This is a genomic window from Flavobacterium sp. SP2, from assembly GCF_057626655.1.
Map to the genome: position 1 here is coordinate 115,343 of NZ_JBVHBT010000004.1, position 57,671 is coordinate 173,013.

Below are 57,671 nucleotides of genomic sequence, written 5' to 3' on the forward strand. Positions count from 1 at the left end.
TAGCACAGAAAAAGTTTTATTAATTATTAAATCTTAAAAGATGAAAAATTTATTAGGAGCTATTGCTTCAACAAATCGTATTTTTAGAAGTATCAAAATGTTAATGCTTGTTTTATTAATGACTATTGGTTTCACAAGTTGTGATGATCAATCTAATTCAGATACTTTGCCAAAAAGTGAGTTTAATTTAAAGTCAGATTTTGATGAAAGCTTTTCAAGATGTACTTGCGGATTAAGTACTGATGGAGAAATTGGAGGTTGCAAAGGAATTAAAGGTGAATGTGCAATTCTATCCCGCGATAGTATTGGTGGTGGGAAAAGTTCGAGTGGAACACTTCAACGAAGCTCGACTGAAACCAATGAAATTGGTGGAAGAAAAGACACCTCAACAGGAAATTATACTTCCAAAGAGATTGGTGGCTCTAAAGACAATGTCATTATAAAAAGGGAAAGCCATCGAGATAGTTCTGACATTGGTGGTGGTGGAAAAGGTTCAACTACTACATTGTTTAATCGTTACCCTAAAAAAATGAGCCATGAGTTTAATTAAAAGAGCAAAAGCACCAATACCGAAATTTTTTAAAGTGCTTCGAAATGTTGGTTTGGCATTGGCTGGTGTTGGCGGAACTATTTTAGCAGCTCCAATAGCGTTACCAGTTGTAGTCACTACAATTGGTGGTTATTTGGCAGTTGCTGGAGGAGTTTTGTCGGCTGCAAGTCAGCTAACTACAACTGATGACAGCAAATAATCCCACATTGATGGGAACTGCTGGAGGTACGTTTTTAAGTATTGTTCCTAATCTTACTTCTGATGATATAGCAAAAACGGTTGTCTTGGCTACTGTTGGAGCAATTGTCAGTTTTACGATTTCATTACTGCTTAAAAGCATAAATAAGAAGCACAAAAAATAAAGTTTAACTCTAGTTGTGGTGACCTTTGGGTTAAACAAATGAAAGCCCAAACCTGATGGAATGGGCTTTTTCATTTAAAAAATAACTTGTATGATACAAAATAAAATAGATTATATAAAAAGAGGTGCTTTTGATGAATTATATACGCCTAAAGAAGCTGTAGAATGTATTCTTCCTTATATTCCAGATGGGGTTAAAATAATTTGGGAATGTACCGCAATTGAGAATAGCGAAATTGTCAATGTTTTAAAAGCTAATGGTTTTGAAGTCATAAGATCACACTTAAACGATGGTTTAGATTTTTTTGAATACGAACCTCAACAGTATGATTTGATTATTACAAATCCGCCTTATTCTTTGAAAGATCAATTCTTGAAACGTGCTTTTGAATTGGATAAACCTTTTATGATGCTGTTGCCTATAACAACATTAGAAGGTAGAAAGCGAAGCGAAATGTTCCAAAAAAACAGAGTTCAAGTTTTGATACCAAGTAAGCGATTTAATTTTATCAAAGAAAAAAAAGGAAGTTGGTTTCAAACATCCTGGTTTACATGGAAACTTCATCTGAAGAATGACTTAAACTTTATTAATGTGTAGCAAAATGCCCAGTCAATATTGACTAGGCATTTATTTTTTAAACCTCTTCAAATAAATTGAGTGTTACTTCTAATACCACAACTTCTGAATTAAAGTTGTAGAGTTCTTGCCATTTGGCACAATCGATTGCTTTGGCTCTGGTGTCGAAAATTCCAAAACATACTCTTGATGCTTTGGATTTCCATTTGTCAGTTTGATACAAAATAAATAGTTTCATGATTATCGATTTAAAATAAGACTTCATTTTTTATGATAGCGATGCAGAATTACTCGCTTCAAATCGTTGATAAGATTAATGTTTTGATGAAATTGTTTTTCTTTTAATTCTAATAGTCGAAGTGCTTCAACATCTTTTTTGTGCTGCTCAAAATCTTGTAACATTTCTTCGGCTTTCGCAGAAAATTCTCTGATGAAATCACCTATTCTTAGAAACGGAATAACCGAACCACAAAGGTTTCTGTGCCAAAATTTGGACTGCCAAAGACTGTAAGTTATCCAAAAGATATTTTCGCAATCTTCTTCGTTTTGAAAAATCACGACAAAGCTGTTAGTAAATGGTGTTTTTTGTGGCTTTCCGCTGTTCAGTCCTTTGTTAAGTATAAATAAGCATGGTCTGGCGTAAACAGTATCTTTTCGGTGCGTTTTGATAATGAAATTTGGCATACTTTCGGTTTTTTAGATGATGTGCCTCGCTACCACAAGCCACACATAAAATTTTTAAAAGAAAAAAAGAAAAAAAAGAAAGTCGTCCTTCAAGTGGAGGTTTCAAGAAAAACAAGTTTTTTAGAAAAAATACTACCCGATACATCATCGGAAAAGTGGAGGTGAAGTCGGAAATAAATGTTGTTGCGAACCGTTTTGGGTGGAGATTTTTTCTAAAACCCGAAGGGCTTGAACTTGTTTTTCTTGAAACCGGAACTTAACTTTACTTTCTTTTATTTATTTTTTTATTTTTCCTCGAAAGCCAAAATGTTCCATTTAAAACTGATTTTGGGATGTTGTTAAGAATAGTGGATGTCCTCGGAAAGGGTATAAATTTTCAAAACAGAAAAAAGAAATAAAATTCCATACCAATTATTTTTTTGTTTTGAAAATTTATACTCTTTCGTTTGAAGTTTTTATTGTTTTTAATGGTCAAACGTAATGGTCTTTTTTCTTGGAATTGTACTTAGTGACCATTTCTTACTATTTGATTTTTTTGGGTATAGAAAATGGTTTTTACCATAGGCAAATCGATTTAACATAAACTATTTTCTATACTCAAAAAAACAATGCAACTACTTACCTAGTGCGATGAGGCAGTAGCGCAGGCAAGTGTATCTTGTTTTATTTGCTACTGTAGAGGTTGTGATTGTTTTTATGATAGCTTGATGCTACCGTAAAAGTGAATTGTAATTCGGAATAAGAGATTGGTTCTTTTGAAATGATATAGCATTAAGCTATCGTGAAAACAATGATTGTGGATGTTCTGGCAAATGAAACAAGATACTCTTGCTGGCATTTTTGGTTTTGTGGGTAAAGAAAATGACTTTAACCAAAGGCAAAATAGTATAACTAAGTCATTTTCTTTACTCACAAAAGCAACGAAAACACTACCTATTTAATCGCAAAGTTGATAAAGACAGTTATAGAGAACGTTCATAAAAGCAATGGTGACCGAAAATATCCTATGAAATAGCAAATGTTCTCTAAGACAGTGGAGAAGGACGGTATTTTTTGTAGCACACCTTAGTTGAATATATCAAACCAATGTTCTAGCTACAAAAAATGTTGTCCTGGAGCCACTGGCAAGCGCGTTGGCTGTGCGGCTGTTTTACATAGTTGATATTATAGCTTCATTGCAAAAACCAAAAAAACAATAACAACGCTTTGTGATGAACTATAATACTCAATTATGTAACACAGCTAGGGGAAAAAAATTACTGGCGCAAGTCACGAAGTGTACGTGTTTTTTCTAAAAACTGTGCCAGTAATTTTTTTTGGAGCGTTGGCTAAGGAGTGGCAACTGAAAATCTAAAACGTCAATTTACTACTAAACTAAAAAGACGTTCTCGTTATTAAGAAATGAAATTAGCGAAATGAAGCAAACAAAGAAGCGGCTTTAGGAATACTTGGACTAAAGACGGTTTTTGTGCAGGTGAATGAGATAATTACTTTGAAATTTTATTTTTTAATAATTCAAATTTAATCCTAAACCAAATCCCATGTCGCTATCGTAATGGGTTCTTACACTAAGGTTTCTTTTAAGGATATATCGTGCATCAAGCATGAACTCTGTATCGGTGTTGACCATAAATCCCATTCTTAATCGTTTAGAAATTGGAATATCTTCACGCATTAACTGAAATCTTACGTTTCCATCTTGGAAAACTTCTGCTTGAGCAATTACGAGCATTGGTAATGTGTAATTAACTCCTGCACTTAAAACGGCTCTTTTATCTTTGGTGTTTTCTTGTCCAAAAATATTTTTTTCGATTTCTCCGTTCATTTTTCTGTAACGCCAATCGAAACCAATGAAAGGCATTAACCACTGCATTTTTCCTATGTATCTTCCTAAGTGGAATTCTGCTTCATAGCCGTGCATATCATTATACCCTAATCGCCATTCTGCTCCTAAACTCCAACGTGTATTTTGGATCATCGCCATTCCATCATTTCCATTGGTAGCAAAATCATTTTCAGCCATAATGTGAAAAGCTCTATCATCGGCAAATAATTTTCTTTGTGCTAATTTGGGATTTGGAATAAGTGGATTTGGAGCTTGGTTTTCGTAGGTAAAAACTCTTCCCATACCTGCCATCATGTGGTATAAAATATGACAATGAAAAAACCAATCGCCTTCAACATTTGCATTGAATTCAATAATATTTGTTTCCATTGGCATTAGATCCATTACATTTTTTAAAGGCGCAAACTCTTCTTGACCATTAATAATTCTGAAATCATGACCATGCAAGTGCATTGGATGACGCATCATGGAACCGTTGTAAAGCGTAATTCTAATATTTTCTCCTTTTTTTATAAGTATTTTATCGGTTTCAGAAACTACTTTATTGTCTAAACTCCAAACGTATCGGTTCATATTTCCTGTAAGCTCAAAACGAAGTTCTTTTACTGGTGCATCTTTGGGTAATGTCGTTTTATCAGTTGCTTTTAGCATTGCATAGTTGAGTGTTGTAATACTAGATAGCTTATTGGCATTGTATTGATTTTGATTATGGTTGGAATGGTCATTTTTCATTTCCATACTACTCTCATTTTCTTTGTTTTTTGCATTTGTAGCACCAGTTATTTCTGGATACATTACTACATTCATATCCATTTGGTTTAAGGACATACTCATTCCCATATCGTCCAAGTCGCCGTTCATTTTCATCATGCCATTCATCATTTTCATACCTTCAAAATATTTTAATTTAGGTAAAGGAGCAATTAATTGTTTGATGCCATTGCCAATGTATAATGAAGTTGATTTAGTTCTATCTTCTGGAGTTGCTAAAAATTCGTAGGAAGTATTATCGGCTGGAATTGTAACTATAACATCATAGGTTTCTGATACCGCAATTAATAATCGATCTACTTCAACTGGTTCAACATCGTTACCATCACTGGCAACTACAGTAATCTTTCCTCCAGCATAAGTTAGCCAAAAATAAGATGAAGCACCGCCATTAGCTATTCGCAATCGAACTTTATCACCGCCTTTGAATTGTGATAATTGATTTTCATTTTTACCATTAATAAGAAACTTTTCATAATACACATCGCTCACATCCATTGCGTTCATGCGCTTCCACTCGTTGGCAATTTTTGTTTTGAAATGACCTTGCTTTATAGCTTCTGCATAACTTTGGGTAGTACCTTTTTTGATGGCGAACCAATCGGTTGCATTGTGTAACATTCTATGAACGTTTTCTGGTTTTAAATCAGTCCATTCACTTAAAATAACTGGAACAGTTGGTAAATCATCAATTCCTTTTCGGAATGTTTTATCATTTTGTTTTTTATTCATGATGAACATTCCATACATTCCGATTTGTTCTTGTAAGCCAGAATGACTATGATACCAATGTGTTCCGTTTTGTATGATTGGAAAAGTGTATTTATGAGTAGTACCAGGTTTGATTGGCATTTGTGTTAAATTAGGTACACCATCTTCTTTATTAGGCAAAAATAGTCCGTGCCAATGTAAAGAAGTGTCCTCATTTAATTCGTTGTGTACATAAACTTCAGCAATGTCTCCTTCAGTAAATGTCAACGTAGGCATAGGAATTTGACCATTAACAGCAATGGCTCTTTTTTCTTTTCCGGAATAATTTACAATAGTATCTCGAACGTATAAATCGTAGCGAACGATGTTTTGAGAAAATAGCGTTTGTGTAGCCAAAAGCAGTACTACTATCGGCAATATCTTTTTTGAAAGAATGTTTTGTATATCCATTTTAAAGGTGTTTTTTTTAATTTTGATTTTAAAATATTATTTTTTTAACAGCAATTCCCAATCAATAATTTTATCATTCAATATTTCAATGTTTTTTTTCATTTTCTCTTTATCGGCTAATGTAATTGCTCTTTTTGCTGCTGCGATTGCAGTGGTATAATCCTTTAATTCGGATGCTATTTTTTGCGTTAGATTTGGATAATAGAAATTTTCAGGTTTTAATTTTTCTGCTTCTAAAAGCCATTCAATCGCTCGTTTAAAATCTCTATTGGTACTGTAATAATAATTAGCAGCCTGAAATAATAAAGTAGCATCCTGAGTTTTTCCTTTAATAATATGTTGGTCTATCAATGCTACTATTGTATCGTCTTCTTTACTTTTAATTGGTATTTTGACCATAGTGTTTTCCCAAAATATTTTTAGAAATGCTTCTCCTTTGCTATTGATGTCATTTAATTCAATTGTAAATGTTTCATAGAAGTTAGAGCTTTTTTCGACAGGAACTTTGAAACGCATCACATCCTTTTTTTCATCATAGCCGGTTTCGCCATGTAAAGTAGTATCTGTGTTGATAATTATAGTCCACTCATTGATTGAAGGAATTGTGAATATTGAGTAACTACCTGTTTTTAATACATTGTTGCCAAATGAAATATCTTCGGAAGTAGTTATTACTGTACAATCACTTGCCCCTGTTCGCCAAAGTTTATCAAATGGTACTAACTCCCCAAATATTTTTCGTCCTCTGACTAAAGGTCTGCTATATGAAATTTTTATTTTTGCGCTACCCACTTCTTGCTCATACGATGCTGCAGGGCTAGCTGCAGTTACTCTAATTTGAACTTTGTCTTGTGCTGACAGTATTACAGATTGCAAAAGCATAAAGCTTAATAGGATGTTTTTTTTCATTTATTTTAATTTTTAAATATGTTGGAATATTAATCTAATTCTTTAAGCTTAGCTTTCATTTTGTTAGCTTCCGCATGCTGCCCTGTACTATTTTTAGCAGCACTTTTCACCTGATTGAATAGGTGGACATTTTACAGTGCCATAGCTGCAATAAACACAACAATCACCTTGTTTAGGTTTCACTATTTTTTTACAGTTTTCGCATTCATAGAAGAATTGACAAGCATCAGTAGGCATCATTTCTTCTTTTTTGTGACCGCAATGTGGACATGTTATTTTTGATTTCAGTTCTACTGATTTACCGTTGTACATCGTGCAAGTATTACAGCCATAGTGAAGTTTGTTTCTATGATAATTGACTATTGTAGCGATAAGAAGCCCGAACATACCAGTATATAAAAAATAGGACTGATAATCATTATTACAAAAGTAATAGCTGTAAAAAATGATTATTGTACTTGGAATAGCTATCAACAAAGGATATAGGCATCTATGCAGGCGATAGGAAAGAAAAAAGCCAACTAAAGATAATAGGACCATCCCTTGAAAAATCCACATTGTCCAACCTCCAAAAAGTTCAAAACTACCTAAACCTAAAGCAGATGCTACAAATGCAAAAAGAGGGAAACAGCAAGGCGAAAGCAATGCTGTAAAGAACATCCCGATTGTTCCTAATTTATCTATGTTATTTTTTAGTTTCATTCGTGTTATCGTTAATTATTATAGTTTTAAACCTCTTAGTCTCAAGGCATTGATAATAACAGATACGGAGCTGAAAGACATTGCCAAAGCTGCAATCATAGGAGATAGTAAAATTCCGAAAACCGGATATAACACACCAGCTGCAATTGGGACACCAAGTACATTATAGAAAAAGGCAAAAAATAGATTTTGTTTAATATTTCTCATAACAGCATGGCTTAAATTCTTGGCTTTTACGATACCCTGTAAATCGCCTTTGACCAGAGTTATTTTGGCACTTTCAATAGCGACATCTGTTCCTGTTCCCATTGCTATTCCAATGTTGGCTTGTGCCAATGCCGGCGCATCATTTATACCATCGCCAGCCATGGCTACAATTTTGCCTTCTGCCTGCAATTTTTTAATTTCTTTGAGTTTGTCTTCGGGTAAGCATCCAGCTTTATAGGTTTTTAATCCCAATTCATCAGCAACTGCTTTAGCTGTATTGACATTGTCACCAGTCATCATGATTACTTCGACACCCTGGCTCATTAATTCTTTTATGGCTTCTTTGCTAGAAGTTTTAATAGCATCTGTTATAGATACAAAACCAACAGCAACTCCATCAATGGCTATGTATGAAACCGTTTTACCTAATTTTTGTTCGGTAATTATTTTGTTTTCTAAATCGTCAGAAACTGTTGCCTTGACTTGCTCCATTAGTTTTTTATTGCCTAATGCCACTTTTTTATTAGTCACTGTTCCTATAACACCCTTTCCGGCAACGGCTTCAAAATCTTTTACTTCGATTAAAGAAATGGATTTTGTTTTGGCATAAATTACCACAGCTTGTGCCAATGGATGTTCACTATATTGGTTTAAGGAAGCAATGCTTTGCAATAAGTCACTATCGTTGTTATTGGATGCATAAATTTTTTCGACAGATGGTTTTCCTTCGGTGATGGTTCCTGTTTTATCGGTAATTAAAACATTAACCTTATTCATGTTCTCTAAAGCCTCAGCATTCTTTATCAAAACGCCTGATTGTGCTCCTTTGCCAACACCAACCATTACTGACATGGGAGTTGCCAGACCCAGAGCACAAGGACAGGCTATAATTAATACAGCAATAGCATTTATAAAGCCATACACCAATGCTGGTTCGGGACCAAATTTTGCCCAAACAAAAAAGGTTATTGCCGATATAATGACCACAATTGGCACAAAGTACTTGGAGATACTATCTGCTAATTTCTGAATTGGAGCTCGTGAACGACTGGCATCATTTACCATTTGCACGATTTGAGATAGCAAGGTTTCGGAACCTACTTTTTCGGCTATCATCACAAATGATTTGTTTCCGTTTATTGTTCCGGAAATTACGTTATCGCCTTTCTTTTTATCAACCGGTATTGGCTCACCAGTAATCATGGCTTCATCTATACTGCTTTCCCCATCGGTTATTTTACCGTCAACAGGAATTTTATCTCCGGGTTTTACTCTCAATAAATCGCCTTTTTTGATGTCGTGGATTGATATTACTTTATCACCGCCATCAATAACCAAAGTAGCTTCAGTTGGCGCAAGTTTTAATAATTCTTTGATAGCTCCGCTGGTTTGGCTGTGTGCCCTTGCTTCGAGTAATTGTCCTAACAAAACTAAAGTCAGAATAACTGTTGTTGCTTCAAAGTATAATAATACAGTTCCGTGTTCTGTTTTGAATTCACTTGGAAAAATATCCGGAAAAAACATTCCGACTAAACTAAATAAAAATGCCACTCCCGTTCCAATTCCGATGAGTGTGAACATATTCAGATTCCAAGTAATAATTGATTTCCAGGCGCGGACAAAAAATACCCAACAGGCATAAAAAACAACAGGAAGAGATAAAATAAGCTGTACCCAGTTCCATTTGTCCGCATCCATTAGTTGCAATAAAGGATTATTGTGTGCCATTTCAATCATGGCAATGGCGAAAATGGGAACTGTAAACACAACTGCTATTTTCATTTTCTTAACCAAATCTTTATAAGTCCTTTGGTCTTCGCTTTCGCTTGGTTCCATTGGTACTAAATCCATACCGCATATAGGACAGGAACCCGGAGTTTCACTAATTACTTCGGGATGCATTGGACAAGTATATAGTGTCTTGTTTACGGTTAGTTCAGGTGCTTTGACTAGATCCATTCCACACACAGGACAATCGCCCGCTTTGTCATAGACTTTTTCGCCTTCGCAATGCATTGGGCAATAATATTTACCAGCGGCGTTGGTTGGTATAACAGCCTCTTTTTTATAATTATGCTCATGAGTAGAACAACATGACTTTGCAGCGGATTCATTAGTTGTAGTATCTTCTGTAGTTTTATCATTGCTCATTTCTATGGTGTATTTTCCAACAGTCGTCAGTGCTTCCTGCAACTTTGATGTTGGAATGTGTTTGTCCATAGTAATTATGGCCACTGGTGGGCTTAATGAAACTTTTGCTTCAATACCATCAATAGTATTCAATGCTTTCTCGACTTTAGAGCGACAACCATCGCAAGTCATTCCGGTAATGCTGTAAGTATGTATCATTTTTTATATTATTTTAATACAAATTTCTATCATAACTGCTTTTTGTATTTGCAAAATTTTGGGTTTGATTTGCAAGATTTATAAGTCTTCGATTTGCTTTCGTTTAATGGTTTTTATATTCTTAAAGTGTGTTGGTGAAAAGCCGGTTACTTTTTTGAATTGATTACTTAAATGTGAAACGCTACTATAGTTTAAAGAGTAAGCTATTTGGCTTAGGGATAATTCATCATAGATGATCAACTCTTTTACTTTCTCAATTTTCAGATTAATGAAGTATTTTTCAATTGTTGTGTTTTCTACTTCGGAAAAGAGGTTGCTCAAGGTATTATAGTCTTGGTGTAGCTCTTGGAATAGAAACTCGGATAGATTTGTTTTTAAATGATTGTTTTTATTTTGAACCAAATCAATAATCAATGTTTTAATCTTATTGATAGTTTTGCTTTTCCTATCATCAATCAAATCAAAGCCTACAGCATGAAGCTTTTTTAATAATTCGTTTTTTTGGATTTCCTGAATGTCATTTTTCAATTCAACTTCACCTAAATCAACTGAAACAGGATTGATGCCCATATTTTCAAATACAGATTTTACTACTATCTTGCAGCGGCTGCATACCATATTTTTAATGTACAGTTTCATATGATAATGTTTAAATTGATTTAGCGATTTTATCCATTATTGAATGGTCTGAGCCGAATTTGCAAATTGCATCACAATTGGCCCTTAATTCTGAAAAAAGGATGTACTTAATATTCATTTTTGAATTTTTTATAACAGGTCTGTTAAGTTGTTGAATAACATCTTTTTCGCGATTGTCAGGGATTATGATATAAAAAACTTCATCACCATCAGAAATACTGAAATAAAGGTCGGAAAGGCGTAAAATACCTGAGTAAATACTGGTGCTTTTTTCAACTTCAAATGCCCCAATAATATTGTTTGTTCCTTTTTCAAACCATAATACATCTATGAGTTTAATGGTGTTTTGCGTGTCTTTATCACAGGGCAATTCAGGAAATTTATTTATAGCCATAAAAGAAAAACTTTGACCATTGAAGGCTTTGCTTTTATCATTACTTGCCGGGGTAACATCGAATCCTAATGACGCTCCAATTTTCAATAAATGGTATTGCATCTCACTATGCAGATTATCTTCCTTTTTTTCTTCTATAATTTCTTTTTGGCGTTTTACTATGTTTTTTTCAAATTTATAACGCTCTTCTTCACTCAAATAGTCATCATTTCCTATGAGCATTTTTTGAGTGCCAATTTCAAAACACAAGCCTGCGATTGCACCTAAATCATTGGACAGTTCCGATTTGAATTTGGAATTTGTTTCCAGTAATGTCTCTCTAATTTTTAAGTATTCACTCCAGCTTCCGAGTTTTTTTTTGTCCTTGAACAAGAAATTAAAACCGTTTACAATTGCCGTGTTGAAAGGCGGAAACCAGGTTGGGTGCAAGAAATACAAAATACTGGCAACGGCCGGACCAAGTCCCTTAATTTTAAGTTCGTCGAGTTTTACAATTTCCCTAAGCACCTGTTCTTCGTTTTTTGCATTAATGCAATTTTCCAAGAATTGGCCAAAAGCAATTTTATTGGTTTGATTTTCATAGATGTCAGGAATTCGGAGTTTTGGTTTCCAATAAAAAGGATGTGAAACCCCTACAAATACCTGTTTTTGCTCGGCAATACAATTGAGCACAAATTCTAAGCTGCTGTTTTTAAAATCATTTGGAAATGATTTGTTTTTTATATCTTCAACAACCTGAATAATGCCTCGACGGATAGTTCTGAACGCTTTTAACCGTTGGTCATTATCCACAAACCAAGTATTATAAACACTTTCTGAATCGTTTTTGTATTGCTGTATTATTTGATTAAAATTGTTCATCCTTACTGTTTAAATTACATTTTCATGCCTTCCATCGGGTCGCTGCCTTTGCGGAATTTATATTCGCTATTGATGGCATAGGCTCCTGTTATCACTACTTTTTGATCATTGGCAATTTTTGTTTTGATTTCTATCAGTCCATTGGTTTCAATTCCTGTTTCTACCATTAGATTTTCATAAACTCCCGGTTTTTTTTCTACCCAGATGTAGGATGCGTTTTGTTCTCTAATTACTGCATCGGTAGGAATGTAGATTCCTTTACCGCCGGAAATCATCAATTTTGCAATGGCCTGCATTCCCGGTTTTAAGATTAGATTTTGATTTGGGACTTCAAATCGAATCAATAGTAAACGGGTTTCCGGGTTTATTTCGGGATTGATAAATGAGACTTTAGCACTTATAGATTTATCGGGAAAATCGGCAAAAGTTATGGTAGCATTTTGACCTATTTTAAGACTATTGAAATAGTTGATATTTACTTGTGTTTCGAGCCAAAGTTTACTTAAATCGGTTACTTTAATTATTGGAGTTCCTTCCATGACATAACTCCCTTCAACGGCAGTTATTTCAGAAATTGTACCACCGACAGTGCTGTAAAATGTGGTATAGGGCGAAACATCTTTGTTGCTTTTTATATTCTCAATTTGAGTGTTGGACAAACCATAGAAGAGAAGCTTTTGTTTGGCCGCATTCATTATGTTTTTTGCATTTTTTCCAAAATCACCGGGCATCTCCAATTGTTTAAAGGCAGTATAATAGTCTTGTTTTGCTATTGCAATATCTTCACTGTACAATTGATATATTGGCTTGTTCTTGGATAGGTAATCACCCGTAGATTTGAAATACAATTTTTCAATTCTGCCCATTGCTTTTGAAGAAAAGGTTTTAGATTTTTCTTGATTGAATGTTAAAACACCTGTGTAGTTTTGTTCTAAATTGTTTTGTGTTTGTCCTATAACTTGAGTTGTGATATTACCAAGTTGAATTTGTTGTTTACTTAAACTTATTTGGTTAACCTCACTATCATCCTGTTTTATGGGTGTTAACTCCATGTGGCAAATAGGACACTTGCCGGGTTTATCTTCTTTTACTTGAGGATCCATAGAACATGTATAAAAAGTAGTTTCTTTATTTTTATCATGTTGAGAGTGGTCTTCTTTTTTATTCTCATGCTGAGAATGGTCTTCTTTTTTAGAAGAATTACAAGCTGTAAATATTAGGGAAAGCAATAAAAAGATGCCTATTTGATTTAAATTTTTCATACTTACTCCGTTTTAATAAAGCTTTCGCTATCGATTAAATATTGTGCATTTTTTGCAATAGTATCACTAACAGAAATACCTTTAATGATTTGAATATAACCGTTCAGTTCAAACCCTGTTTTTACCGGTGTTGCTTTAAAACCATTGTGAGATTTAACAAAAACAATTTTTTTATTACCTGTACTTACCAATGCGTTTTTTTGTATCCAAAGACCGCTAATTGACCGTGTTTTTATAATACCTTGCAATCTCAAACCTATCGGCAATTTGAGTGTATTGTTGTTTAAATAAACCCTAATTCTATTGGTTTTGTCGGTAGCATTAAATTGTGTTTCAATAAAATTTATTTTCGCTTCTATTGATTCTTCAGCATTGAGTTCAGAAGTTATTTTAATGGCTTGATTGACTTCAATAAAACTGCTGCTTTCCTGAGTAATGTTGAATACTCCCCAAACTTTATCAGTATTTACTAATTTAAACACAACTTCTCCTTTTTTGACATAGTTTCCTTCTTTTAACTCAAGTTTTTCAGTACTGTTATTCATACTTTGCATTGCAGAATTTGATGGAGTAACCATTGTTTCTGACCCTATGACAATTCCATTAGAAGGACTGTAAATGGCTATTTTAGGATTGGCTTTTTTTGAATTAGCTAAAGCACTTATTTGATTTTGAGTCATACCGTAAAGCAACAACTTTTGTTTTGATGCCTCAATAATTGAGCTGTTATCAATATCATTTGAAAGTAAATAAATAAAGTTTTCTTGCTCAGTTAAAAGTTCAGGGCTATATAAATCAAATAATTTTTGTCCTTTATTAATTCGTTGGTATTTAAAATTCACATATATTTTTTCAATTCGGCCACTTATTTTTGCTGCAATATTTACCGCTGAATTTGGGTCATAAGCGACAGTGCCAGGAAGATTGATTTCACCACTTAAAGTTGAATCTATTGCTGTTATAGTTTGAAATTTACCCACTACAAAGTTATCTGTTGGCTTGATGACATTTTCAATATTATAATCTTCAATAGCATGATTGTCAATTACTTTTTTTACTAAAGTCATTCCGCAAATAGGGCAGTTTCCAGGTTTATCTCTAATAATTTGCGGATGCATTGAACAGGTATAGACAACGTTTTGATGAGAGCTTGCGTCATGTACTTCAGGTTTTATGACATAGAAATAAATAGCAGAACCGATTATTGCTATTATACCTAGAATCAAACCATATTTTATATACTTATTCATAGTTACTTAATTTCGAGTTGTTTTTCGATTTCGACCTGAGTGTTTAGTATGGACTGCAATTTGTCGAGAGCGTCCATTTGGGCCATGTTCAAAGCTTCCCATGCGTCTAAGACAATGAACAAATCACCAGTGTTATTTTGCCAAGCCAAAACGGCGGTATCATAATTTTTGCGCAATGAAGGGATGATGCTTTTTTCGGAGATATTGTATTGTTTATTGAGGTTAGAAAGCTCTGTATTCATGCCCGAAATCATTCCAACTGTTTCATTTAAAATCATTTGTTTTTGCCAATTGAGACTTTCATTTTTAATTTGAAAGCTACTGATATTGGCTTTGTTCATTTTTGTTGACCAAGGCATGGGGATAGTCATCATGCCCATTAGTGAGAATTGCTGTGGCTGTTGTCCAAAAGCAAACATGTGGTCATATTTAACTCCAAATTCGGGTAGAAATTTTGATTTTTCTGCATCAATTTTCAGTTGGTTTACTTCCATGGTTCTTTTGATGGCATTTATATCACTTCTGTTTTTGGAAATTGATGAGGTGTCCAATAGTTGTGAATTGTATTCCTTTAGTTCGAATGCTTCTTCAATTTCAAACACCATATTTTTATCTCTTGACATTAGAGTGTTGAGCATAATTCTTTTTTGTGAAATATCATTCTGAAGCATTATAATCATACTTTCTAACTCATTATATTGAGATTTTGCTTTATAATAAGTGGGGAGTTTATCCATATTGTACTGGTATCTTATTTCCATGCTTTTTATCATGTATTTTAAGAGTAGTAAGTTATCATTGGCCACTTTGACTTTTTTGTTTAGTACAAGCCATTGATAATAATTTGTCTTGGCTATAGCATAAAGCTGATTTAAAGTGTAATTTTTGTTTTCTTTTTCAACAGATGACATTGCGTTCATATACTTGTATTCGGCATTTTGTTTTTTTGAATTGGGAATCATTTGTGAGACTCCAATCATATAACTGCCCATGCCAGGACTCATATCATCTGCTTTCCACATTTTGGTATTGTAGGGCGTCATAAAAAAACCGGTTTCTACTTGAGGTGCCATCCAGCTTTTAGCCCCTTTTGCAGCAGCATCCATACTTTGGATATCGGCATCATACATTTTTAGCTGCGGATTATCGGTTTTGATTGTGCTCAAGATATTATCCAGTGAAACAATCTGTGCATTAGCAATTGTAAAGCTTAAAATCAAAAAGCTTATAACGATATAATATTTATTCTTTAACATCTATAAGTTCTATTTTGCCTTTAGTTTTTAATTCGTGAAGTTTCACCATTTCAAAAACAATAGGAGTTACTAATAATACATAAATTGTAGAAGTAATTGTCCCACCAATAAGAGGAACTGTGATAGGTAACATTACATCGGCACCTGTACCTGTTGCCCAAAGTATCGGAATAAGACCAAATAAAGAAACAGAAACCGTCATTAGTTTTGGTCGCAACCTTTTGGCTGATCCATCAATAATATATTGTCTCAATATTTCTTCGGTGATAACCTCTTTGCTATTTCCGTATTTCTCAACCATTTTGTTCATAGATTCATTCAAATAAATGGTCATTAACATTGCTGTCTCTATAGCCATTCCAAACAATGCAATAAAACCTACAGCCACTGCTACTGACAAATTGATTCCGTAGAAATAGACCATAAAAACACCACCGATTAAAGCAAAAGGCACTGTTATCATTGTAATGAGGGATTCTTTCATGGAGTGGTAAGTAAAATATAAAATAAGGAAGATAATTATCACCACAATTGGTAGTATCATGCTTAGCGTTTTATTGGCTCTCAACTGATTTTCCCACTGGCCACTCCATTCAATGTAATATCCTTTTGGCATTTTAGACATCATTGAATTTAATTTTTTCTGAGCTTCTTTCACAGTACTACCTAAATCTCGATCACGTACATTAAACAGCACACTTCCCCGAAGCATGGCATTTTCGCTATTTATCATAGGCGGCCCATCGCTTATTTTTACCTCTGCAATGGTTTCTAACGGAATTGGGCCATATTGCATCGTTTGGACTTGCAATTTTTTCAGTGCATCAATACTGTTTCTATATTCTTGTGCATATCTTGCATTTACAGAGAAGCGTTGTCGTCCTTCAATTGTAGTTGTCAGTTTCATTCCTCCGATAGCTGCTTCAACAACTGCATTAATATCGTCAATTGAAAGGCCGTATCTGCCCAAAAGCTCCCTCTTTGGCTCAATGTCAATGTACCTTCCACCAGTTATTGGCTCCGCATACAAATCTTTTACACCCGAAGTACCTTCGAGTGCTTTTTTGATTTTTTGAGATAGTGCATTAATGGTATCTAAACTTTCTCCATAAACTTTAATTCCAACATCTGTTCGAATACCAGTAGATAGCATGTTTATTCTATTAATGATAGGCTGTGTAAAGCCGTTGGTTACTCCCGGAATTTGGAGTTTATTATTTATTTCGGTTATAATATCATTCTTTGTTTTTCCTTCTCTCCATTCACTTTGAGGTTTTAATAAAATGATGGTTTCAATCATGCTAATAGGGCTATTATCTGTAGCAGTATTGGCTCTACCAGCTTTTCCCAATACATGGTCTACTTCGGGAATTGATTTTATCAATTTGTCTTGAACCTGCAATATTCTTTTTACTTCCGAGTTTGAAACATCGGGCAAGGTAACCGGCATGAAAAGTACTGAACCTTCATCCAATGGTGGCATAAACTCGGAACCTAAACGAGTAAACATGACTAAACCGATTAGTAAAGCTACTACATTAATTCCTAAAACCGTTTTCCTCCATTTCAAACAAAAAACCAAAATAGGAGTGTATACACTTTCCAGTTTTTTATTGATTGGGTTTTTATTCTCAGGACGAAGTTTACCTTTTAATAAAAAGCTTATAAGCACCGGTGTGAGTGTAATGGCTAAAAAAGCATCAACGATTAGAATGAATGATTTTGTCCAAGCCAAGGGACTAAATAATTTTCCTTCCATACCTGTGAGTAAAAAAACCGGTAGAAAAGACGCAATTACGATCAGTGTTGAGTAAAAAACACCCGGTCCTACTAACTTTGATGATTTTTCAATTAGTTGAAGTTTTTCATCAGAGGATAAAGGGTCGTGTTCCTTTTTAAATAAATTTTTAATTTTTTCTATCATCATACCAATTTACTTGTTATCAATCATTTCTTCTTGTTTCTCTGAGATTGTCCTGTAGGCGTTTTCAACCATTACAATTCCATCATCCACAACAACTCCAATAGCGAGTGCAATACCGGTTAATGACATAATATTAGATGAAATACCAAATGCTTCAAGCAATATGAAGCCAATTGCTACGGATATAGGAAGTTGAATTAAGATTATAAGGGCGCTTCTCCAATGGAACAGAAAAATTAAGATAACGAGTGAAACTGCTATCATTTCTTCTATAAGTGTTCCCTTGACAGATTCAATAGCTTTTTCGATTAACTCGCTTCTGTCATAGGAAGTTTTAAATTTCACTCCTTCGGGCAATCCTTTTTCAACTTCTTTCATCTTTGCTTTAACCGCTTTGATGACTTTATCAGCATTTTCGCCGTAACGCATTACCACTATACCGCCTACGACTTCCCCAGTTCCGTTTTGGTCAAAAATTCCAAGGCGTAAATCTCCACCCATTTGTACTGAACCTATGTCTTTTACCTTCACAGGGATAGAATTGTAATTTTTAATCGAAATATCCTCGACATCTTTACTGTTCTTTATGTAGCCTAAACCTCTAATGATATAAGACATATTACTCATTTCAAACTTTCGGCCGCCTACATCATTGTTATTAGCCTTAACAGCATTCATTACTTCCATCATACTGACATTATAATACTGCATTTTTAGTGGATCTAAAACCAATTGATATTGCTTTTCAAAACCTCCGAATGAAGCAACTTCTGCTACACCGGGAACAGTTTGCAGTGCAAATTTCACATACCAATCCTGTAAGGCACGTTGTTCCCCAAGATCCATTCCGTTAGCTTCCAAATGATACCAAAAAATATGGCCAACACCTGTACCATCTGGTCCTAAGGTTGGAACAACATTTTGTGGAAGTAAACGTTGGGCATAATTTAATCGTTCCAACACACGGGTTCTTGCCCAGTAGGTATCTACATTGTCTTCAAAAATGATATAGACAAAGCTCATCCCAAACATGGAGGCTCCCCGTATATTTTTAACTTTTGGTATCCCTTGAAGATTAGAAACCAAAGGATAAGTTACTTGCGCTTCGATTACCTGTGGGCTTCTACCCATCCACTCGGTAAATACAATAACCTGATTTTCTGATAAATCAGGGATAGCATCTATAGGATTTTGTTTCACGCTATAGATTCCCCACACAAATAAACAAGCCGAAACCAGTAGCACAATTGCTCTGTTTCTAAGTGAGAATGTAATTAGTTTTTCTACCATTTTTGTCTTTTTTCTTCCTTTTAAATAAAATTAATCAATTGAGTCCTTTTACATTATGATATATATCACATATTCAAAATATAGGAGAGCACTTAATTTTCCGACAAACTGTTGTTTTCATTTATTGAATTAATCCAGGTAATTATTTCCTGTTTTTGCGCCTCATTAAGTATTGCATCATGATGTAATTGCGTGTAGGAACTTAAAGGCATATCACCCGATTTAATTTGTTTGCTTATTGCTTCTAACTCACTTTGCTGCTTTCGATTTGAATAACTGCCAAACTCATTAAAATTTAACTCTTTCTTTCCATCACTAATATGTGTTTCTACAAATATTCTGGCAGGTTGAATGTAATCGTACCACAAATATTTGGTGTTGTTACTGTGACAGTCATAACAAGCTATTTGCAATGAATTGAGAACTGATGGTGGCACATTATAATTGTTTGCAAAGTTTTTCCCAATATCGAACGAATTACTTATATTCTGTTTTGGTTGGTAGAATTGAATGGCTACAAACACTAAAAAGAATACTAATGCAATCTTTTTCAATTTGCGTTTCATTTTAAAGTGTTTTTTTCAAACTACCGCAAGTCAACATTTGGGAACCATAAAATGGGTTTTTAATTTCTTTGGTTTCACTAATCCATAGTGCACCTTTACCATCATTGTACATTGGACAATAATCTTGATACAGCTTTTGATCAGTTCCAAACATTTTAATTAAATCATTAATGTCTTTGCTAAGAATTGCAAAATGTTCTCTCTGATGGTCAATTTTACCTGCATTTTTACCTATGTGTTCCGCGTGTTCTTTTGCATCATCAACAATGTCTATATACTCTTTTTTCTGACTTGGTGTTAAAGCATTTGTATTGGTTGATGCCATAACTTTGAATAATGAATTTCCAGCAATTGCCGCAGTTTTAGCATCATCTTTTGTTAGTGCATTTTTAATTTTTAAATAGTTTGTAACTATTTCTTTTATTGAAAATGGTGATTTAGCAATTTCTGCTTCAACCACTTTTTTTTCAGCTTCATTAGTTTTCAGTTTTGTAGTGTCTTTATGTTCGTGAAGACCGTCATTATGGTTGTGTTCTGACTTAGCTTGAGCAACAGGTTCTGTTAATTCCATTCCACATTTAGAACAATTTTCGCCTTTTTTACCAGTTACTTCTGGGTGCATCGAACAAGCAAATAGCTCGTTAGAATTTGTAGAAGTTTCTGTTTTAGAACTTTCTTTTTCGTTGTTTTTATTATTGCAAGAAATTAAAGTGATTGCTAAAATAGCAGTTATAATAAGTGTTTTCATAGTTTATGTTTTTAAAATTATTTTTTACTTTTTAAATCAAAAAATGTATAATACAGATTGAAATAAAATCCATTTGGAGCTGAACGAACCATTGAACTCATTAACTCTTGTCGGTAGGCAAAATCTAGTCGCGCTTGACTGTTGAAAATGAATTGTATTGCAGGAACTACATCTAAATAGGATTTACCATTCTCATTGATGGTTTGTCCGACAAATTCAACCATTAGATTGATGTTGGTTTGTTTGAAACTAGTGTATTTTTTTGGGTACATTAATTTTCCAAAAGATAATGTGTAATTGGTAGCATTGTCGCCAATGTTATCCGGAAAAGGATAATTTGGTTGGTTGTCCAGTGCTTTTTCAAAGCTAACCGATGAACTAATCGCTATTTTTTTTACCAATTTTGTAGCTATTATTCCTGTTTCAAAACCAGTATTGTGCCCTTGAATTTCTATTTGTTCTTGATGGATGTCGGCACGATTGAAACTGTATCTTCCGTAAGCTGCCAAACGAAAATGACTATTCAAATCATCTTCGGAGTAAAATCTGTACTTTGCCATAAAACCACCGCCTTCTGCATACAATGCATTAGTTCTTGTGCTGATAAACGCAGAACCTCTAACCATTAAATTTTTATTAATACCATACGTTATCTCTGGCATTAAATGATAATTGTAACCTGGTTCAAATTCCTCTTTGAATGCAGATTGCATCACATTCACTGCCAAAGAATTTGCAGGAACATTACTAGCTGGATCGGTTACTACAAATAATTCTTGACTGAAAATAGTTTGGCAACTGATGCCTACAAACAATAAAATTACCTTTCTCATTAGTTTATCATTTTAATGTGAAAATCTTCTTCGTTGTTTGAAGCGTAGGTTTCGACATTCTTATATGATTTGGATAATTTTTTAAATTCCTTTTCGGTTACGTAACCTTTGTCCACCACTTGAAATTGAATTTCTAAAGCATTACTTTTTTTGTCATTAACCAAAATATACGAGGATTTAGTAATGGTTTCTGGTTTTGCTGTAAGTAACAATGAACCAATAAAAAAACCTGCTTTTTCGACTTTCTCTTTAAATACTTTGGGACTTAAATCATTACCTTCTTTGAGTGTTACTGTAAACGTATTGGTATTTAGATCGGTTTCTACAGCAACCACTTCTTCCATACTTTTTAGCTGTTTATTTATGGCGTTGGAACACATAGAACACGTTAAACCTGTAGCTCTGATTTCAGCTTTTACGATTTGTGCATTACTTTTTATGGAAAACATCAAAATCATTGATGTAATCATTAGATACATTTTTTTCATTTTATGATTTTATTAATTTCATTATTTCTTCCTCTGACGGATTTTTAGCCATTAGAATACCTTCGGGATTGAATAGGTATTTAGATGGTAACTCTTCAACACCAAATTGTAATGCTGTATTAGCATCAAATCCATTTGGGTCTATGAGTTGCGTAAATTTGATTTTATCTTTTTCTATCGCTTTTAACCATTTATTGGCATCGGTATCGATTGATATTCCGATAATTTCTACTTTGCTTGAGCTTATTTCGTTGTGAAGTTTCACTAACTTTTTGTTACCCAATCGGCAAGGCGCACACCAAGAAGCCCAAAAATCGACAAGTACATATTTACCTTTAAAGGATGTGATATCAATCACATTATTGGTATTACTTTTTAATGTAATTGATGGTATAGCATCGCCGATTTTAATTTGAGCTTTGGAGTTTGTAACTGTAGCGATTAAAAGAAACAGTATTACAATTTTTTTCATCTTACTTATTTGATGGTTTCTACCGTTTTACCACAACTTAACATCATAGAACCGTAATACGGATTTTTGATTGCATTTTCTTTACTCAACCAATTGGCACCTTTACCATCGCTGTACATTGGACAAAATTGATAGTAAACAGCCGTTTCGTATTTGGAAACCTTAATTAGTGTATAAATATCTTTGGATAGTGTAGTGAAATGATCGCGCTGGTGTTTTACATCTTTTGTATCTGAGATATGAGTTGCATCTTCTTTAATTGGGTTTACAACTTTCATCCAAACCATGTGCACTTCCATATCAAGCTTGTCCATTTTGACGTTATTTACAGCTGTTAAAAGTTCTTTTGAAGCTGCTGCAGCTTTTGTCCCATCAGAAGTAATCAAAGCATCTTTCAATGAGAAATAATTATCAAATACTGCTTTTAATTGATTTTCATTTTGAATTACGGCAGTAGTTGTTTGAGAATGGTTCCCGTGATTGGAATGTCCATCGTTGCCGGCAGTAGTTGTGTTTTCTTCTTTTACTGGAACTTTTGCTACTCTATCGTATTGACAACAGCCGTGAAGATTGTTGTAAACCTCATCAGGGGCAAGAAATTTATCACTGTCGTAGCCTGCTAACGCAATTCTTTTAAGTATTTCATCCTGATTTGTTACACTAGCATCATAAGTTAATGTTGCCATTTGGGTTTCCTGGTTCCAATCTACTTTAGCAATTTTTTTAATACTTCCTGCTTTTTCGATTGTAGTTTCGCACATTCCACAGTTACCATAGACTTTAACTGTTTCGGTTTTTGCATTTTTTATTTGTGCGTTGATAGAAGTTGATAGCAACATTAGAGCTGCTACCATTATTTTTATAAATGAGCTTTTCATTTTTAAATAATGTTAGTAATCAAAGTGTTTTACCTTGATTGATTGATAAAATAAATTTGAGATAATTACAGCTATAAGATAAATGATACTGCAACATGAAAATGGTGTAGTAAAATGTTTCTAAAACTGTTGTGAATTGGATAGCAAAACGCTATGAATTTGACACACTTATGGCTGTCAAAATTTGGATTTAGCTTATTTTAGGAATTAGCCAAATGAAATAAAACCCATCAGAGATTGATGGTGTTGTGTATGAAAATTTAACTTTCTCGATTGAAGAATAGCTAAACATGTAATTTTTAAAATTAATTTCAGATAAAAAGCTTACTGAAGAAGTTGGACACGTTGAAGAACAACCACATTTTGAGTGACCGCAATTGCCTTTACATCCTTTGTGGTCTTTATCTTTTGAATTTTCATCACCGCAGCAACTCTTTTTTTCTGCGTTATTGGATGAAATTTCTTTTTTGCACGAACTCTTTTCTGAACCTTTACCACAAGCCATAGCAGTATTAGGGATGAGGAACATGCCTAATAAAACTACAAGTATCATGTGGTATTTGTTCATATATCTATTAAAACAGTACAAATTTAGCTAAAAATTATTGCATTATGTTAAAATTGATGTTAAAATCTCATTCTCTGAATTCTAACTGCGTTTAAAATAGCTAACAAAGCTACTCCTACATCGGCAAAAACGGCTTCCCACATTGTGGCTAAACCACCTGCTCCAAGCACTAAAACTATTGCTTTTACAGCAAATGCTAAAGTGATATTTTGCCAAACAATTTTTTTAGTTTGTTTACCAATGTTAATAGCCATTGGGATTTTTGAAGGCATATCGTCTTGAATAACTACATCAGCAGTTTCTATTGTGGCATCGCTTCCTAAACCGCCCATTGCAATTCCTACGTTGCTTAATGCTACTACTGGTGCATCGTTTACACCATCGCCAACAAAAGCAACCGTTTCATTTTTAGCAATGATTTCTTTAACTTTGTTTACTTTATCTTCGGGCAGTAAATCGCCATAAGCATTTGTTATATCGAGTGATTTTGCAACAAACTGAACTACAGTATTTTTATCACCACTTAACATTGTGGTTTTAATATTCAACGCTTTAAGTTTATCGATTGTGATTTGAGCATCCTCTTTTATGCTATCGGCAATGGTTATATATCCTACAAACTTTTTATCGTAAGCTACTGCGATTAATGTATAAACAATACTTGTAGGATCAATATCATATTTAATAGAAAATTTATCCATTAGTTTGAAATTACCAACTAATAATTCTTTTCCTTTGACAAGGGATTTTAAACCATGCCCTGAAATTTCTTCAACCTCTTTTAGTTCAATAGTACTATCAATTTTTCCAACAAACTGATGAATTGCTGTTGCGACTGGATGTGTACTTTGACTTTCTAAAGCATTGACCATTTGTAGTATATCGTCTTTATTGAAATCGGAATTAAAAACTACTTCTTGTACTTTGAAAACACCTTCGGTCATTGTGCCTGTTTTGTCCATTACGACATTTTGAATGGAAGCCATTACATCGAGGAAATTACTTCCTTTGAATAAAATTCCGTTCTTGGAAGCAGCTCCAATTCCGCCGAAATATCCTAACGGAATACTGATGACTAACGCACAAGGACATGAGATAACTAAAAAGACTAAAGCACGATACAACCAATCTCTAAATTGATAATCCGCTACAAAAAGCATTGGAACCACACAAATTAAGATGGCTAAAAGCACTACAATTGGTGTATAAATTTTGGCAAACTTGCGTATAAATAATTCGGTTGGTGCTTTTTTTGCTGTGGCATCTTGCACCATTTCGAGTATTTTGGATAGTTTGCTATCGGTGTAAGCGGTTGTTACTTTTACTTGACAAACCGAATTTAGGTTTATCATTCCTGCTAAAACGGTTTCTCCTTTTGCTTTGGTATCGGGTTTGCTTTCTCCGGTAAGTGCTGCTGTATTGAATGAAGCTGTATCGGAAAGTAATTCGCCATCTAAACCTAATTTTTCTCCTGCTTTGAGTTGGATAATATCGCCAATTTTAGCGGTTGCTGCTTTGATTGTTTTGGCTACATTGTTTTCTAAAATAGTAACTTCATCTGGTCGTTGGTCGAGTAACGCTTTTATATTTGCTTTGGCTCGTTGAACTGCAAGTGTTTGAAAGACTTCGCCAACGGCATAAAACAGCATCACGGCAACACCTTCTGGAAATTCTGCAATTGCAAAAGCTCCAATAGTTGCAATACTCATTAACAAAAATTCTGAAAATATCTCTCCTTTCTTTATAGCAACAAAAGCTTCTTTGATTACAGGAAAACCAACTGGTGCATAAGCAACAACATACCATATAATTCGTACCCAACCTGTAAACCACGATTGTGGAAAGTAATTATCGAAACCAATGGCAACCATTAACAAAACAAAACTTATGATTGCTGGTAGGAACATTTGAAACGTTGACTTTTCTTCGTTGGAATGGTTGTGGTCGTGTCCGTCATCATCAGAATGATTATCGGGTTTTTTATTTATTTTTTCTTCTAATGTGCAACAAAGTTGTTTTCCTTGTGCATCGTATTTGTGTTGATGTTTCATAATTCAATTATTAAGAATTTGAATTTATTATTTTTTGTATGTCTTTCGGAATTTCCATTGGTTTTAAAGGTGGCACGTTTGCACCACCAGTATTACCAACAGGAATATGTCCAACAAATGATTTTACACCACCTATCAATAATCTTGGTATTTGACCAATTACCTCATTTGTACTTTTAATCTTAATACCAAATTGTAACATTTTCCAATGTACAAATGTATGCTCGCATGGATATTTTTGAGCTATTATATGTGCACGTTCCAGATGATGCCAAGCATTTTGAAAATCATTTAGTTGTAAATTATCCTTAACTAATTCTAACTCTTTTTGATAAAAAGGAATTAGCTTATTTGGCATTATCGTATTAAATTTCATGACTAAGCTTTACAACAACCATCTAAACTTTCATACGCTTTTGGATCTGCTTTTACTTCATCTGCATCATAACCTAATTTAGAGATACCTTCTTTAATTGTTTGTAAAGTAGTTTTCTTTGAATTGTAATAGATTGTAAAAGTCATTGCTTTATCATCTAACTCATACATTTTTATTCCTTTTATTTTAAGCATTTCTGTTTTGAATTTTAAACCACACGTTTCACATTCTTTACAATGGTCGCAATGAAAGAAAGTTTTTATGACTGCTTTTTGAGTAGTTTTTTGTGCTGAAACTAGATTTGTTGAAAAAAATACTATTGCTAAAAAAGCGATTGATTTTAAAATTGAATTTTTCATGTTATTTATTTTAAATTATTATTTATTAATGTTCGTGTTCGCCACCACCTTTTGATGTTGCCAGCAAGTAGAAAGCTCCTTTAATTACTATTTTTGCATTGGCAGGAATTTCTTCAACTAATTTTATTTCAGTATATCCTAAATCGGTTGTTCCTGGTATTACTTCGATGGTTTTAAAGTGAATTTCGTTGTGTTCTTCCTCTTCGCCTTCAGCGTGCTCATTATGTGCTTCGCCCTCTTTGTGATTGTGTTCTTCTTCTTTTACTTTTGGAGTTTCTTCTTGGTGTTCTTCTTGAATGTAAATGTAATATTTGTCTCCATTTCTAACAATAGCATCTTTTGGCAAAGCTTGAACTGTTTGATTAGTAATGTTGATATTAGCCGCTACATACATTCCGGAAATTAAATCTTTAGCATCGCTTGGATTGATTTTGGCGTGAACTGCAACGGTTTTACTTTCGTTAGAAAATGATTTATTGATACCGAATATTTTTCCTTTTATTGATTTATTGGATTGATTGGTAAGTACAAAATCGACTTCTTGACCAACGGAAATTTTACCTAAATCTTTTTCAAACACATTCAAATCTAAGTGCATTTGGCTGTTATCGACTACTTCAAAAAGAGTAACTCCGGTTTCTGCAAACGCTCCTTTGGTGATGCTAATTTTACCCACATAACCACTTATCGGCGAAACAATCGGAATTAAAGAAGTGCTGCCTTTTAAACTAACATTCAACGCTTGTAGTTTATTTTTTGCTGCTTGTGCTTTTGCTTTTTCAACTGCTAATTTTGACTTAACTTCTTGAAACGTTTTACGAGGATTTACATTTTCATCGCTCAATGTTTTTTGGCGGTTGTATTCTAATTGTAGGTATTCAATGTTTGCAATAGCCGAATTGTAATCTTCTTGCATTTCGGTTACTTCAAGGTTTTGGATGGTTGCTAATGTTTTCCCTTTTACCACATAAGTGCCTTCTAACACATAAATATCTTTTACGACACCACCAATTAAGGTTGATATATTTGCCATATTCTGAGGTGGAACAGCAGTATATCCGTTTGCTTTGATTACCGTATTGAGGTTTTTCATTACGATAGTTCCTGTTTCTATACCAATGGTTTTGAATTGCGCTTCTGTTAGTGCTACTTCGGTTTCCGATTTTTCTTCTTCGTGTGTTTCTTCGGTTTTCTTTTCGCCGCAAGAAGTAAAAAGTATTAAGACAAGAGTATTAAGTATTAAGAAAAACTTCGATTTTGATTTTATATTTTTCATATTATTGAATATTAATTATTGTTGAAAGATGGAAATTGCAATTGAATAGCACTTTGATTATAGGTATTAACAGCTTCTGCGTTTTGCTTTTTAATATCAATGGCTTGGTTTAAAAAACTGATGTAAGTCCAATAACTCATGTCGCCATTGGCATAACTTTTTTGTGCTGTTGTAATAATTTGCTCTGCGTATTGCAATCCTTCGTTTTGATAATACGCCACTGCTTTTTTCTGCTTTTCAAACTCGTTTTGTAGTTCCTCTTTTTGTAGTTTTAAAGTCAGTTTGCTTTTATCCAATTCTAATTGCGATTGCGAAATACTTATCTGCGAAGCTTTCGCTTTAGCGGTATTTGCTCCACCAAATAAAGGAATTTGTACACCAGCAGTAAATCCTTGAAAATACGATTTTGTTTCAATGGTTTGCCCGAAATAACCTAATCCTAGCCTCGGTGTACGCATTGCTTTGAATGTATTAGCTTCTTTTTGATAGACTGTAATTTGCTGTGTGTAATAGTCGTTTACCAATCCTTCCACTTTAGCATTATTCACATCAGTTGGGTTTGCATATTTCAGTGGCGTTGTAGCATCTGGAATTATATTTTCATCGGTTTGAATGAAGTATTGTAATTGCTTTTGATATACAACCAAATCATATTCTAATTGTGCTTTTTGGGTTTCGATTTCCTTTACTTTAGCTTTGGCACTTATGACTTCAATATTACCACTTTCGCCTGTTTGAAAACGAAGCTCTGCATTTTTTAGGAATTTGGAATAAATGTCGAACAATTCAGTATTCAGTTTTTGAATGGAAACACCGTATAAATATTGATAATAGGCAAGTGTTACCGCTTTTTCGATTTCATATTCGGTTAATGCTTTTCGCTTTTCAGCCAATTTTGCTAATTCTTCTTGTAATTGTCTATTGGCTTTTGTGATTTTACCAATAGGAAAGTACTGTTGAATGGAAACATTATGGTCGTAATCAACATTGTTGAATTGTCCTCCTTGGTATTGCACTTGTAAAGGATCTACTTGAAACGCTGTTTTTTTGAGAACAGTTTGCTTTTCAATTTCCTTATCTGCAATTTTTAAATCCATGTTACTCGCTTTTGCTTTTTCAATGGCTTTCTCCAATGTAATGGTTTGGCTGTTTTGAGCAAATGAAAAAGTGCTAATTAGCAAAACGATTATTGTTACAATTGAATTTGACATTTTTTTTCTTCTTTTAATTCCCTTTTCAAATAATAAATAAAGGATTGGTAAAACAATTAATGTTAGTAATGTAGCCGAAACCAATCCGCCGATTACTACGGTTGCTAATGGTTTTTGTACTTCGGCTCCGCCACTTGTTGACAATGCCATTGGTAAAAACCCAAGTGAAGCTACCGCAGCAGTCATTAATACTGGTCGCAATCTTGTTTTTGTTCCGATTAAGACACGTTGCATTGGGTCGGTTATTCCTTCCGTTTTAAGTTGGTTAAAATAAGATATTAGCACAATTCCGTTTAAAACAGCAATTCCGAATAAAGCAATAAAACCAATTCCTGCCGAAATACTAAACGGCATTCCGCGTAACCATAGAGCAAAAACACCACCAATTGCTGATAATGGAATGGCTGTGAAAATCAGTAATGATTGCTTCATACTGTTGAAGGTAAAAAACAATAAAACCAAAATAAGTCCTAAAGCAATTGGTAAAGCTACCGAAAGGCGTTTATTGGCTTCCACTAGATTTTCAAATTGTCCACCATACGTAACATAATATCCTGCTGGAAGTTTGAAATTGGTGTCTAACTTTTGTTGAATTTCCTCAACAACACTTTTTATATCACGACCACGAACATTTAGACCAACTGTAATTCTTCGCTTTCCATCTTGACGAGATACTTGTACAGGCCCTTGTTCGTAACTGATGGTTGCTACTTGGGAAAGGGGTACTTGTTGACCGTTTGGCAATGGAATAAATAAATTACTCACATCGGTTATATCACTTCTATTAGCCTCATTCATACGAACCACTACATCAAATCGTTTGCTCTCTTCATAGATTTTACCGGCGCTTTCTCCGGCAAATGAGGAACGAATTATTTGATTGATATCGACAATATTCAAACCGTATAAGGCTATTTTATTGTAATCGTATTTGACTGTGATTTGCGGCAGACCTACAACTTTATCAGCTTTTAAGTCACCAACACCTTCAATTTTACTAACTTTTGAAATCAATTCTTTGGCTTTTGTATCTAAAATCTCTAAATCATCACCAAAAATCTTAATGGCTATATCGCTTCGGCTTCCTGTCATTAACTCGTTAAAGCGCATTTGAATAGGCTGTGATATTTCGATATTCGCTCCTGGAATAACTTCCATTTCTTCTTTCATCAAATTGGCTAAATCTTCCCAATTATCGGCAGAAGTCCATTCGCTTTTGTCTTTCAGTACAATAATAAAATCGCCACTCTCAATTGGCATTGGATCGGTTGGAATTTCTCCACTTCCGATTTTTGTTACAATGGTTTTTATTTCAGGGAATTTTGCTTTTAGGATTTTCTCATATTTAGTAGTTGTTTCTACCATTTGTGTTAATGAGCTTCCGGTCATAATGGTAACATTAATGGCTAAATCACCTTCTTCAATGGTTGGAATAAATTCGCCTCCCATATTTTGAAAAGTTATAAGTGCCAAAGCAAACAACCCTAATGAAATAGCCAAAACTGTTTTTTTTAATCGTAATGCTTTTTCTAAAAATGGTGCATATATTTTCTCGAACCATGCCATCATTCTATCGCTAAAGTTTGGCTTATGCTCTGTGTTCTTGGATAAAAACATTGCACTCATCATTGGAACATACGTCAGTGATAAAACAAATGCTGCGATTACTGCAAAGCCTACCGTCATTGCCATAGGTTTGAACATTTTACCTTCAGTACCAACTAATGCTAAAATTGGTAGGTATACAATTAAGATTATGATTTCTCCAAAAGCTGCACTGTTACGGATTTTAGAAGCTGATTTATATACTTCACTGTCCATTTCAGTTTGGGTTAAATTATTTTGTCGTTTGAGTTTTTGCAAATGGTGCATTGTGGCTTCAACAATGATTACAGCACCATCGACAATAATTCCGAAGTCGATTGCTCCTAAACTCATTAAGTTACCACTTACGCCAAAATAATTCATTAGAATTACCGCAAAAAGCATAGATAATGGAATTACAGAAGCAACTATTAAACCTGCACGAAGATTACCAAGAAATAAAATCAAGACAAAAATTACTATTAATGCGCCTTCGAGTAGGTTTTTAGTAACTGTTCCGATTGCATTATCAACTAATTTTCCTCTATCAATAAAAGCTTCAGCAACAACACCTTCGGGAAGTGTTTTATTGATTTGCTCCATTTTCTCTTTTACTCTTTCGTTTACCGCTTTTGAATTTTCACCTTTTAGCATCAATGCCATACCACAAACGATTTCCCCTTTACCATCTTTTGTGGAAGCTCCATAACGCAATGCAATGCCTTCTCTAACGGTTGCCACATCCCTGACTAAAACCGGTGCCCCGTTTCTGTTTTTAATGACAACTTTTTCTAAATCTTTATTTCCTGTTGCCATACCGACACCGCGGATGAAATAGGCATATTGGTCTTTTTCGATGTAAGCTCCTCCTGTATTTTGATTGTTTTTTTCGAGTGCTTCAAAAATTTCAGTAATGGTTACTCCAAGACTGTTAAGCGTATTTGGGTTTACTGCGATTTCATATTGTTTCAATTTCCCACCCCAAGTACTCACTTCGGCAACGCCTTCAACACCTTGAAGCTGAGGAACAATAATCCAATCCTGAATGGTTCTTAACTTGATGGCGTCGTATTTATCTTCATACCCTTTTTTGGCAAAGACATCGTATTGGTAAATTTCCCCAAGACCTGTTGAAATTGGACCTAACTCTGGTGTACCTGCATAAGCTGGTATATTTTCTTCGGCTTGCTTTAAACGTTGGAAAATTTGCTCTCTTGCCCAATAGATATCGACATCGTCTTTAAAAACTACGGTAACTACCGAAAGTCCGAAACGAGAAATACTTCGTAGCTCAATTACTTTTGGGATTGTTTTGACTGATTGTTCTAAAGGATAAGTGATTAATTGTTCTACTTCCTGACTGGCTAATGTAGGAGCGGTAGTAATTATTTGTACTTGATTGTTGGTTACATCTGGTAATGCATCCAATGGTAATTGTTTTAAGGAATAGCTACCAAAAACTATTAGAACTAAAGTAAATAAAAGTATTATAAACTTGTTCTTTATACTGAATTGTATGATTTTGTTTAACATTGATATAGTATAATGAATTAGAAATTTGCAAAATTTCTTTTGCAATTATTTGTGAAAAGTTCACAAGTTTCTGACCCGAAATTAATCGGGCTTCATTATACTATTTGAGGTGGTTGCCAAATACTCCCAAAGAAATTGGAAGTAAATTTAGAAGTATAAGATGGTAGTTGAGTTTTGATTTCTTTTGAAACAACAGTAAAATTACATGACATTACGTTAAAGTAGCTTACTATTTGTGAGCCACAACAATTACAACTGCAGAAAGGAGAACACAAATCTTTATCGTTACCATGTGAATGGCCTTCACTATCATATGTCGTTTTAGCTAATTCATGAGCATCTGTATGAGCAGCACTACTTACTTCCATATCAGCACAAGGCAGACACGAAAGCGCTATTAGATAGATTGATAGTATGTAGTTTAAGAGTTTCACGAGTGTAAAAGTATTAATTTTATTAATATCTAATTCAAAACAAATGGATTAATTATTTTATTTAAGTTTTTTTACTGTTTATATCGTCCAAGTAATATTGCAAATCATAGAGATAAATTAACTCAATGTTTTCTTCACTTGGCATTTGTTCTAATTCGACAAAATTGATATTTTCAGAAAGTGCTTTTTCGCCAATGATGTCTTGAATAATTACATAGACCACTTCTAGAAGGTTTTTATTATTGCAATGAACGGTGTAGTTTTTTAAGTACACAATCATGTCTATTTTTTTGCAATTTTCGTATTGTAAAGGTTCAAATTTTATTTCACTGGCTTTTAGATTAATGTCTTTGAATACATACGGTTTGTCTAATCCGGCTTCCATTTTTTCGATGTCTTCTGATGGCTGTATGAACGCTATGAAGTTCCAGCTTTTTAGTTTGGGTGCATTATCGACCAATGTTGTGACTGCTTCAAAATAATTGGGATTGCCATTTGCTGAAATAATGAGTTGTATTGATTTGTTTTTTCTTTTTGGAAAAATTATGATGCAATCTAATCCTTCGGAATAGTAGTGCAGGTTTTTATCGAGCCAAAAAAGGAAGAGTTTTTGGATTTTTGGTTTTTCGTTTTGGAGGTTTCTTAGGGTTCTTTCATTGTATTGGATCCAGTTCCAGAATAGGGTTATGTTTTTCATATTTATTGGATTTTAGGTTTTGTTTTACCGCAAAGGCGCTAAGTTGTTGCAAGGTTCGCAAAGGTTTATTTTGATTTTGTTGTTTTTTTAACACATAGAAACATAGATTTTTATAGGGTTGTGAAGACGCTTCGCTTTGGGATAGATTTCATAGTTGGTTGTTCTAATCATTTTTTTTTACCTTTTGTCGGAGGTTGTTTTATCATAAGCAATAAGATTGAGCATTTGACGCATTCGGCTTCGTACACGGTTGCCGTATTGGGTTTCTATTTCGGATGCGGATAGGTTTGTTGTGATGTGGGTTTGTATTCGTTTTGCGATATACACATCGTATCTGCTTAATAGTATTTCTGCCATTACATTGCATTCGTTGCCGTAATATTTTAGATTGCTTTCTGTACCTAAATCGTCGAAGCATATTGTTTTTGGTTCGTATTCGTATAGTTTTCCTTTGCTGTATTTGTGTATGATTTGGTAGCCGTCTTGAATGAATTCGAAGCTTATATCTCGGCATGGTTTTACGAAAAATTTGTGTTCGGTTGGTGTTAGGTATTTCATGATGTTCATTATTGAGGTTTTGCCACAGCCGATTGGTCCAGAAAGTAGAATTCCTTTGTTGAGGTTTATGTTGTATTGAAAACAGGTTACCTCATCTTTGAGAAAATACGCGATTAATTTGTAGATGATTGGATAATCGGTTTCTAGTATTTTGAAATGGGTTCCGTATAGCTCGATGCCTTTTTGCTCTATCCACATGATTATTTCTTGATAGTTGTAGTGGGTTTTTATGTTTTCATTCATTTGTAATTTTTTTGTTCGCTAAAGCGAAGGTTTGGGAACACAGATGACGCGGATTAAACGGATTTACACAGATTTTTTAAAATCAACAATTCACTTCGACAAGCTCAGTGTGACAAATGAGTTACTACAATGGTTCGGAATAGTCTTTATCGATTTTGGTGTTGAGTTGTTTTGGGCGGTTAGGTTCTGCATTTGTGATGAATTTTGGTGCGTTTAATATCCAGTTTTGTGCTGCGGCTTGCCAATCGACCATGTGTGTTTTGCCGCCGACTAGCCAACCGATGCTTGAGAAATAGTTGAAGAATTTTTGGGCTTCGAGTTCTGGGAAGTTGTTTTCTTGGAAATAGAATTTGACGTTTTCGATTGTTGGCTTCTCGACTGCGCTCGAAGTGACAATAAACTCTTTCTTTTTTTCGCGCAACTTTTTTTCTTTCTCGGAAAGAGTTACCTCGACTGCGCTCGGCATGACAAATTCATCATTTCGATTTTCTTCTTCAATTTTTTTTGATTGCTCGCCCAAGTTTAAGCCGTTTGAATTGTTTAAATCGTTTGTATTGTTTGTATTGTTTATATAAGGTACTACGACTTGTTCATTAACCTGTTCACTACTTGTTTCATCACTAGTACAAGACTTGTTCACTACTTGTTCAATGACTGGTTTAAAATTTGAACTGGCATTTTTTGGTAAGGGCTTTAAATCATCGGAAAAATTGAATAAGAAAACATGGCTGCCTTTGAATGGATTGTACGATGGTTCGTATTTGATATAGCCCTGCGAGTGTAACGCTTTTAAGCATTTGTGGTATGTTGCTTTGGAACTGATTTTACTAATACGCATTATTTCATCACGAGAAATACTGATTGGATTTCTGAACCGATTGCAATTCCAGAATTGGAAAAGTGACATGTATAAACTTACATGTGTTGGATTGAGCAACTTGTCTTTTGCTACTCTGTCGAAAAATCCGGTTAGGTGTTTTATGTAGTTCATGGTTTAGTGATTAGTGAATAGTAATTAGTGAATAGCTTAACCGCAAAGTGCGCAAGGAAGGCGCAAAGCACGCAAAGTCCTTCGACAAGCTCAGGATGACATTCTTAGTGACAAGAAGCATTTGAATGATAAAGTACCTCGTCTGCGCTCGGTATGACAAGAGAATTACTTAGAGTTGAATAATGTTCGCTCGGAGCTGACTTTGTTTTGATCGAGAAGTTTTTCAATATCCTTGTATGGATAATAGATTATTCCGCCGATCTTGGTGTAGGATAAGGTTTTGTTGATGCGCAAGGTTTGGAGTGTTCCTGGAGAAATATTGAGTAGCTTTCTAACTTCTGAGGATTTAAGCCATTGCTTTGTTTGCTCGGTTTTGCTTTGGAAGATTTCTCTAATGTCGTCTAGTAGTAACGTTCGGAAATCATTTAGGTCTTGTTTTGTGAGGATTTCAATTGCCATAATTTATGTTTTACATTGTTATGGCACAAAATTGTATGTTTTGAGAATATTTATTTCACAAGTCAATCACAAGTTGTGAAAGAAAAAGAGGCAATTAATTTCTAATTGCCTGTGTTTGCTGACTTTTTTAATTTGTAAATGAAGTATGTAGGCGAAATTCCGTTTCGCTCTTTGAAGGCACGAGTGAAGTTTTGGGTGGAACCGAAACCTGCTTCTTCACCCAAAGCTTTGTGGGTGTAGTTTCGGTATTTAGTTTCTTTTTTTAGAATTTCGATTATGTAATTTATTTTCAAATCGGTTATGTAATCAATAGTCCCTTTTCCTCTGTGTTTGGCAATAATCTTTGTAACATATTTTGTATTGGTATTTAGGAATACAGCCATTTTTGCAAGCGTCATGTCTTTTTCTAAATATTTTTTACTCTGCTCAAATTTCTCCAACTTTTTTAAAATACCAGCCTCAATATCTGGGCTTATTTCTTGATTATTTTGTTTGTCGGTGTTTTCAGAATTAATAACTGTGGTATTGTCATTCTTTATTATTTCTTCAAAAGGCGGTGGTTCAATACTGGTTTCAGTAATTGCTGGCTTAGAAGTATCACGTTTCATTATTTCATCGAAAAGCCGTTTGTTTTTGAAGTGCTTGTATATTAAAAATGCAATAATAGCAATCAATATACAGATGATACCAAAAGCTACAAAAGTTCTAAATGTCATGGCATTTTCAATCTCCTGTTTGGATTTTAATAATTCTTTAGTGTCGTATTCTTTGACTACTTTTTTTAGTAGGTATTTGTAATTTTGGCCAAGAATATTATCCACTTTTAAAAGTTGATCAATGTAATAAAGTTGGGATTTTGTATTTCCTTTTTGTTTGTTATATGCTATTAGTTTTTCATAGCCTTCGCGTAAGTCTGGACGTATGTAGTTTTCTTTTTTGAATATTTCATCTACTTTTTTAAAATAGGTTACAGCTTTTTCTTTTTGATTTAAAGCCCAAAATGATTTTCCGATGTAAAAATGGGCAACTGATGCGTTTGCAAAATCTTTTTTACTTTGTATTTTTGGCAGTACTGAAGTTAATTTAGTGATAGCTTCATTATATTTTTTCAAACCACATAGATTTACACCTTCAGAATGGATGAAATACGTTTGCATTTCGAGGTTGTTTACTCTTTTTCCTTCGTCAATTCCAGTTTGATTTGTAACTGTACACCATGCGTAATTTCCAATTCGATTGTAACATAAACCTAGTGAATGTAATGAGTTCAGATATGCTCTGTCATTTTCTTCCTTGAAATAATCGATACATTCTCTGAATAAACTGATGGCTTCATCATAAAAACCAAGATAAGATTTGGTTTGTGCAATGCCGTATTTTAGTTTGTAAATAAGATATTGATTTTCTGTTTGAGCAATGTATTTATCTGCAATTAGATAATTGTCTAAAGCTTTCATTTGTTCTTTACGATCAAAATGCACAATGCCTTTAGTCATGTATGCTGAACCAATTAATTCAATATCTGTTGATTTCTTGGCGGCTGTAAGCATACTATCCGTATATAAAAGGCGAAATTGTTTACTAACAATGTTAATTTGTGCCTTGTAAGCATGTGTTAACTGAAAATCATTATTCTCAGATTTAGCTTTTTCTAACCATGCACTTGCATACATTCTTGATTTAATACTATCAGCTTTATAAGTAACAGTAGATTGACTTAAATACTCATAACTTTTAGAAGATAGACTATCTAAAATTTTACCATAGTTATCTTGTGCATTTATACAATGCGAAATTAGTAGCACTAGAACTTGTAAGCGTTTTTTTGTAATCATTATAAGGATTTGGAACTTAAACAATTAAAAACTGCAAAAGAATATAGGTAATGTGGATTTTTTAGCGAATAAATGTAATTAAAATAATTAAAAATGACGAAAGATGAAGTGACAAATTGAGAATGGACTTTATGAATTGTAATGTATTGATGTGTTGTATTTTACTATTTAATTAGTAGTGTTTCATTCCCGAATGGCACATTTTACATTCGGGAATGGTGTAGATGTTGACTTGTGAGATGGGAAATGGGCAGTTAGTTTTGCCTTGAATTCAAACGGTTTTGTTATGAGCAAACCCAAATCCTAGTTCAATTATCCCGGGCTAAATGAACTGATGAAAAAAAAGTAATCAGTAACATTCTAACACATTAAATCACATGAAAAATATACACTCATGCACACTAATTATTGCCTTTTTTGTTATGATGAGTACAGGACTTGTATCTTGTAGCTCTGATAATGACACTACGAATTCTGAGAATACCAATTCTAATTCCGCTAAACTTATTACAACTTTGCCAGGAAATGATGCCAATCCTTATGATGAAGTAGGATGGCTTTATAATGAATTGTTTGATACGTATTACACCAATGCAAATTTGGGTGGTACTGTTCCTCAAATTATAACTAAAGTGCAAACTATAGCCGATGCCAGCGCGAACTTTAATTCGACTAAAGGTTCTCCCTATCATAATGTTTCAAGCACCAGAGTATTGTATTTACTTGAACATACAACTACTTGTGTCAATGATGTTATCTCCGCTTCGAGTATGTCAACAACAGGCAAATCAAATTTAACTAATTTTATCAATTCATTTATTATTTTTCTTGAGAATGAAAATGATTGTGATGTGATTTATGATAAGGTTGTTGCCTACGAGAGTGGCGTACTGCTTAACGCTGCACTAACTGAAACCGATAAGCGCATTATTTTGACCACTACCTCTATAACAAGACATTCAGCTTTTAGAGCAAGAAAAAAACCAAAGAAAAATACTGATCCTGATTGGGATATCTTCATAGGCAATATTATTGCATCCACAGAAGGTGCTGAATTTGGTTCGGCTGAAGCTGCTACGATGTCTCTTGTTACTGGGATTGCGCAGAATGATTGAGAAGAAAATAGAGAATAGAATATAGAAAATAGATGAGATTGCTTCGCGAGCTCTCAATGACAGAATTGCAATGACTGAGTATGGGTTGTCAATTATTGGCAGCCCATATTAGTTTTCGTCTGCATCGTCCATCCGCAGGATTAGTTTTTCTTTTAGTGTGTTTATGAATTTGGTTCTTTCTGATTTTCTTGCTCTGATTTCTAAAAAGGCGCGGTTGAATTGTCCTAAATCGATGTTGAATGTTGTTTCAAAAAAAGTGGCAACTTCTTTTAGTTCAGATGTACCGTGATTGAAAACGCCTTCGGTGTGGAGTGCATAAATTAATTCAATCAGTCCGACTTTTGAACCTGTCCATTTTTGAGTTTTGGTGTTAGCGTTTGCGACACTGGTTTCTTCTTTTTGTTCTAATTTTGCAATCTCATTTTCGATGTAGCTTTTTAGCTTTTCGTTTGCTAGAATTTTGGCTACTTTATAATCGTGTGATGTTGAGAAACGATTGTCTGCTTGAAAGTAAAAGCTATCCAATGTATGTCTTAAATCGTGTTTTCCTCGTAGAAAATATTTATGATCCAAACTTTTATTATCTGTTCTGTAATATTTGTAGAATTCTTTATTCTCATTATAAAATGCTTGCAGTTTTAATAGTTCGAGATTGTAGTATTTACGGATTGCTTTTTTGGAACCGAATGGTTTACTGGTTTCGATGTTGTAGATTTCGTTGTAGTAAATTAGTTTGGCCGCAAATTGCGGTTTGGTATCGCGAAAGAAACTTATTTCTTCTGATTTGTTTGCAAACGTATGTTTTAGGAATTTTGTTTTTAGGTTTTCAAAGATTGGAATTAGTGTTTTGATTGCCAGTTCTGCATATTGAATGGGATTGTCTGTTTTGAAATGAATGCTTTGTAGTTGTTTGTCTAGTTCAGATAATAGATGTTCGGAAAACAATTTCATACGCTACTGTTTTAGTTTGATTGAAAGCAAATCTATTGGAGTAGTGGTATTGTTGCAAGTGGTGATGTGGGTAATTCCCGAATTGAACATATTAATTCCCGAATTGAATATTGTTATTTAACTTCGCTTTGCTCGTTTTTTTGGAACACAGATGACACAGATTTAACGGATTTACACAGATTTTTTCTCGCTTTGCTCGTGGTTTTTTTTACCATGTAAGGAATTTAAGGTCATTTAAGAACTCGCTTTGCTCGTTGATTTGGGACGCGGATTATCGCCGATTTATTTGTAGTGGCTGGATTAATGATTGAAATGAATAGTATCATTCTCGAATTGCATAGTTTTTTTTACAGTTATGTGGTAATTGTAAGTTCTATTTGCCACAAGAGTGTGGTGAGATTTAAAACTTTTATTATGAGCCACATTCTATTTTCTATCGCGTTGTATTTGGTTTTTATTTTTCTGTTTTTTAGAGAAATGTATTTGGACCACAAACGGTATCTTGAAGCTGACCGCTTGGGTGATGAACATATTCTTAGAGAGGTTGAGCGGTTTCTGGAGAAAATGAAACAGACTGAAGGTGTGTCTGTAGAGGACTGAATTTGTATGGTATTTTTTTTATGCGGTGATTATAGTTTCTATTTACCGCAAAAATGCGGTGATTAAATTGAATAATCACCGCGTTTAATTTTTATTTATAGCTTTTCAACCCAGTTTCTAATTGCTTTTGAATATTATTAATAGTAAACTTATATGTGTACTATTTAATAAAAAAGTAAATATATATGTTGACAAAATTAAAATAAAGTAAATGTATGTGTTTACTTTAGAATTTCACTTTTTTTATATACTTTGTTAAGTAAACGACGTAAGATACTTGACAAAATATTTTTACAACGAAACACTACACAATGTGTAGTAGATAGCAAATAAAATATATTAGAAAAATCTTAAGTAGATTTATATTTCTTCAAAATATTCATCTTTAGAATCACTTGGGCTTTGCTTATTAAATTTTGCGTGGTTGATTACATAACCATTATATCCACTATTTTTTAGAACTAATTTGCTAATTAAGGTGTATAACTTTGCACTGACATATAGCATTTGGTTGTCAATTTCTTCGCTAGTTCTTTTAGTTTCATCATTCATCAAAATATTTCCATGTAGAAGATCATTACGATAATCAATCGCCTTTTCATCTTCTTGAGAAAGTTTTATTTTTAATTGATCGAATGGCGCTCTTAATTTTTCGGCATTGGTTAATCGACTTTGATTTATGGGCTTATTTAATTCATTTATTCTTCGTCTGATTTTTATTTCAGCATCTGTTTGAATTTTAAAAGCGTATTTGTCAATAACAGCTTTTAAGTCTTTAACAATATCATCAATTAGTTGTTTGTCAGTTATTAATTTTTGAAGCTTATTTTGTTTTATGATTATTATATTTGCAAGTGATTCTAAAATTACTGAAAAAACACCTGGCATTGATACAACGGATTTTAAACTAGTCACTTCCATTAAAAAAATGATAACTACTGAAAAATCTTCATTGTTTCGAAGTTGAGAGACAAAATCTGAAATTACATCTGTTGGAATAACTTTTAGCTTGCCATAGTAGCTATCAGCAATCTCCCTTTCTTTGTACAATTTTGAATATGGATTCGAAGTTACTGGATAGAATATTGATTTTAATGATTTTCTAGATAGACGACGGTAAACGAAATTTTCTCCAGAAAAGATATAGTTTTCTCCACCTGGCATAAAGCCAATCAGAAAACCAACGCCCTTTTGAATAGCATAAGAATCTTCTTCAAATTCTTTTAAAGATGTTGGTTCTAAATTCTCAATAACAAAATAACTCTTGCTATTATTTTTATGTTGTGATATATTATAAATATGTGAATTTACCGTTAATCTTATAGATGCCCACGCGTCAGTATTATTTCCTTCACTATTGACAGTTCCAAGTTTTGTATGAAAGATATTTGTTGTTTTTGAATTGTCAAAAAAGAACATTCTGAATAGAGATACTTCATCGAGAATACCTTTAAATACAGTATCAATATCGAAGGTATGTTGGCATGAAACATTTGCAAATACTTCATTTATTGGTTCCTTAAAATCAATCGATTTGAATATAAATTCTGTGCTATTGATATGGACTTTTATTTTCTTATCTGATTTATAACTAAAGATGCCATCGAATGAAAGCTTAAAGTTTCTTTTTGATTTTGTAATAAAAGCTTCACCATCGCAATTTTCAATTATGACTTTTTGATTTTTATAATTTTCAAATTGTTCTATTGTTTCTAATTCCTGTGTGAAGTTTTTGATTTTAGTATCTTTCATTTTATGCAGATCACTTTTATTTTTTATGCTAGGATAAGGCTTTGTATATTTTTTCAATTGTTTCGTTAGAGAGTTTACTATTACAGTCTTTGTTGAATATGAATAGTGACTCTCGGCATAGATTTTCAATTGTCTTTCTTGAAAAGCAATGATTTCCCATTCTCACTCGAGTACTTTCTTTTGATGCCACAATTTCTGAGAAAAGAATTATACCAATTAAATTTTTATGCTTTGCTATGTTAGCTTCTAATCTTTCAATAGCATCTGTAAGGTTAGTAATCATGAAATACATGGGACTTATCGATATGAATAATAAACCATTTTCATTTTCCGGGATCTGATACGCTTTACCAATTTTATTGTTTATGCGACTTGTTTCATCTACATCGATTGGTAATCCATCAAAATGAATTGATCTAATATTATTTCTTTCGCATATTTCGTTGAAACTATTATCATTTGTTTGAGGTGCTAAAAGAAAGCAAAATCTTTTGTCGGAATAATAAACAATTTGATTTTCTTCCTTTACTCTCTTTTTGGCATTTGATATTATTACTTCTATACTGGGATATTCCTTTTCATCAATAGTTTCAAATTGTTTACCAAAAAAAGGTAAAAGTGGTTGTACACTATTAAATTGATTGAAGAAAAAATTATAATTTTTCCTAATATAATTTTGATTATCACTATCATTAAGTTTAGTAATTTCAATATAAAAAACATCATTATTATTGGGATTGGTTATCTTTACATCAGGAGATTTACTGTTTTTTATTTCGTCAATAAATGAAATTATAAGTCCTTCTTTTAAAAACATTCGTGCTACGTTAACTAAAGATATACCTTCTGTTAGAGCATCATTTTTACTGAGAAGCTTTTCAATAAGTCTTCTGTAATTATTATCTTCTTTTTTTAAAATCTGTAACGTATCGGTAAACTCAATTAAATCTTTTATTTGGAATGGTGCTTTGTTTGAAATCATTTGGCGAACAGGATGATTAACAGAAGTTGTTTTTAAAAATTGTGCTCCGAATTCCTGTTCTAGAAAACTAAATGCACAGAGAGCTTTATTTTTTGTGTCATCATCAATAGTATCAAGATGGCTAATATACTCTTTTTGTTTGCCCCACTTAAAATGATCTCTTTCGTTAATAAAGATGTTTTTCATTGATGAATTTCAATATTATGTTTTAATAAATTATTGCATTCTATTTTTAAGTGCTTGTTCTGGAGTTAATCCAACTTCATTTTTATATACCCCTACTGTTGCCCATCCATTAATATCTAATTTTTGAGTTTCAAAATGATCAGAATTTATATTGCAGAAATAAGCAATATGAAGTTTTTCATCAGCAAAATTTCCAATAACATAGGCTGGATTGACTATGTTATTTGAGTTATCACAGAAATACACCTTATCGCCAACATTAGCACTAATTTTTTGACGGAATTTACTTTCTTCAGGATAGATGCCTTTTACACGATGACGACCTTCATTAATGAGGTCTTTTATCAATGGATTGAATTTTATTATCTGTACTAGTTTTTCACTGCCAATACAATTTTTTACTACTGTTTTTATATCTGTTAATTTGTATTTATTGCTTGAATATATGTGATTAAATAACTTAAATTCACTAGCAATATATTTTACCGAACTCTTCTCGTCAAACACTATCCAACCATTAGATTTAACCGTGTTCATTATTTCAAAAGCCTGCTTATCAGTATGTTTAATGTCCCTTAATATCTGCGGCTTACTTTGTGTATAATAAATTCTATTGTTGTTGAAATAGTTATAAATTTCAAATTTTACGAATGAAAAATGTTCAGTTAAAAATTTTTCTACTTCCCAGATAAGTTGTTCGGATACCATTTTCAGTTTTTATTTTAGTTATATAAAAAGGAATACAAGTTTGTAGTAAAGTTAGCAATCTTGTTTTGTAACTTTACGAAGTTAAAACTTTATAAGAGAGTTTTCGCGCTTTTAAAAAGTTGTTTTTAACAAATTATATTATTTATTCAGTATTAATATTCAAGTAAAAATGTGCATTTATGCAATTTCCTGACAGCTACATTATAGATAATAAAATTAAATCATTAAGTTCTCGATTGAATTACATTGCAAAGGATAGTAATTCATCGAGATTCTATGTTAATACTGAAATCAAATCTGAAAATCTTAAATACAATTATTCTTATTTGCTTTCTCAGATTATTTTAGAACTTGAGTTTGTAAAACGTGGTAAGAAAGAATTTCTTTATATTATTAATCAATACAATTCTGAGAATGGTACCAATTTATCGTTTGAGGATTTCATTTCTATAAACTGGATTACAGAAATTGGCGATGAGGTAATAATTCCTGAAATGCTAAGGCATTTTGTATGGAAGATTGGGTATGATGAAGAAAATGGAAAATCTGTAATTATCCCTAATAACTATTTACATCAGATAAATTCTTTGAAATTATATTACGAAACTTATTTTAAGGATACTAACTTAATTATCAAAAAGGAAATTTTAGAAAGAATTTTAGAAGTATATGCCTCCAAAGAAATTACGATTGAGAGCCTTATAAAAAAAGGTCTAATGATACCTAACAAAACATCAAACTCGTATTTATGGGGATACCACAGCGAACATATCCGACATTTGAGCGATGAAATAGCCACTACGTTATGGGAAGAATTAGGTGGCGAAAATGCAACATCTGACGATTTTGAAAAATTTTATAGGTTAATAAGAGGTGCGGGTATTTGGCCTTCTTACACCGTAAATTATGTTCCATTGAAAAGTCGAAGACGACTTACTGACTTAGCAGCAGAGTATTTATATACTCTAGATGATTTAAGGCAATCAAATTCAGAATTTAGAAAAATGTGGCTAAATGCCCGTGATAGGTATAATCGCGCAATAGAATCTGAAATTCCAACCATACAATTTAATTACGATGACCAATATAAATTTATTGAAAGCGTTAAGGACGTTGCTTGGCAATTTCACGATATTTTTGACTATCAACAAAGTAGAAATTACTGTCTTCTTTTGATAAGAATAATCATTGAAAATGAACCAACAAACCCCAAGCCATTCCAAACGCTACTAAAAATTCTAAGTACAATGGATATTCCAACTGTATTATGGAATTCTTATGAAGAAATACCTCGTCAGTACCCTCAAGTAATTCCCTATTTACTTACTGATGTTAATCTTATTCCTTTGGCATTTCAGCTTATAGATAGAATTCAAATTAATGAAAGTGCGATTCCAGAACAACAAGACCGCGATACAAAACATAAAGTTACTAAAGAAGAAATAAATACTTTATGGAATGAAATGTTTGACATTATTCTTGAAAGGATTGGTGTCACTAATTATGAAATAAAAAAAATTAGTACAACCCTAACACGAATTCTTGCAGATCTAGCTGAAAAAGTTTTTAATACAAACGGTAATACTTCCATGAATGTTACTGACCACAACATATTCAAAAAAAGATATGATAATGCCATCAAAATTCTCGGGAACAAACGAGTTTCAAATTTCCAAATGCAGTCTGGAAATATTACGCCCCGTATAATTTTTCACTACTTGCCTGAAATGGCAAACTATATAATAGATCAATTAAAAAATAAGAAGTCCTATCGCTATCACTATTTAAAAATTAATTCTGGACTATTTGATTTAGGAATCGAAATATTGCGTTTGATTAATTTACGAACATCAGAAGCTGAAATTTCAAAAGAGACCATTAGTGAATTAAAAAACATTTCCAATCGTTTAACGGAATCACTAAAGGAATCACTAGATGTTTTTTATACAACAACAGAAATAACTGTTCCAACATATGGTATTGAACAAGTTGAAGTAAGAGCTGCCTCCAGAACTGCAGAAGAATTTGGTTTCGAAATCATCGATTGGGGATATTTATTTCTTCATTTTGAACGAATGAATTTACTTGATGATATAAATAATACTGCAATTGATTCAGTTGATTTTCTAACTTCTGGGAGTAATTACGATGAGCAAAATATTGAGCAGGCTACTAAACTTAAACTTTTTATTAAGTCTTTGCTCTTGGCATTTTTGACAATAAATGAGAGGAAAAGCCAATATGAAATTGATGTATTGCCAGTTAACAGCGTACTTAATAAATTAGAAAATTGGATAAAAAAATATGCGTTAATTTATTCAAATGATAATATCCTCAATAGTCAGATTGATATATTTAACGATCGTTATAAGTCATTTGGTTATGATTTATACTATCAACATTTAGCAGATTTGCTCTATAAAAGTATTAGTCATTTCAATCTGCTGGATCAGGAAAAGTTTGTCCAAGAATATTTTAGTACTAATACTGATATCTCCCGAATGCTGACTGCAATTAATATGATTGAGTCGAAATTATTACGAGAAATTGTCTCAAAAAGAATTTCTGAAGTTGATATACAAGATTATATTGATCAACGTGTGATGGCAACTGATTTGGAGTATGCACTACTGGAAGCAGTAAATTCAGAAAATCATTGGCATCTATCAGAACCTTTAATTACCAGATTAAAACAACACTTTGATCGTGTTGGTAAAGTAGATATCAATACTGAGAATTTCTTTTTTGAAATAAACTTATTGCTTGCTTTTAAACAAAAAGATTTTGCTAAGCTGATATCCTTTGAAGTTCCCAAAAAACAGTATGCTATTCATGGTACTAATATTTACGGTGAAAGAAAGAAACGTTTTTTTATTGCACTTTTCAAATTGTATAATGATAAAGATTATGAAAATGCAATTATGCTCTTTAAAGCTCTATTGTCTGAGGACCAGAAAAACGTCAGATACGCCTATCATATTTATCGAGCTCAAACCCTTAAAGCATTAGCAGAATGAATTTAGCACTTATAAAAGAAGCAAATGATGAGTGGAATAGTTTTGTTGCCTCATTAACTAATGAAGAAAAAGTTGCATTAGCGGAACTTGAAGAACCAATTGCAAGTAATCAATTGTTTTATTTGAGTATTACAAAAGATTGGATTAGATTTGACCAAACTATAAATCGTTTGTCAAAAAGTTTTTTATATAATCAAGAAATTGTTCCGACAGTGTATAATAGTTATATTGAAAGAGGTCTTAATGAATTAGCATTTGGATATATCAATCAAGTAGAACAATATCTAAAAGAAGCAGGAGAAACTATTTCGTCAGAAGTAGAGCCGTTAATTAACAATGCTATTTCAATGATCTTATTACTAAAATTGAAAGAAAGTTTTGGGAATATCAGAAATTTGCCACCAGCTGATATTGTGAAGATTATACCAGATATTTTAAATAATAAAAATCAGTTGAGTGAATTTATTCTTGATGAAATAGTACAGGCAGCAAGGATTGTAATACAAAAAATTCATGGTATCAAACAAATCACACATGAAGACCGTTATAATGACTTGTTATTAGCTATTCTTCGCCTGAGATTTCCCGTTTGGGGTTGGGAAATCACTGACCAAGCGAGGTCAGGAAGTTCACCAACTGGAATAAGTGCTGGAGAAGTGGATATACTAATAACTGCAGCTGGAAATTCTATAACATTATTTGAGGCTTTAATCCTAAATAGAAGAAGTAAACTATTAACCCAAAAACATGTGAATAAAATTACTTCATATGCTAGCTTCTTGGATAGGTATTATATGATTATTTATTACACTGGCAAACCCTCTCGGTTCAATACTACATGGAATAATTATAAGATTGATGCGGCTGCAACGCCATTTCCTGCAAAATTTGCATTTGATGTAGCTAAAGGTTTTGAAGATTTATCAGGTAAATTCGTTGATGTAACGTCCTTACGCATTGCTAAATCAACTCATGATTCTATTGAAATTTATCATATAATGATTGATTTGGGTCGATAATAAATGTTTAACTAATGTATCTATTACTTTGATATGATGTTATAAACATTACTTTTTAAATCAAACATCGATAATTGTAAAAATATACTAAAACTATTGAAATAATCATCAAAGTTTTCAATTACCTCATTGTCGTCAAGAATTTTAATAACATTACCAGGAAAGAACCAAATGTAATGGTATGAATCAATAGATTTGACTTTACCTAGCATTGCATTACGTAGTATCGCTTTAATATTTACCTGAATATCTTCTTTACCATAGCGTTTATATATATCAGTATCAGCTAAGGCAGTATAATACCCATCAGAGAGTGAAGCTAATTCAAAAGACTTTAATATTTTGACTCTTTCTAAATCTCTGTTTTTGTCGTTGACGATACCATCATTTAATATCGAATCCGGAGTAGAATAAAAATTACTATTTTCAGATTCGTCTTCATTAAATGGTATTTTTTTTGCTTTCAGAAATTTCAAATCAGGATGCCCTTTAGGAATTGTTATTGTGTAACGCCAAAATTTTATAGCTTCAAAAAAAATATCAAACCTATTTGACTTTAAGATATTTTCAACCTCCTCATATTTTACTTTCTTATCAGTTCGATTTTCTTTAAGAACGTTTCTTACTTCAATATTGTACACTCTATCCGGAATTACATTAATGTATTCTGATGGTAACGCAAACCAAGAAATTCTAAGATCGTATACATCAAAATTGTCAAGAATGAAAGCAATTATTGAAGGAGGATGTTTTACAATATAATCTGCTAACAATCCTCTATAGCCCTTTTCTGAAACTTCTTGAACTTTAATAATCAATTTTAGAGATTCTAGCTGATTGACATAATTGTGATTTTCAAAAACTGTAAGTGCTTTATCTATGGTTGACAAGGTATAGTCTTTTCGCTGATAATATTTTGTCCAAAAAAGTGATATTGAACCAATGTCTATCTTTCTATTCTGATGCATTGCTAATCTTATATGATTCAAAATATAAACCCCCATATCAAAGCTTCCCAAGTCCTTATGTTTTAAAATATTTTGTTTTAAAGATAGTTTTAAATAATCATTATCTTTCTTATGATATCCTAGTGACAATAAATTTTTACGTACATCTTTTAATATCCAAGCAGCTTTGAAATCTTCAATCTCAAAATCGGCTATTACGTCTATTAGAATGGATTTGGCTTTCCAATCTTCATTATTCATATAGTATTTAATGGACTGAAACAGTTCTTTATTGGTTTTTCGAGCTACATTATGAATAAATAAATTCTCAAGAATATATGTTATTATCTCTTTGTATTCCCAACTTTTTTTATCCTTTAAGAGTGATTTAATTTTTGCTGTAGAAAGTGCTTTTTTATGTTTTTCGAAAAAATTAATCTCTTCAAGTGCATCATTTTGCAAATCCCAATAAAATCTGCTAGTATCGTAATGACTATCACTTGTGGTATTTAAAATTAATGATCCATCATTGGTTTCTATATAGTAAAGCATACCAAACAAATATCGAGAACTTGTAAAATCATCAAATGTAAACCCATTATATAATAGCGCTTTACAGTATGTGTAGTGAAAGCCATTTAGAGCAGATATGTGATCACGACTAACCATATTTATTATTAGCGATAAATCGTAATACTCATTTACTTCAAAATCCTCTGCTGACAACTCGGTGACTATTTCTCTAATTTGCTTATAAAAGTCCTGTATAGCTTCAAAATCAATTGCTCCATTCATTAATTTTCTAAATTCAACTATAGAGCAGTATTTTTTAATTATCTTCTTCTTTTCTAGAATTGATAAATCAAAATATGTAAATCTTGATAAAAACCTTTTTTCTCCCTCTAGTATTGAGGAATAAACAATTGAGTTAACGTTTATTGCAATAGCCTTAAAATTTGTATTTAGCTTGCGTAAATAAGTTATAAAACTATCATGAAAAAGGGAAATTCTGTTTAACCTCAATTCAAAAAGATAAGGATGTTCTTTTATAAATTCGGTGACGAAAGATGCACTTATTGAATCTAAAAAAAGTGTCACTTCAGACTGCATAATATATGATCGGACACAAAGGAAAAGAGAAAGAGCCTGTTTACCTTTTTCTCCTTCGATGAGCTTTTCATAATATTTATCAATTGAATCAAAGGTTTCAAAGTCAGGAACAGTTCCTTTTAATTTGTATTGTTCAGCAATGTATCGTACCAAGATAGGATAACCATCACTTATTTTGTAGATTTTTTCAGTGTCTGTGTATTCCTCAATATGGTATAGTTCATTCAATACTTTTTTTGTTTGCTCCTTGTTCCAATTGCCAAGTAACTGTTTTTTCCAAATTAATTCACGTAGTAATGGACGACTTAAAACAATTACTTTACAGGTTTCTGATAAGTTATCTATGAATGTAATGTATGCTTCAAGATCTTTTGGGTTATAATTTTCAACGTGATCCAATCCATCTATTATTATTGTTTTTTCAAGTTCGTTGATTTTGGCTATAATTTCTGCTTCAGCATAAGGTTTTAAATTGCCAAACAATTTCTTTGAAAAGTCAAGCATGAAATTGTTATATTGTAAGCGCTCGTAATATTCATTGTCCTGATTAGAAACCCAAAAGCGATAAACAATATTATTTGTATACTGTTTCTCTAAATTTACAACTAGATGACTTTTTCCAACTCCTGGCTTTCCTTCGATAAGCAAAATATTTTCTATATTGAGCAGTTTTCTTGTTATGTCGACTGTAGGTTCAATTAAATAGGTCTTGAATACGTTAAGTACCGGTAATTCACTTTTTTTAATCAGTAACTTTCGATTGTCCAGACATTCACTAAAAAATTGATCTATGATATATTTTCGCAGTTGATTGGACTTATATAACGCTTCGATTTTTTGATCTATGGCAACACGATTTAAAGAAACAATATAAATGCTATCTAATTTGTAAGCATCCATATCCAAGACCACACAATTAGTTATAATCTCAATGCTTTTAAAAAAAATAACATTGGTTGCCGAAGAAAGTTTATGCGTTTTACCGCCAATTGAAATTTCATCACCAGTAATTATGAGTTCGTTAATTGAAACATTGTCAAAATCCTTTATTTGAAAATAATATTCTGAATCCCCTACAACAAGCTTGACATCATCAAACTTATGATTTACTTTAGCTTCTATTTCTATTTCCAGAATAGTTCTCTCCACATCCATTTTTGCCAACATCAATGATGTAACATGCTCCTGATATGAATAACCTATAAATGCATTTTTCATTGAACCTTAATTAGGATTTTTAATTCTTTAAATTTTAGAAGAAGGATTATTTACAATGTCAAAATTAGAGATTTATGATTTTTCCATTTTCTAGCCAATCAGGTATTTCAAAATCTTTAGCTTTTGGATGTAAACTAAATATATTTCTCAATTGCCTCATAGAATTGTAGACTTCAGATATTGTATCTTTTTGTTTTTTAACAAGATTAATATCATATATATTTTCGTTTACTTTGTGCGCCGGTGTTTGTCTCTCACTTCTAATATTTTTAAATGGTTTTATAGTATTGGCCACAGAGCCTTCACCCTGAACTTTGAAGATTGAGGATAACCATTCTTCTAAAAGCCTCAAAGTACCTTTATTTTCCTTTATATGAACGCCATCTTCTTGTTTCAAAGTGAAAAGATCAATTTTATTTTTAAAAAAAGATTTGTTTATATTTTCAGAAATCATTTTGTCTAATAAATGAATGAAATCATAGTAATTTTTAAGAGTTGGAACAAAGAAAAATGTGAATTCGCTAGGTTTTTTATCATCTTCAAACGATTCATTGAAAAGATTAATCTTAAAAATATGCTGTGATAGTTCATTTAAACATTTGAGTTCACCTAAAAATGCTGAAAATATAGAATGTGAAAACGCCCAACTTCCTTCAATAGCATTTTGATAATATTCTTTCAAAATTGTGCACTCGTCGATTCTTTCTTTACCTTTCCAATATATTTGGTGCTCCGCAGTAAGATTATGTAAAAATCTTAGAAAAACAACTGCTACGCGGTTGTTATCTTTGTCATATCCAATACCAAAGGATTTAATATAAATATCATCTTCTTTTCTCACCATAGCATTATAGAGCTCGTCAGATTTACACTGAATACTTCCTGAATAATCATCAAACTTAAATTCGAAACGTGGATCATTATAGTATCTTTCAAGTACTTCAATGTCAAAAAACATTGGTTTTAATTGTGGCTCACCTAAAGCTAATTTTTTTGAATAAAAAGCATAACCAAAATTATCTAGATTTCTATATCTATCCAGAAAGGATGGTGAAGGATATAAGCAAACAGGATATTCTGTAGACTCAAACTCTATTTTAATTTTTCCGAATTGTTTATATTCTACAGTATCATTTTTTGCATTTTCGAGCAACATCAATTGATCTTCTTTAGCATAATGTTTGAATCCTATAATATGTGGATTTGTACTTGATTGAATTGATATTTTATCCTCTTCAACTAGTTCTTTGACAATATTTATAGTTTCTGCATAGTCAAGGTTAAACTTTTTAGAAATCTCTCTCAATGGAATTCCATTGAAATCATTTGAATTAATAAAGAAATTAAGAATTTTGTTTTCAATTTTGCTTTTCATATTGTTCAATTATTCATCTTTTAAAACATTCTTAAATCGATTTAAGAGTAATTCTAAATTAATGTTATATGGAATTTTCCTAGCTGATATGGGTGTAAGCTGTTCACTTAAATTCCTGTTTACACGGTACAAGCCTTCTTCTTCATTTGGAGCATTTACTACTTTTTTCTTTTTACCCATTCTGTTTAAATGCAGGTCAAGCACATCTCTAAAGTTCTTATCTTTTAATTTAAAATGAGGTAGCCAAAGAATCAAGGTATCAATATCGATTACTGTCAGATTCTTGATTGTCAAATTATGATTTAAACCACTTAACCGAATCTCACATTGTTCTTTAAACCAATTGTTTAACCTGTAGTTAATTCCTAATGTTTGAAATATTCTATCGTGGACTAACAAAATTGGATAAATTGTTAGTGAATTTTTAGTATTTACATAATTGTCAAATCGAAAGGCTTTTTGAGCTATTTCGATAATAGTGTTTATCAACTGCCCAATGCCAACATGCTTTTTTCCATCATGAAGAAATTTTGTTTTTAAGACGGTATTTATTTGTTCAATATCAGCAGATGCCTTTATATCTTTCGCTACTAATATATCTTTATTTTCAAAAACAAAAACATCATTGTTATGTCTTAAGTAATAATCTGGCTCACCAGGTAATTCAATTTCGGTATCAGGTTTTTTTACAAAATACTTCTTTTCAAATATCTCATCAAGTATATTTTTCATCAAGAATTTTTCAGAAAATTGAGTATTAAAAAAGTTGAAAAAGTTGCCATGTTTGGCAATTAATTCTTCATCTTTCACATAGAGATCTTTTAATTTAAATTTTGCACTTCTATAAAATTTATCAACCACAAAAAAGTAATTTATAATTGAAAAAAGTTTATTATCAAGTTTATAGATTGGGTTATTTTTAATGTGTGTAAAATCTACATCAACTTCAATCTCTTCAGACGACATTGATTCAAGGAATTTTAGTGACTGTTCATCATCGACCTCAAAAAGATAACTGTTATCGCTCTTGAGTTGTAACAGCTTTCCAAAGAGATATGTCATTTGTTTAACAAACTCTTCTTCTGTGGTAACATTAAAAGAATTAATTAAACCATTTTTTAAATTAGCATACTCCGGTTTTGAGTTGAGAAACTCTAATAGTTGTTCTACTTTAAAGAATGTAGTGTAAACTAAATTTATGAACTCAATATTGTTATTTTCAAAAAGTGCTAGGTCAGCGATTGGAAAAGTGAATACAATTGAATAATCTACTAATTTTTCAAAATTGTCTTCATCTACATTGTTAAGAACCTGACTGCCATTTAACCCTGAATTAATACATAGAAATGCCTTAAATAAATTCAATTCATCATCATCAACTGAATTATTTAAATTACTATCAAGTAGTTGCGCCTTATTAGACAGAGTCAGTTCCGCAAACTTGAGAGCTGCTTGCTGCGTTACCGTTTCCGGCTTACCGTTTATTCTATTTGCTAATAGGTAGTTTTGGACTCTATTTTGAACCAGCTCAGATATTTCAGGATTACTAAAGAAGTTGTCAAAATTTGGAAGAGGTTCTGTATTACAAAAACCTATTGTTCTCAACAAGGAATCTTTAGATACTTTACTAAGATACGTTAGAGTATCTGCCTGTTCTTCGTCTGGAAATACATCTTTGAAGCCTAATCTTTGCTTTACAGTTATCATATGTAAACTGGATTAATTTAAATTGTTCCTTACAAAGATAATTCATTTACAAAGATGTTTTTATCGATTTATTGGTAGTCAAAATACAATTAAATTATATTCCACTTTGGCTGAAACTAATTAAAAGTAGCTGTCTCTCATTTGCACTCTAGTGTTGGTTTATTTCTTTTGTTCTATAAGTAAACCATTTTCAGAGAAAGTAAACGTTCGTTTTTCAAAAATTGATTTCATTATCAACCATACTTTGTCGACTAATGTAAAGGTTAAATTTTTACTTTCATTCCTTTGACTTAATTGTCCTGTTAAGGTTATTTCGTCTAATTCAAATGTATTATCTATAAGTCTATTGCATAGCCTGCTTTCAGGTACTTTGTAATTTTTTATAATTTCCTTATCCATTACATTTTGACGAGCAACCTCCATTCTAAAATCAGCAACATAGTCATAAAAGGCTACCCGAGTTCCATTTTTTAGGATTAGAAAGTAATTGAAAAGGTTAAGTTCATTTTCAACTTCAAGGAATCTATTATTGCCAATATCTATTTTTAAAATTTTAGGACCTTTAACTTTTATATTCGTCATAATATTTAAAGTTCCAAATTCTATTTCCTTTGTGGTAGATTCATCATCTTTATTGGTTGGTTCCCGTAATTCAACAAGTCCGATATTTTTAAATTTTGCATATTCCAATCCATCTTTTGTAAAACCGCTTTTTGTAACAATGACTCCTTTGCTAATACCTGTATCTTCAATAATTGCAGCTACTTTCATAACAGTATCCTTATTTACTTTCTCTTTCCAGTATTTACACTCTATAGCAGTATCATAACTATGAAGTCCGTCAGAATGTGTCGTCAAAACATCGATTTGGTGAGGAACTCCAGATCTACCAGTTACTTTACAAGTTTGTCCATATCCTTTAACTCTGACACCCGCCTGTTTTCCTATACTCTCGTAGATATACCTTGTGATGGATTCATAAGTTTTCCAATCTAATTGTGTTGATTCAGACATTGTAGTTCGTTTATTATAAAATATTCTTTGCATTTAAGTTATAGTAAAGATAATTAAGATTTTACTACTTTATAAAATAAAACAGATGCCATTATTCTTTTTTCCTTTTTTTCCAACTATCATTTTTAAAATAGTTACTTTTATTCTCATATATCTTACCACGAATGTAAGCACCAATTATTATAACAGGAATAGCCAATAGAATTTCATAGCATTGCATGTTGATTATAGATTTGATTAATTTGCAAACCTAATGCGCTACTACTATTGTTGCAAGAAGTGTAGTGTGTGATTCCGGAATTGAATACTATATTTTTGAGTATTTAGTATAAAAAAAGATGCCGGAAGCATCTTAAATTTTAGTTTTTATAATGGATATGATTAATTAAAAAACGGTGTCATTAATTTTAATTAATAAACGCTTAAAAGCATTTTCCTTTAATGTGTTTTTGGGAGTTTTGCCTACAATATGTTTTTCCATAACATACGAAATTAGATGGCATCTTGCTTGACTGAAGTCTTTATTGTTTTTTTGAACTAACATGTCTTGGGTTACTTCGAAAGTAAATAAATCCGTTTCTGTAGATGAGGTCATCATTACACATACGTATAGTTCGTCTTTGTCGTAAACGTCTTCGTTAGAAATTATAATTGCAGGATGTGTTTTTGTTTCCTTTGAGTAAGGTAAATCAAAAAATACGTCAATAATATCGCCTTTTTGGAAACTCATTAACAAGAAAGTAATTTGTCTAGAGAAGCTGCTTTCATTTTTGAAAAGCCTTCTTTTAAATCATCTTCAGTTTCAATTATTGGAGCTGATTTATATACATTTTTGTGAAGTTTGCTTTCTAATTTGTATAAACATTCAAGCGAATATTTGATATTTTGTTTTACATCATCACTATCTAAGTAATTCCCTTTGGCCAAATCTGCTTCAACTTTTTCTAAAGATGTTATAATTCCTCTCATTTCTGAGAGTAATGATTTTGATTTTTCAAAATCAAGAGCATCAATACGATTTAAAACGCCTTCTAATGCAAGGTTGAATTTAGTAAGGTGATTGTTGTATTTAGTAACAATCTTATTTTTTATGATATACAAAAACCTAACAATGAATGATACTTTTTTAGTATCACTTACTATTGGTTGTGCCATGTCTTGTATGTCAATACTTAAATACATATAGTAATTGTAAGTGCAAATTACGTTCCAAATATAGTTATTCTAATCAATATAACAATAGGTAAGGAATAAAACCGATTGAAGTTACTGATTTTGAAAGTTAATTTACTTTGGTTATTAAACGTTTAAAATTTTAAAATGTTTCAAAAAGTATGTTAAAATGAAATTATATAAATTTACTATCTATTTTATCCATATCTAAGTTTAACTCACGATAATTTTTCAGCCAACTACTGAAGTATAATAAATCTGCTCTACCAATTATTGAGTATGACAACCATTCATTATCAAGATCAGTAAATTTTAATTGTTGTGAGTTTGATTTTCTTGAAATGAGTTTGTCTAAATCTTTTAGAGCCAAAATTCTGTTTTCAAATTTCATACTTTTAGTTATTATAATGGCAATTTCATCATTGGTGATTTCCTCCTTTAAAAATTTTCGAGATTTATTTATCGTTTCATAGATAAGAGTTGTTCTAAGCATGTGAGACATGAAATTTAACCAATTATTATGATAACTATTCGTTTTAATTTGACCTAAATTATTGAGTATTCTTATTATCAAACTTGCAGCATCTATAATCTTAATAGGAAGAAATGTTGTAGTTACGCTGTATGCACCAACTTCCATAAATGCATCGGATATTAATTTGACATAACCGTAGTTAGGCATAGTTTCACAAGCAGATAATATAACTAGTGGGGCGGTTAGTTCATGTTTAACAATATCATCACCAGTTAAAAAAAGTTTTTCTTCACCATTAATCACAAGAAAAGACGATAAATCATTTTTGCTAGATCCTCCATGGCAATCAAAAATTAGCAAGTCAGGTTTGCATTCATCAATCGCTTTCTTAATTTCTTCAATACTTGAACATCTTGCACTTTGAAATGCTAGAGAAGATTTAAAATTATCTATTAGATCAAACATATTGTTCATCATATTATCATTTTTTGACGAACAATGTATTACTAATGTCTTGTTGATTAAATCAGTCGGGATTTCATATAAAAATCTTGAAGCATGTACTGCTGAATTTACGATACCATTTAAATTGAATTCTGGAAGTCGGCATACATCATGTGTAAAACACAAAGGATATTCATCTAAGAATAACCATTCAAACGGTAAATCACTGATTGCAAATATTTGACCATTTCTTTGCTGTAGATACTCGACTAATGGTTCAGCAATTATTAGGTTTCTTAATTTATTACCAAATTTTTTAATATTAGATATTGTACTTGATTTCTTTGAAGATATTTTTTCAAGATGTGATAGCTCCATGTTAATTGAAGCTCCTATTTGAGGTAGCCTTATTACAGGAGAAAAATCAAATCTCGCATGTAAAAATGCAACGCAATCAAGATATTTTAATCTCAAAGAAGCATTATTCATGATAAAATGAAATTCTTCATGCGACACTTTGCTTATATCATCGGGATTAAATTGATGTTCGTAATTTAAATTCTGTTCAGCACGAGAAATTGAAAGCCAAGTCTTTTCCTTTTTATTGGATATAGCACCATAAATCTTTTCTGTTCTTGGAAAATGATATGGAGCTACAATAACAATTGTTGAAAGTAAGGGTTGAAATGGATCAGTTGGTTTCACCTTAACATCATTATACATTA

Annotated in this window: 48 protein-coding genes and 2 pseudogenes (2 of these 50 running past the window's edge); 8 read left to right on the plus strand and 42 right to left on the minus strand. The window is 32.4% G+C overall.

Annotation, left to right across the window (positions count from 1 at the left end):
* The 5 genes from ACZ098_RS09975 to ACZ098_RS09995 form a co-directional block, all read left to right on the plus strand.
* A protein-coding gene (locus tag ACZ098_RS09975) for a DUF5675 family protein (protein ID WP_487311616.1) crosses the window boundary here: on the plus strand, nt 1-37 show its 3' end. Its footprint begins 359 nt before the window's first position; the window shows 37 of its 396 coding nt (coding positions 360-396); the start codon falls outside the window, past its left edge; the stop codon is at nt 35-37.
* A 3-nt stretch (nt 38-40) separates the two neighbouring features.
* On the plus strand, nt 41-550 hold the full coding sequence (locus ACZ098_RS09980; protein WP_487311617.1) for a hypothetical protein: 510 nt from the start codon (nt 41-43) through the stop codon (nt 548-550).
* Complete coding sequence (locus tag ACZ098_RS09985; RefSeq protein ID WP_487311618.1) at nt 537-749, plus strand: hypothetical protein; 213 nt, start codon at nt 537-539, stop codon at nt 747-749. Before ACZ098_RS09980 ends, ACZ098_RS09985 begins: the two co-directional genes overlap by 14 nt.
* Nucleotides 736-912 (plus strand): hypothetical protein, encoded by a 177-nt coding sequence (locus ACZ098_RS09990; RefSeq protein WP_169628022.1) that lies wholly within the window; start codon nt 736-738, stop codon nt 910-912. The genes ACZ098_RS09985 and ACZ098_RS09990 overlap by 14 nt, the downstream gene beginning before the upstream one ends.
* Before the next feature lie 90 nt (nt 913-1,002).
* A complete protein-coding gene (locus ACZ098_RS09995; protein WP_169522871.1) occupies nt 1,003-1,509 on the plus strand; it encodes a class I SAM-dependent methyltransferase in 507 nt (168 codons plus the stop codon).
* Nucleotides 1,510-1,546: 37 nt separating this feature from the next.
* Here the strand turns inward: ACZ098_RS09995 and ACZ098_RS10000 are convergent, their stop codons facing one another.
* From ACZ098_RS10000 to ACZ098_RS10150, 31 genes and pseudogenes are all read right to left on the minus strand, one after another.
* On the minus strand, nt 1,547-1,726 hold the full coding sequence (locus ACZ098_RS10000) for a hypothetical protein (RefSeq protein WP_026704787.1): 180 nt from the start codon (nt 1,724-1,726) through the stop codon (nt 1,547-1,549).
* A 23-nt stretch (nt 1,727-1,749) separates the two neighbouring features.
* The gene (locus tag ACZ098_RS10005) at nt 1,750-2,172 is read right to left on the minus strand and encodes a DUF6943 family protein (protein ID WP_487311619.1); all 423 of its coding nucleotides are present in this window, start codon (nt 2,170-2,172) and stop codon (nt 1,750-1,752) included.
* Nucleotides 2,173-3,679: 1,507 nt separating this feature from the next.
* A complete protein-coding gene (locus tag ACZ098_RS10010) occupies nt 3,680-5,950 on the minus strand; it encodes a multicopper oxidase domain-containing protein (RefSeq protein ID WP_487311620.1) in 2,271 nt (756 codons plus the stop codon).
* Between the two features lie 36 nt (nt 5,951-5,986).
* Nucleotides 5,987-6,859 (minus strand): DUF2911 domain-containing protein, encoded by an 873-nt coding sequence (locus ACZ098_RS10015; protein ID WP_487311621.1) that lies wholly within the window; start codon nt 6,857-6,859, stop codon nt 5,987-5,989.
* Between the two features lie 93 nt (nt 6,860-6,952).
* Complete coding sequence (locus ACZ098_RS10020; RefSeq protein ID WP_229658308.1) at nt 6,953-7,171, minus strand: GDCCVxC domain-containing (seleno)protein; 219 nt, start codon at nt 7,169-7,171, stop codon at nt 6,953-6,955.
* A gap of 51 nt (nt 7,172-7,222) precedes the next feature.
* A pseudogene (locus ACZ098_RS10025) lies at nt 7,223-7,561 on the minus strand (MerC domain-containing protein); the annotation flags it as partial.
* 18 nt (nt 7,562-7,579) lie between these two features.
* Entirely contained in the window at nt 7,580-10,117 is a 2,538-nt protein-coding gene (locus tag ACZ098_RS10030) for a heavy metal translocating P-type ATPase (protein ID WP_487311622.1), read from the minus strand.
* 78 nt (nt 10,118-10,195) lie between these two features.
* Nucleotides 10,196-10,756 (minus strand): helix-turn-helix domain-containing protein, encoded by a 561-nt coding sequence (locus ACZ098_RS10035; RefSeq protein WP_026704792.1) that lies wholly within the window; start codon nt 10,754-10,756, stop codon nt 10,196-10,198.
* Between the two features lie 10 nt (nt 10,757-10,766).
* Nucleotides 10,767-12,011 (minus strand): hypothetical protein, encoded by a 1,245-nt coding sequence (locus ACZ098_RS10040; RefSeq protein WP_026704793.1) that lies wholly within the window; start codon nt 12,009-12,011, stop codon nt 10,767-10,769.
* Nucleotides 12,012-12,025: 14 nt separating this feature from the next.
* On the minus strand, nt 12,026-13,273 hold the full coding sequence (locus tag ACZ098_RS10045; protein WP_026704794.1) for an efflux RND transporter periplasmic adaptor subunit: 1,248 nt from the start codon (nt 13,271-13,273) through the stop codon (nt 12,026-12,028).
* 2 nt (nt 13,274-13,275) lie between these two features.
* Nucleotides 13,276-14,523 (minus strand): heavy metal-binding domain-containing protein, encoded by a 1,248-nt coding sequence (locus ACZ098_RS10050; RefSeq protein WP_026704795.1) that lies wholly within the window; start codon nt 14,521-14,523, stop codon nt 13,276-13,278.
* A 2-nt stretch (nt 14,524-14,525) separates the two neighbouring features.
* Complete coding sequence (locus ACZ098_RS10055; protein WP_487311623.1) at nt 14,526-15,689, minus strand: TolC family protein; 1,164 nt, start codon at nt 15,687-15,689, stop codon at nt 14,526-14,528.
* Nucleotides 15,690-15,765: 76 nt separating this feature from the next.
* Nucleotides 15,766-18,993: pseudogene (locus ACZ098_RS10060) on the minus strand (efflux RND transporter permease subunit).
* Nucleotides 18,994-19,085: 92 nt separating this feature from the next.
* Nucleotides 19,086-19,559 carry a heme-binding domain-containing protein gene (locus tag ACZ098_RS10065; protein ID WP_487311624.1) on the minus strand — a complete coding sequence of 158 codons (474 nt, stop codon included), beginning with the start codon at nt 19,557-19,559 and terminating at the stop codon, nt 19,086-19,088.
* 1 nt (nt 19,560) lies between these two features.
* Nucleotides 19,561-20,307, minus strand: a complete 747-nt coding sequence (locus ACZ098_RS10070; RefSeq protein ID WP_487311625.1) for a DUF3347 domain-containing protein — start codon at nt 20,305-20,307, stop codon at nt 19,561-19,563.
* A 17-nt stretch (nt 20,308-20,324) separates the two neighbouring features.
* Nucleotides 20,325-21,140 carry a hypothetical protein gene (locus tag ACZ098_RS10075; RefSeq protein WP_169522856.1) on the minus strand — a complete coding sequence of 272 codons (816 nt, stop codon included), beginning with the start codon at nt 21,138-21,140 and terminating at the stop codon, nt 20,325-20,327.
* Nucleotides 21,140-21,628 carry a heavy-metal-associated domain-containing protein gene (locus tag ACZ098_RS10080; RefSeq protein ID WP_487311626.1) on the minus strand — a complete coding sequence of 163 codons (489 nt, stop codon included), beginning with the start codon at nt 21,626-21,628 and terminating at the stop codon, nt 21,140-21,142. The genes ACZ098_RS10075 and ACZ098_RS10080 overlap by 1 nt, the downstream gene beginning before the upstream one ends.
* A gap of 1 nt (nt 21,629) precedes the next feature.
* Nucleotides 21,630-22,100, minus strand: a complete 471-nt coding sequence (locus tag ACZ098_RS10085; RefSeq protein WP_169522853.1) for a TlpA family protein disulfide reductase — start codon at nt 22,098-22,100, stop codon at nt 21,630-21,632.
* A gap of 5 nt (nt 22,101-22,105) precedes the next feature.
* Nucleotides 22,106-22,978 carry a DUF3347 domain-containing protein gene (locus ACZ098_RS10090; RefSeq protein WP_487311627.1) on the minus strand — a complete coding sequence of 291 codons (873 nt, stop codon included), beginning with the start codon at nt 22,976-22,978 and terminating at the stop codon, nt 22,106-22,108.
* Nucleotides 22,979-23,168: 190 nt separating this feature from the next.
* Nucleotides 23,169-23,531, minus strand: coding sequence for a hypothetical protein (locus tag ACZ098_RS10095; RefSeq protein ID WP_169522850.1), 363 nt, complete (start codon nt 23,529-23,531; stop codon nt 23,169-23,171).
* A gap of 74 nt (nt 23,532-23,605) precedes the next feature.
* Complete coding sequence (locus ACZ098_RS10100) at nt 23,606-25,597, minus strand: heavy metal translocating P-type ATPase (RefSeq protein ID WP_487311628.1); 1,992 nt, start codon at nt 25,595-25,597, stop codon at nt 23,606-23,608.
* A 10-nt stretch (nt 25,598-25,607) separates the two neighbouring features.
* Nucleotides 25,608-25,973 carry a DUF3703 domain-containing protein gene (locus tag ACZ098_RS10105; protein WP_073364524.1) on the minus strand — a complete coding sequence of 122 codons (366 nt, stop codon included), beginning with the start codon at nt 25,971-25,973 and terminating at the stop codon, nt 25,608-25,610.
* A gap of 2 nt (nt 25,974-25,975) precedes the next feature.
* Nucleotides 25,976-26,332 (minus strand): hypothetical protein, encoded by a 357-nt coding sequence (locus tag ACZ098_RS10110; protein WP_073364527.1) that lies wholly within the window; start codon nt 26,330-26,332, stop codon nt 25,976-25,978.
* Nucleotides 26,333-26,357: 25 nt separating this feature from the next.
* The gene (locus ACZ098_RS10115) at nt 26,358-27,608 is read right to left on the minus strand and encodes an efflux RND transporter periplasmic adaptor subunit (protein ID WP_487311629.1); all 1,251 of its coding nucleotides are present in this window, start codon (nt 27,606-27,608) and stop codon (nt 26,358-26,360) included.
* A gap of 11 nt (nt 27,609-27,619) precedes the next feature.
* Nucleotides 27,620-31,936: a CusA/CzcA family heavy metal efflux RND transporter gene (locus ACZ098_RS10120; protein WP_487311630.1), complete on the minus strand. Its 4,317-nt coding sequence runs from the start codon at nt 31,934-31,936 to the stop codon at nt 27,620-27,622.
* Between the two features lie 95 nt (nt 31,937-32,031).
* Nucleotides 32,032-32,370 (minus strand): DUF6660 family protein, encoded by a 339-nt coding sequence (locus ACZ098_RS10125; RefSeq protein ID WP_487311631.1) that lies wholly within the window; start codon nt 32,368-32,370, stop codon nt 32,032-32,034.
* Between the two features lie 61 nt (nt 32,371-32,431).
* Nucleotides 32,432-33,067, minus strand: a complete 636-nt coding sequence (locus tag ACZ098_RS10130) for a hypothetical protein (protein WP_487311632.1) — start codon at nt 33,065-33,067, stop codon at nt 32,432-32,434.
* Nucleotides 33,068-33,244: 177 nt separating this feature from the next.
* A complete protein-coding gene (locus tag ACZ098_RS10135) occupies nt 33,245-33,868 on the minus strand; it encodes a P-loop NTPase family protein (protein WP_187657562.1) in 624 nt (207 codons plus the stop codon).
* 124 nt (nt 33,869-33,992) lie between these two features.
* A complete protein-coding gene (locus ACZ098_RS10140) occupies nt 33,993-34,859 on the minus strand; it encodes a transcriptional regulator (protein ID WP_487311633.1) in 867 nt (288 codons plus the stop codon).
* Between the two features lie 165 nt (nt 34,860-35,024).
* Nucleotides 35,025-35,318 carry a helix-turn-helix domain-containing protein gene (locus ACZ098_RS10145; protein ID WP_395047855.1) on the minus strand — a complete coding sequence of 98 codons (294 nt, stop codon included), beginning with the start codon at nt 35,316-35,318 and terminating at the stop codon, nt 35,025-35,027.
* 101 nt (nt 35,319-35,419) lie between these two features.
* Nucleotides 35,420-37,153 carry a helix-turn-helix domain-containing protein gene (locus ACZ098_RS10150; protein ID WP_487311634.1) on the minus strand — a complete coding sequence of 578 codons (1,734 nt, stop codon included), beginning with the start codon at nt 37,151-37,153 and terminating at the stop codon, nt 35,420-35,422.
* Nucleotides 37,154-37,530: 377 nt separating this feature from the next.
* Between ACZ098_RS10150 and ACZ098_RS10155 the strand changes: the two genes are divergently transcribed.
* Nucleotides 37,531-38,268 carry a hypothetical protein gene (locus ACZ098_RS10155; RefSeq protein WP_487311635.1) on the plus strand — a complete coding sequence of 246 codons (738 nt, stop codon included), beginning with the start codon at nt 37,531-37,533 and terminating at the stop codon, nt 38,266-38,268.
* Nucleotides 38,269-38,376: 108 nt separating this feature from the next.
* On the opposite strand, the gene ACZ098_RS10160 is transcribed toward ACZ098_RS10155, so the two are convergent.
* The 4 genes from ACZ098_RS10160 to ACZ098_RS10175 all read right to left on the minus strand — a co-directional run bounded on the left by ACZ098_RS10160 (nt 38,377) and on the right by ACZ098_RS10175 (nt 43,447).
* Nucleotides 38,377-39,219, minus strand: a complete 843-nt coding sequence (locus ACZ098_RS10160; RefSeq protein WP_487311636.1) for an RteC domain-containing protein — start codon at nt 39,217-39,219, stop codon at nt 38,377-38,379.
* 960 nt (nt 39,220-40,179) lie between these two features.
* On the minus strand, nt 40,180-41,571 hold the full coding sequence (locus ACZ098_RS10165) for a hypothetical protein (protein WP_487311637.1): 1,392 nt from the start codon (nt 41,569-41,571) through the stop codon (nt 40,180-40,182).
* Between the two features lie 28 nt (nt 41,572-41,599).
* Nucleotides 41,600-42,739: a hypothetical protein gene (locus tag ACZ098_RS10170; RefSeq protein WP_487311638.1), complete on the minus strand. Its 1,140-nt coding sequence runs from the start codon at nt 42,737-42,739 to the stop codon at nt 41,600-41,602.
* A 30-nt stretch (nt 42,740-42,769) separates the two neighbouring features.
* Nucleotides 42,770-43,447 carry a hypothetical protein gene (locus ACZ098_RS10175; protein ID WP_487311639.1) on the minus strand — a complete coding sequence of 226 codons (678 nt, stop codon included), beginning with the start codon at nt 43,445-43,447 and terminating at the stop codon, nt 42,770-42,772.
* A gap of 179 nt (nt 43,448-43,626) precedes the next feature.
* On the opposite strand from ACZ098_RS10175, the gene ACZ098_RS10180 reads away from it, so the two are divergent.
* Both ACZ098_RS10180 and ACZ098_RS10185 read left to right on the plus strand, forming a co-directional pair.
* A complete protein-coding gene (locus ACZ098_RS10180) occupies nt 43,627-46,464 on the plus strand; it encodes a hypothetical protein (protein ID WP_487311640.1) in 2,838 nt (945 codons plus the stop codon).
* Nucleotides 46,461-47,483 (plus strand): hypothetical protein, encoded by a 1,023-nt coding sequence (locus tag ACZ098_RS10185; protein ID WP_487311641.1) that lies wholly within the window; start codon nt 46,461-46,463, stop codon nt 47,481-47,483. The genes ACZ098_RS10180 and ACZ098_RS10185 overlap by 4 nt, the downstream gene beginning before the upstream one ends.
* 23 nt (nt 47,484-47,506) lie before the next feature.
* Here ACZ098_RS10185 and ACZ098_RS10190 read toward each other — a convergent pair whose 3' ends face one another.
* The 7 genes from ACZ098_RS10190 to ACZ098_RS10220 all read right to left on the minus strand — a co-directional run.
* Nucleotides 47,507-50,758 (minus strand): hypothetical protein, encoded by a 3,252-nt coding sequence (locus tag ACZ098_RS10190; RefSeq protein WP_487311642.1) that lies wholly within the window; start codon nt 50,756-50,758, stop codon nt 47,507-47,509.
* A gap of 64 nt (nt 50,759-50,822) precedes the next feature.
* On the minus strand, nt 50,823-52,133 hold the full coding sequence (locus tag ACZ098_RS10195; protein ID WP_487311643.1) for a hypothetical protein: 1,311 nt from the start codon (nt 52,131-52,133) through the stop codon (nt 50,823-50,825).
* A 9-nt stretch (nt 52,134-52,142) separates the two neighbouring features.
* Entirely contained in the window at nt 52,143-53,840 is a 1,698-nt protein-coding gene (locus ACZ098_RS10200) for a hypothetical protein (protein WP_487311644.1), read from the minus strand.
* Nucleotides 53,841-53,999: 159 nt separating this feature from the next.
* Nucleotides 54,000-54,854 (minus strand): restriction endonuclease, encoded by an 855-nt coding sequence (locus tag ACZ098_RS10205; protein WP_487311645.1) that lies wholly within the window; start codon nt 54,852-54,854, stop codon nt 54,000-54,002.
* A gap of 385 nt (nt 54,855-55,239) precedes the next feature.
* Nucleotides 55,240-55,584, minus strand: coding sequence for a type II toxin-antitoxin system PemK/MazF family toxin (locus ACZ098_RS10210; protein WP_487311646.1), 345 nt, complete (start codon nt 55,582-55,584; stop codon nt 55,240-55,242).
* On the minus strand, nt 55,584-56,036 hold the full coding sequence (locus ACZ098_RS10215; protein WP_487311647.1) for a hypothetical protein: 453 nt from the start codon (nt 56,034-56,036) through the stop codon (nt 55,584-55,586). The genes ACZ098_RS10210 and ACZ098_RS10215 overlap by 1 nt, the downstream gene beginning before the upstream one ends.
* Nucleotides 56,037-56,202: 166 nt before the next feature.
* Nucleotides 56,203-57,671 carry the 3' portion of a CHAT domain-containing protein gene (locus tag ACZ098_RS10220; RefSeq protein WP_487311648.1) on the minus strand. 766 nt of this gene lie beyond the right edge of the window, so 1,469 of the gene's 2,235 nt are visible here — the last part of the coding sequence; the start codon falls outside the window, past its right edge — the gene reads right to left on this strand; its stop codon occupies nt 56,203-56,205.

Bases quoted from the DNA above. Each gene is read 5' to 3' on its own strand.
- ACZ098_RS10045 (WP_026704794.1), bottom strand. From the start codon at position 13,273: ATGAAAAATTTAAATCAAATAGGCATCTTTTTATTGCTTTCCCTAATA.
- ACZ098_RS10050 (WP_026704795.1), bottom strand. From the start codon at position 14,523: ATGAATAAGTATATAAAATATGGTTTGATTCTAGGTATAATAGCAATA.
- ACZ098_RS10080 (WP_487311626.1), bottom strand. From the start codon at position 21,628: ATGAAAAAAATGTATCTAATGATTACATCAATGATTTTGATGTTTTCC.
- ACZ098_RS10075 (WP_169522856.1), bottom strand. From the start codon at position 21,140: ATGAGAAAGGTAATTTTATTGTTTGTAGGCATCAGTTGCCAAACTATT.
- ACZ098_RS10195 (WP_487311643.1), bottom strand. From the start codon at position 52,133: ATGAAAAGCAAAATTGAAAACAAAATTCTTAATTTCTTTATTAATTCA.
- ACZ098_RS10110 (WP_073364527.1), bottom strand. From the start codon at position 26,332: ATGAAAAATTCAATTTTAAAATCAATCGCTTTTTTAGCAATAGTATTT.
- ACZ098_RS09995 (WP_169522871.1), top strand. From the start codon at position 1,003: ATGATACAAAATAAAATAGATTATATAAAAAGAGGTGCTTTTGATGAA.
- ACZ098_RS10155 (WP_487311635.1), top strand. From the start codon at position 37,531: ATGAAAAATATACACTCATGCACACTAATTATTGCCTTTTTTGTTATG.
- ACZ098_RS10120 (WP_487311630.1), bottom strand. From the start codon at position 31,936: ATGTTAAACAAAATCATACAATTCAGTATAAAGAACAAGTTTATAATA.
- ACZ098_RS10130 (WP_487311632.1), bottom strand. From the start codon at position 33,067: ATGAAAAACATAACCCTATTCTGGAACTGGATCCAATACAATGAAAGA.
- ACZ098_RS10185 (WP_487311641.1), top strand. From the start codon at position 46,461: ATGAATTTAGCACTTATAAAAGAAGCAAATGATGAGTGGAATAGTTTT.
- ACZ098_RS10180 (WP_487311640.1), top strand. From the start codon at position 43,627: ATGCAATTTCCTGACAGCTACATTATAGATAATAAAATTAAATCATTA.
- ACZ098_RS10115 (WP_487311629.1), bottom strand. From the start codon at position 27,608: ATGAAAAATATAAAATCAAAATCGAAGTTTTTCTTAATACTTAATACT.
- ACZ098_RS10085 (WP_169522853.1), bottom strand. From the start codon at position 22,100: ATGAAAAAAATTGTAATACTGTTTCTTTTAATCGCTACAGTTACAAAC.
- ACZ098_RS10035 (WP_026704792.1), bottom strand. From the start codon at position 10,756: ATGAAACTGTACATTAAAAATATGGTATGCAGCCGCTGCAAGATAGTA.
- ACZ098_RS10020 (WP_229658308.1), bottom strand. From the start codon at position 7,171: ATGTACAACGGTAAATCAGTAGAACTGAAATCAAAAATAACATGTCCA.
- ACZ098_RS10090 (WP_487311627.1), bottom strand. From the start codon at position 22,978: ATGAAAAGCTCATTTATAAAAATAATGGTAGCAGCTCTAATGTTGCTA.
- ACZ098_RS10005 (WP_487311619.1), bottom strand. From the start codon at position 2,172: ATGCCAAATTTCATTATCAAAACGCACCGAAAAGATACTGTTTACGCC.
- ACZ098_RS09985 (WP_487311618.1), top strand. From the start codon at position 537: ATGAGTTTAATTAAAAGAGCAAAAGCACCAATACCGAAATTTTTTAAA.
- ACZ098_RS10190 (WP_487311642.1), bottom strand. From the start codon at position 50,758: ATGAAAAATGCATTTATAGGTTATTCATATCAGGAGCATGTTACATCA.
- ACZ098_RS10200 (WP_487311644.1), bottom strand. From the start codon at position 53,840: ATGATAACTGTAAAGCAAAGATTAGGCTTCAAAGATGTATTTCCAGAC.
- ACZ098_RS10105 (WP_073364524.1), bottom strand. From the start codon at position 25,973: ATGAAATTTAATACGATAATGCCAAATAAGCTAATTCCTTTTTATCAA.
- ACZ098_RS09980 (WP_487311617.1), top strand. From the start codon at position 41: ATGAAAAATTTATTAGGAGCTATTGCTTCAACAAATCGTATTTTTAGA.
- ACZ098_RS10150 (WP_487311634.1), bottom strand. From the start codon at position 37,153: ATGATTACAAAAAAACGCTTACAAGTTCTAGTGCTACTAATTTCGCAT.
- ACZ098_RS10215 (WP_487311647.1), bottom strand. From the start codon at position 56,036: ATGTATTTAAGTATTGACATACAAGACATGGCACAACCAATAGTAAGT.
- ACZ098_RS10065 (WP_487311624.1), bottom strand. From the start codon at position 19,559: ATGAAACGCAAATTGAAAAAGATTGCATTAGTATTCTTTTTAGTGTTT.
- ACZ098_RS10140 (WP_487311633.1), bottom strand. From the start codon at position 34,859: ATGAACTACATAAAACACCTAACCGGATTTTTCGACAGAGTAGCAAAA.
- ACZ098_RS10040 (WP_026704793.1), bottom strand. From the start codon at position 12,011: ATGAACAATTTTAATCAAATAATACAGCAATACAAAAACGATTCAGAA.
- ACZ098_RS10100 (WP_487311628.1), bottom strand. From the start codon at position 25,597: ATGAAACATCAACACAAATACGATGCACAAGGAAAACAACTTTGTTGC.
- ACZ098_RS10095 (WP_169522850.1), bottom strand. From the start codon at position 23,531: ATGATACTTGTAGTTTTATTAGGCATGTTCCTCATCCCTAATACTGCT.
- ACZ098_RS10000 (WP_026704787.1), bottom strand. From the start codon at position 1,726: ATGAAACTATTTATTTTGTATCAAACTGACAAATGGAAATCCAAAGCA.
- ACZ098_RS10165 (WP_487311637.1), bottom strand. From the start codon at position 41,571: ATGAAAGATACTAAAATCAAAAACTTCACACAGGAATTAGAAACAATA.
- ACZ098_RS10135 (WP_187657562.1), bottom strand. From the start codon at position 33,868: ATGAATGAAAACATAAAAACCCACTACAACTATCAAGAAATAATCATG.
- ACZ098_RS10030 (WP_487311622.1), bottom strand. From the start codon at position 10,117: ATGATACATACTTACAGCATTACCGGAATGACTTGCGATGGTTGTCGC.
- ACZ098_RS10175 (WP_487311639.1), bottom strand. From the start codon at position 43,447: ATGGTATCCGAACAACTTATCTGGGAAGTAGAAAAATTTTTAACTGAA.
- ACZ098_RS10210 (WP_487311646.1), bottom strand. From the start codon at position 55,584: ATGAGTTTCCAAAAAGGCGATATTATTGACGTATTTTTTGATTTACCT.
- ACZ098_RS09990 (WP_169628022.1), top strand. From the start codon at position 736: ATGACAGCAAATAATCCCACATTGATGGGAACTGCTGGAGGTACGTTT.
- ACZ098_RS10070 (WP_487311625.1), bottom strand. From the start codon at position 20,307: ATGAAAACACTTATTATAACTGCTATTTTAGCAATCACTTTAATTTCT.
- ACZ098_RS10205 (WP_487311645.1), bottom strand. From the start codon at position 54,854: ATGTCTGAATCAACACAATTAGATTGGAAAACTTATGAATCCATCACA.
- ACZ098_RS10170 (WP_487311638.1), bottom strand. From the start codon at position 42,739: ATGAAAAACATCTTTATTAACGAAAGAGATCATTTTAAGTGGGGCAAA.
- ACZ098_RS10015 (WP_487311621.1), bottom strand. From the start codon at position 6,859: ATGAAAAAAAACATCCTATTAAGCTTTATGCTTTTGCAATCTGTAATA.
- ACZ098_RS10160 (WP_487311636.1), bottom strand. From the start codon at position 39,219: ATGAAATTGTTTTCCGAACATCTATTATCTGAACTAGACAAACAACTA.
- ACZ098_RS10145 (WP_395047855.1), bottom strand. From the start codon at position 35,318: ATGGCAATTGAAATCCTCACAAAACAAGACCTAAATGATTTCCGAACG.
- ACZ098_RS10010 (WP_487311620.1), bottom strand. From the start codon at position 5,950: ATGGATATACAAAACATTCTTTCAAAAAAGATATTGCCGATAGTAGTA.